This is a genomic window from Endozoicomonas sp. 2B-B, from assembly GCF_053470045.1.
Map to the genome: position 1 here is coordinate 6,046,028 of NZ_JBLZMU010000001.1, position 57,671 is coordinate 6,103,698.

The window sequence follows — 57,671 nt, forward strand, 5'->3', positions numbered from 1 at the left end:
ACCCGGGACAAGAAAAAGCCCTCTGCATTGGCCGAAGAACCCAAAGAGACTATAAAAACAGCAACGACTCTTTAAGCTTCGTAAAAAAACCGTCTGGAACCGTTCAGACGGTTTTTTACAAGCCATTAAAAAACAGAAAGCCAGATGCATTCACCGCATTTCAGAACCTGAATTCAATACCCAGACTGATGACAGGCTGATCTCTACTGTCAGACCTGGTACGTTGCAATAACGTGTTGGCTGTAGACTCCGAAACAGTGCTCTCTACCGCTTCAGGGCCTGTGTCCAGAAAAGTACCTAAGTCAACACTGAGATCGACTCGTTTTGCATCATCAAGAAGTTTTTTCCAACCGACACCGACATAGGCTTGCTGCCCTTCACCAGAAAAATAGGCCTTCCCCAGTTTCTTCGAGTCGCCCGAAAATGCTCCTGCAGAGACCCTGAAGCCACTTTCAAAGGGGTAGTAATCAATCAACAGACCGTTTTTTGAAGCAGAGCTGTGAGTATCGGGAACAGAAAGACCATCACCGATCAACGAATAAGCACGAAGACCAAAAGTGTGGCTGCTTGCTGGTTGTTGGCTGCTCAAAACCTCACCGCCGGTTTCTACAGGGATAAAGTCGGCATCATCTGCCAGAGTATTTACGGAAAGCATGATGCAGACTGCGAAGATTGAAGGACCGCCGTTCATTATCCTTTCTCCGGGAATCACGATTTGGAACAGGGATCTTTCCCCTATCCTCTCCGGAAAAGCCGAAACAAGTCAACCATTCAACGAGTGAATCCTGAAAGCAACTCACGAATTCTCCTTCTGATCATCTGACTCCCATATTGATAAACTATCTTTTCTTAATGAAAAAACTTCTCACCATTTTCATCAACGATGGGTGACGAGAAATAGTTTTACTCGAAATAGTTTTACTCGAAATAGCTCTACGAGAAATAGCTTCAATCGCTCATGGTCATTAAGTTTGGCCGTTCTTTCCCTTCTGGACCCCGACATGCAAACCGACAACAACCCACAATCTGGCTGCGTACCTCCTTCTGAAATTGCCCGTCTGGCAGAAGACGCCGCTGTGGGTAAAACTCAAAAGCACCCTGAAGTGACCTTTGTCCTTGCCGTTCTGGCCGGTATTTTTATCTCTCTGGCTGGCATGTTTTACACCATCGTTACCACAGGAACAGAGGGCCTGCCCTATGGTATGACCAAGCTGGTCGGTGGACTGACTTTCAGCATGGGTCTGATGATGGTCGTACTCTGTGGAGCCGAACTGTTTACCAGTAATACCCTGTTGCTGATGGGTCGCGCCACCCGTCGTCTCAACATAGCCCAGATCACCAGGAACTGGACACTGGTCTACTTTGGTAACATGACCGGTGCCTTTTTCATGGTGGCCATGCTCATGGGAGTGAGTCAATACCAGGGCGCTCATGGTGAGGTAGGTATCAACTACATGTACATTGCCAATGCCAAAATGGGTCACAATTTCATTCAGGCCATGATGCTGGGTATCCTCTGTAATCTTGTTGTCTGTCTCACTTACTGGATGACTCTGAGCGCACGTTCTGCAGCCGGAAAAATGCTCGCTTGCACATTACCCGTCGCCTGCTTCCTGGCAGCCGGATTTGAGCACTCCATTGCCAACATGTTCCTGCTGCCTATGGGCTTGCTGATCAAAAACATTGCCGCGCCTGAATTCTGGGCAGCCACAGGCTATAGTGCAGACTCTTTCAGCAATATCACTGCCTTCAACATGATTGTCATGAATATCATCCCTGCAACCATCGGCAACATTATTGGTGGTGGTGTCATGGTAGGTCTGAGCTACTGGTTTGTTCACCTTCGCGAGCGTGACTGAGCCCTCATTAAGATAAGGCTGCATTGACGCAGCCTCCCTGCTCAACCATAGTGGTCTTATATCTGGTTTTCATGACATCACCCTTATAAGACTTTAATTCGACAGGCGTTTTTTCTGAATGGTGCTACATTATTCCCTAAGTTGACTTTGAGTCTGAACAGATGAACGACAAAGATAATCTTTCGTCTCCTCCGCTGGTAAAAGATTTTTTTTCCGTAAAAACACTGCCACCTTTGTTTTTTCGGCCCCTTCTATCCTGACGTGTTCCACTTTTTCTTAAAAGTTCATGGAAGTATTCATGAGATCTTTCCTTAAATGCTCTGTTGTCCCTGATGGCTACTCCAAACAGCAGCACGAACGCTATTCAAGATTAAGATTGCAGATTCTGCTTGGGGCTTTTCTATCTTATTCGGCCTATTACCTGGTTCGGAAAAACTTTGTCATGGTCATGCCCGACCTGATTTCAGAAGGCTACAGCAAATCTGAACTCGGAATGGCGCTATCAGCACTGGCCCTCAGTTATGGAATCAGCAATCTGGCCATGGGATATCTGGCAGACCGTATTGATGTCCGTAAGTTAATGCCTCTGTGCCTTCTGGGCTCGGCGATACTCTCTCTGGTTCTTGGCTTTTCACCATTGCTTCAGTTCCCGTTGATAATGATAGTGATCACCCTGGCCCTCAATGGCTGTATACAGGGTTCAGGATGGCCATGCAGCGCCAAATTGATTGCTCACTGGTTCGTCAGGCAAGAGCGTGGTACAGCCATGAGCATTTGGAACCTGTCGCATAATGTCGGCTGCGGCCTGCTGGGGCCCATTGCCATATTGGCAGTAACACTCTTCGGTAGCTGGCAAAGCAAGTTCTACGTTCCAGCTTTTATAGCCATCATTATTGCCATACTGGGGTATCTGCTCTTACGGGACAGACCTTCTCAATGCCAGCTACCGTCGCCTTCTGCGGAATTGCCGGAAGAACTGGAGATAGAACGACACAAGACGTCCTTTGTCCGAACGCTTCAGCTGTTCGGCCAGCATTGCCTGACTCTGCCACCGCTCTGGATTCTGGCCGTCGTGAACGCCTGCACTTATTTCATTCGTTACGGTGTTATTGATTGGGCTCCAGTCTACCTGACAGAAACCAAAGGCTTTAGCTTCAACGCCTCCAGCTGGGCTTTCTTCGCTTTTGAGTACGCCGCTATTCCCGGAACCCTTATTTGCGGCTACGTGAGCGATAAGCACTTCAAAGGCAAGCGTGCTCCCATGAATGCACTTTTTATGGCATTGGTACTCATTTCGGTCATTGCATACTGGAACTCACCACCGGGCGACACCACTCACGCCGTACTCTCGCTGATCTCCACCGGCTTTTTAATCTACGGCCCGGTCATGCTGGTACACGTTCATATTATTGATCTGGTACCTTTGCCCTTTGCAGCCACTGCGGCCGGTTTCTGTGGTCTCTTTGGCTATATTTTCGGAGCCACTTCCGCCAACCTGTTACTTGGAAAAGTACTCGACCTCTACGGCTGGGATGCCTGCTTCCAACTGCTAGCCGGTGCCAGCTTCCTGGCTCTGCTATTGCTTTTACTGCTCTGGCTATGGGAAAACAGGCACCCTGACCCTACGTTCGAGTTCAGCCCGACCACACCGCAATCCATGACCCTTTCATCAAAATAAAAAAGGTCTTCCCTGAACTAAAATCCCGAGAACAAATACCCATAACAATGATAAGGTGCTCTCAACACTGACTAACGCCAAGGCTTTAGGTACACTTATGAGTTAACGCGCAATCAGACCCAACAAGGATTTCATGCGTAACGACTATACAGCGGAAGCCATTGAGGTACTCAGTGGCCTGGACCCGGTTCGCAAACGTCCGGGCATGTACACAGACACAACCCGGCCCAACCATTTGGCTCAGGAAATCATCGACAACAGTGTCGACGAGGCACTGGCCGGGTTTGCCAGCAAGATCAAGGTTATCCTGCACAAGGATAACTCTCTGGAAGTCACTGATGATGGCCGGGGTATGCCCACGGATATTCATCCGGAACACGGAATAACCGGCATAGAGCTGATCCTGACCCGGCTGCACGCCGGTGGTAAATTCTCCAACAAGAACTACCAGTTCTCTGGTGGTCTGCACGGAGTGGGGGTATCGGTTGTAAACGCACTGTCGACACGTCTTGAAGTCACTGTTCGCAGAGACGCAAAAGTCTCCCTGATTACGTTCAGGGATGGCTACAAAGACCAGGATCTGCACGAGATCGACACCTGTGGACGTCGCAATACCGGCACAACGGTTCGTTTCTGGCCCGATGCCAGCTACTTTGATTCAGCCAAATTCTCGGTCAACAAACTCAAGCACGTACTGCGTGCCAAAGCCGTACTCTGCCCCGGCCTGAGCATCGAGTTTCTCGATCACCACACCGGCGATAGCGATGAGTGGTACTACGAAGATGGCCTCACCGACTATCTGAAAGGTTCGACCCGGGAATATGAAACCCTGCCACAGGAACCTTTCACAGGTTCACTGCAGGGTGAAAAAGAAGCAGTCGACTGGGCAGTACAATGGCTTCCTGAAGGCGGTGAATTGCTGACAGAAAGTTACGTCAACCTGATTCCAACTCCCCTGGGCGGGACACACGTCAATGGTTTAAGAACCGGTTTGCTGGAAGCGATTCGCGAATTCTGTGAATTCCGCAACCTTTTACCTAAAAGCGTCAAACTGGGCCCGGACGATATCTGGGAAAACTGCTCCTACGTTCTCTCAGCCAAACTGGCTGACCCCCAATTCTCAGGTCAAACCAAAGAACGTCTGTCCTCGAGAGAATGCGCTACCTTTATTTCCGGCGTTGCCAAAGATGCTTTCAGTCTCTGGCTGAACCAGCACCATGCAGAGGGTGAGCTGCTGGCAGAACTGTGCATCAATAACGCCCAGAAGCGGATGCGCAAGTCCAAAAAAGTAGCCCGTAAAAAAATCACTCAGGGACCAGCCCTGCCCGGAAAGCTGGCAGACTGTTCAAGCCAGGATTTGAATTACACCGAATTGTTCCTGGTCGAGGGTGATTCTGCAGGGGGCTCTGCAAAACAGGCCAGGGATCGTGAATATCAGGCGATTCTGCCACTGCGCGGTAAAATCCTGAACACCTGGGAAGTGGATTCGAGCGAAGTACTGGCCTCTCGTGAAATTCATGATATTTCTGTAGCCTTGGGCGTTGACCCCGGTTCAGACAAACTCGACGGTCTGCGCTACGGTAAAATCTGCATCCTGGCGGATGCCGACTCTGATGGTCTGCACATTGCCACCCTACTCTGTGCACTGTTTGTACAACACTTCAGAGCTTTGGTAGAACAGGGACATATCTATGTAGCCATGCCTCCCCTTTACCGAATCGATGTCGCCAAAGAAGTTTACTACGCTCTCGATGAAGCAGAAAAAGAAGGCGTTCTGGAACGAATCAGGGCCGAAAAGAAACGGGGCAAAGTCAACGTACAGCGTTTCAAGGGTCTGGGTGAAATGAACCCGTTACAGCTTCGTGAAACCACCATGTCTGCCGACACTCGTCGTTTGGTTCAGTTAACACTGGAAGACTTTGAGCTGACCCGTGAAGAGATGGACATGCTGCTGGCTAAAAAGCGGGCTGGCGATCGCAAGAGCTGGCTTGAGGCTAAGGGGGATTTGGTGGAGATTTCCTGAGTGTGGATTTTTAAGTAATGATTACTTAAACAACCAGAGTATGTTTGAGATCTGTTTTGGAGGTTGGCAGTAAACCTCTAATAACACCTACCGATGGAATATTCATAATGATACCGTTCCAACCATTACACGATGGACGCCAATAATGAACGAAGCCATGATCAATCCGGAGATTGTCCATTGGGCGCGGGAGCGTGCCGGGATGGCTCCTGCTGATCTGGCGGGAAAGCTAAAACAGAAGCCCGAAAAGCTGCTTGAGTGGGAGCAGGGCAAAAGTCGGCCCAGTTTTGCCCAGGCTCAGAAGCTGGCGAGACAGCTCCGGGTTCCTTTTGGTTATCTTTTTCTTAAAGAGCCTCCTGAAGTGCCCTTGCCCATACCTGATCTGCGTACTGTGGGCAGCCGGGTATCCCCCGATTTGGGACAGGATTTCCGTGAGCTCCTAAATGACGTACTATTCAAGCAAGAGTGGTTTCGCGAGTACCAGATTGAAAATGGGAATGACAAAGTTGAGTTTATAGGACGCTGCTCCTTTAATGACGACCCAGTCCGTGTTGCTGAAAATATTGCCCAAACACTGGAGGTAACTGCCAAGGCACGGGAAGAGGCCGGAAACTGGGAGCAATATCTTAGCATGCTGGTTCAACGGGCGGAGTCTGTCGGCATTATGGTAATGCGCAGTGGTATTGTTGGCAGTAACACCACAAGAAAGCTGTCTGTTGAGGAGTTTCGCGGCTTTGCCATTAGTGATGAGTATGCGCCATTGATTTTTATCAACGCTGCCGATGCCCCGGCTGCCCGTTTGTTTACCCTGATTCATGAACTTGCTCATTTATGGGTGGGTAACAGCGGTATTTCTAATATGCCGCTGGATGATGTTTCTAAACAAGGGCACCAGAGAAAGGAAGAAATATTCTGTAACCGTGTTGCTGCCGAGTTTCTAGTGCCTGGTAAGGCATTGATGAATGACTGGCAGGCTCAGATCGGTCTGGTGGAAAACTGTGCAGGATTAAAAAAGCAGTATAAGGTCAGCTCTATGGTACTGGCTCGTCGTGCTTACGATCTTGGTCTGATACCTCGTGAGGTGTATCTTGAGTTTTACCACTCTGAACTGAAAAAGTTTCGAAATAAAAAAAGCGGTGGCGGTTCTTTTAACCTGAATCTGAAAACGCGCAATGGCATTCTTTTTTCTACGGCTGTTGTTGGTGCCGCAAACGAGGGGCGCTTGCTGCTCAGGGATGCTTCCCGGCTTTTGAATATCAGTAAGATCAGTACTTTCAACGAATTTACCAAATCTCTGAATGGTTAATCTCTTAATGTAGGGTGAGCTGTTGATGCAATACCTTTTGGACGCGAACACGTTTATCCAAGCGAAAAACCAGTACTATGCTATGGACATCTGTCCCGGCTACTGGGATTGGCTTGAGCGGGAGAGAAGAAAAAAGAAAAAAAGACACCCATAAATTTGCTTTCCCATCCACCTGGTCTACTTTTTCACCCATCACTGATTTTTTACCCAGACAGGTGAGTTCATGGCTCAGCCCCGCAATACTCTGATTGACCCCGGCTCAACGCCTTATTACCACTGCATGGCAAGATGTGTTCGTCAGGCTTACCTCTGTGGAGAGAACCACCTGACTGGCAAGAATTACGAGCATCGCCGCCAATGGGTGGTGGATAAACTTCAGGAACTGGTTTCAGTCTTTGCTATCGAAGTTTGCGCTTACGCTGTCATGTCGAATCATTATCATGTGGTTTTGCATATCAATCAGTCATCTGCCAGGAGCTGGTCACGGAATGAAGTGCTGCATCGTTGGACGACCTTGTTCAGAGGTCCACTTCTGGTGCAAAGGCATCTGGCCGCTGACAAACTGGGCAGCGCTGAATTGGCCCGTATTGATGAATATGCTGAGGAATACCGGCGTCGTTTAACGGATATCAGCTGGTTTATGCGCTGCCTGAATGAACATCTTGCTCGTGAGGCCAACAAAGAAGACGAGTGTAAGGGACGCTTCTGGGAAGGACGCTTTAAAAGCCAGGCATTGCTGGACGAAGCAGCGTTACTGACCTGCATGACCTATGTTGACTTGAATCCGATTCGGGCTGGAAAGGTGGAAACACCGGAAGCATCAGACTACACGTCGATTCAGGAACGCGTGGAGCAGGTTACACATTCTGAGACTAAAAAGCAGCCGCTGACCCTGAAACCTTTTTGTTCGCAGGGCCAGAATACGGACGTTGCCCTTCCCTACCTTCTTCACGACTATCTGGAACTGGTTGACTGGAGTGGTCGCATTGTCAGAACAGATAAGAAAGGTTCCATCCCGTCGCATATCCCTCGTATTCTTGAAAGACTGGAAATTGATCCGGATGAGTGGCTGAAAACCATGCAATGGAATAATCGTTTTTATCGGGCAGTTGGCCGTCTGGAGGCGATGAAGGCTTATGCACTTGAAGCCGGACAGAAGTGGCTTCGAGGTTTAAATGTCTGTAGTCGTTTGTATATGATAGGTTAGCGTAGAAGTCAGTTAAGACGTCAAAGACCCTCTCTTTATCTCTCTTCGACTCATGTCGGAATGAATTTGCATTGTCTGAATTATGGCTTGAACAGCCTCTGTTCGTTGGATGGCGATGTGTAGCTCGATGATACGCTACTTGAAGATAGATTTTCTGATCCTTTTTGGGAATACAATTTTTGAATGTCTTGTTTTTATTTTTATGGGTGTCTTATTTTATTTATTTTATTTTTTGAATGTCTTGTTTTTATTTTTATGGGTGTCTTATTTTTTCAGAAGGCAAATTTTAGATCGCTATTTTCAACGATGAGCATTTCTATAAGACATGACTTCTATGATGTACTTTCTACATTGTCAGCCCTCCTGTAATGAAAACCAATAAATGAACACTACAAAAGTAGTACATAATCGCACTACTTTTGTTTCACCATTTTTCGCACCCGACAATAGTCATACAGCGTCGTTGCTGACCAGAATACGCAACAAACTTTGCAAATCTTAACGACGACATTCATGTGGATTTTTAGGTAAAGATTACTTAAACAACCAGAGTGTGTTTGAGATCTGTTTTGGAGGTTGGCAGTAAACCTCTAATAACACCTACCGATGGAATATTCATAATGATACCGTTCCAACCATTACACGATGGACGCCAATAATGAACGAAGCCATGATCAACCCGGAGATTGTCCATTGGGCGCGGGAACGTGCCGGGATGGTTCCTGCTGATCTGGCGAGAAAGCTAAAACAGAAGCCCGAAAAACTGCTTGAGTGGTAGCAGGGCAAAAGTCGGCCCAGTTTTGCCCAGGCTCAGAAGCTGGCATGACAGCTCCGGGTAACTACTTATCGATATATTTCCATGCCCCGTAGTACGGCCCATGTCCATCATCACAACCAGCTGTACTGCGATGCGCCTCCGGATAATAATGATTCCACCAGAAAACTGCATCAAGATTCGCACTTATTTCAGTTTTCACAGCACATTTAAAAACTTTGTCGAGCCACTTATAATTAGAGAATACTTTTAACTTAATCTCTTTTTTAATATTTCTATCTTTGCATTCTGACAGTAAAAATACAGCATTTTGTTTTTCAGCTATATTGCCCAGAATGGCATATCCTTCGTTGTCAAGACGATAGGGCCAAACATCGTACCAGCGCAGTTTTTCTGAAGTTATGTCCCACACAGGAAGGAAATTGATAACCCTGTGTGAATCTCCAAGTTTGATATCTCTTCTTCCATTGACAACAACATAATACTCATTCTCAAATTGCTTAGAAAGCATTCTTTGTACTGCCATACGACCACAGTCGTACTGCCATTTTTTATCAGGCATCAAGCCACAATAATCAACAACACCAGGGATAATTTCATTCAATAAAAGTTTATCACCCACCGATTCCTTGCCAGCTCTGATGCCACCTACAACCTGCAGGAGTTGCTTTGTTGTCATTTGAGATAGCAGGTAGTACCTGGCATGAGCTAATATAACCTTGCTTCCCTTCTGTATTTTTTGTGCTCTTTGGTTCTCGAAGAAAGTTTTTTTATTCATAAATTCAAAAGCTGCTTTTTTACGAATGAACGAGAAAATCTGATAATCAACAACTCTGTAATTTTTATCGAGACCGCACAATGTCTGCAGTATATACCTATTTAATCCTGTGTAATCATCTAAATTAAGGCAAGGATTTTCTATGTCATCACTACCGGACTCCTGCATGTATTTTAGCGCCACGTAGCCGCCTAGCTTGTAGCCTATAAAAACTGAAATACCTACCAAAAAAGCTCTGAGCCATGACCTTTTAGTCGATTCATACTCATATCGTTCTGAGCTTTTTAATTTAGCTTTACGTCTGTTTTTTTTGCCGGTTAGCTTATTATTCTGGTCTAGTCGGTGGCTAACATTATTAATTGGCTTTTTTAAATTTTTCGAGGTTTCATTATCGACTTCAAGGCATTTTTCATGTGTTTTTTTATACTCTGAAACTTCTTTTTTAAGCCTTTCATTATCTGCCTGCAATTCGTCACACCTGATATTTGATACTTCCAACTTTTTTTTAATATTGAGCACTTCAAGATCAAGCTGACTGATTTTTTCTTTATACCTATCAATCCCCTTTCTTTTATCTTGAGCTTGAGCCAGATCTTGCTTTATTTTTTTTAGTTGTTGCTCAAGACTTTTTATTTCTTTATCAAGATTTACATTTTTTTCCTCATAGCTTTTATTCAGTTTATTTAATAACAATATTTTTTCACCCATTTTCTTATTAGCAGACTTCCTGTCAGCTATCTCTTTACCTTCCTTCGCCAGCTTCTGCTGAAATTCATGAAATAATTGCTTTCGCTCCTCTTCCTTTTTGGCAAGACTGATTTCATTAGTTTTTAAAGCATCCAAAACTTTTTGTTTCGAAATTTTTAATTGTTGTTCCTTATTATTTAATTCACAGGTCAGTTCATCAATGCGCTCCTTCATCACTTCAATCGTGGCTGACTTGGAATGAGTACTCCTGTGAGTTGGCTGTAATGGTAATTCACCTGTCTGCCGATCTATGTCGTCTAAAAGCATACTGAAGAAATAATTCTGTGAAAAAACCGATTTCAAATAGAGGGCACGGTCCCAATGCTTGCCCTGCTTACGAACAGAGGTATTGCGAACCAACGCATCAGCGTTTAGCCCCCTGACGATGCTCTCATAAATAACCAGTTCCTCTGACTGAAAAGTCGCCTTTGATCCAGGAATCGCCATAGCGACATCCAGGCTTGGGAGGAAGGCGTTGATTGACCCGCTATCAACCTCGAAATCAAACACATACAGGTTATAGGCTTCAGGATCAGGCCTCTGTCCGGGAAAAGAAAACAACATTTTTTTACGGGGTTCTGATACTTTAAAACCAACCAGTTTTGTTTCCAGCCACTGTTTTAAATCGTCTACTTTGTCGTACCCAAGCAGCACATCAATATCATCCGTAACAGGCTCGTTATCCTTGAATTTAAGCTGATGTCCAAACCCGTATTTGGTTATGTACGCTCTTACAGACTCTCCTCCATACAAGCAGCTACCCGTTTCTTTCTCTACACAAAAGGCTTCGATAATATCCTTGAGGCCATCGCGCAGATTAATAATAGTCTGAGCAAACTGGTCATATTTATCAAAGCTATCAACGACACGATTAAACATATCTTGCGTCATGGGTACAACATACTCATCATAACGACTACGACTGTGATCAGAAAAAGCAGGCTGATCTGCATCACTTGCTGGACTTATGGGGTGATTGATATAACGAGCAAGACGCTTACTCACAACCATTGCCCAGTCTTTCATCGGCTGACCTTCAACAGGTAAAACCTGCAGCATGCCTGCATGGCTCATCTTGCGCATTAAGTCGTAGGCATCCTGAAGATCGACTTCGGGTGACTGCCCCACACTCAATCCACTGTTTAAAAAAAACTGCTCTGTCTCCTGCCACAGAAGACTCTCAGGTAACGCGACGGGTGACAAACGTGGCTTTTCAGAAAATGGGGAGCCTTCACCTTTGTCCTTATCTTTTCCACCTTCGGCTCCCTCACCCTCACCCGCCCCGGAACCCTCTGGCTCCCTTTCTTCAGGTTTGTTGAGAGTGAAGCTTTCTCCGCTGCTGGAAAAACTATTTTCCTCTGCAGGTGCATCCATCATATGTGACTGTGGAACAACGCCAGCAGAAAAACCTTGCGTGGTCATCCAGCCAAAACAATGCTGATTGTCGGAGTAGCAGGCAGGAACCACAGGAGACAGCCCTTGCAAGCCTGGTTCTTGATGTCGCCGGGACATCATAGCCTTCACCGGTTCAGACATTAAATAAGCCGACCAATACCAATTCAGAAACAACCGGCTGAACTTAGCTATAGTCTTTTCAGTGCTGACCGCCAGAAGCCGGTGAGTCAGCCAGGATGGCACCCTTACTGCGAGTTGCAAGCCAGACTCATTTGCTTTCTCTGGAGCAATAAGCTGGACGGTTAAACAAGCAGTAGTACTTCCTTCTTTCGGTTCGCTCCAAACAACCTGTTGATACCGCTCTACATTGATGTCATTAAATTTTTTTATCCAGAAAATGCCCTGATTACTCCCCACCTGATAAGTGCTGGTCGTGTTGTCACTGTTGGGTAGAATGATCGAGAATACGGTTGCAGTGGTATCCTGTTGCACAACCTGCAGTTGGGCTTTTCCATCACGACTTTTCACGACCGACTGACCGGGTGTGATCTGCTTATTAAGCTCGGTAACATAGGCCACAAGGCTGTGCAGGCTGGCAAAATTATCGTGCCGTATCTGATAGTTTGGATCAGCTTCTGCCAGAGTCGAGTAGCCAAGCACCGGATTCAAAGTGCCAGCCTCAGCAGTGGCAGCATCGGGTATTCTCACGGGGTTCCACTGCGAACCGGAAAATACAAGCCACGAAGCCCATTGCCGGAAAGCATCAATCAAAAGAAAACGGTGCAACAGACCAGCCGAAATAATGTAAACCTGCAAAAGAGGATAGATAACCGGACTACAGGGCACGGCATGACCCTGACAAACTAACTCTGATAACACGATTGCAGACGATACCGCCAGCTGCACAACCGCCGCAGCCCCGACATCTTCCAGGTTCAACGAAAAACTTACAGAGACACCGGGAACAGAAAACTGTGCACAATAAGATGAGCTATCTGGAATGGTATCACCGTACAAATCAGTAGAATACGTACAAAACACGGCCAGAAATAGCCAGGCCAGGCACAAGAAAGATATACCGGTTTTTATACTCAACAACTTCCACTCCATGACCCATTAAAAGATACCCAATATAAGTACCTAACCAGTTGGTTTCGCATATTCTGGACGGCGGCTTTTTCCATCCTTCTGCGTTCCAACTCTGGTTACGTAGCTTCGGCTACGCGCCCGTCGTTGCGCCTTGAAGGATGAAAAAATCCACTCGCCAGAATATGCGAAACCAACCGGCCAGGTACTTAGATATTGGGAAGCTGTCGTACTTAAAATGGTCCTGCTGCGGTTACGATAATTGAACACCAAGTCTGCCCAGACATTCCCGGATCGCATTAACTGGCGCAGGGGAGAGCTTAGAATAAAATGCCAATCATTACTTGAATGTGGTGGCTGTACTCCAAAAAAAGCTAACATTTCGCATTATCAGGAAGCTTGCATAGAGGTTAGGGCTGCGCTGGGCTATCAAACCCGCCATTTTATGATCACATATCCTTGGATACTTTATTCAGAAAGCTTTGATAGTCAGCGGGGTTCAGTCCCAGTTTTTGCAAGTATTCAACAGTATGATGAAGAACTTCTTCAGGAGTGTAATCTTTGCTGGCTTTAATGTCGTCAGGTACAGACTCAATCGGCTCATTTCGCATTCGACGCTCGTGGATATATTCGAACAAGGCTTTTAAAAACTGATTAATCAATTTTAATTCCTGCATATTTTCTGGACAACGGAAAAAGCGAAACTCTATTGTTCCATAAGGATCAATTATCTCAGTTCCTGGAATGTGCAACAAAGATACAGCCATATATTTATCTAAAAACACATCACCAACTTCACCAAACATGTTTTGTAAAGGAGCCAATTGCACAAAATGACTGTATAATTTTGAGAACTGTTTAAGCTTTTCCAATTTCTCTGAATCCGTTAGCCAATAAGCAATCCCCTCTCCATAATTTACACCAGCCAACTTCTCATTATACGTAGCAATCATCCAATTCATCCGTTCAATTGCCAGGCTTCTCAAAGCAGCATAGTCAGAAAACAATTTGTACCATTGACCCTCATCTTTTTTAACAATTCGGTCATTATTACCGAATGCTCTGGTTAGATAAGGATTGCTCTCAATCTCCCTCTGTAATTCCAGTAGAACGCCGGGGTTGCCATGGGTAGCAGAGAGTGCATCTACATGCTTGTGACCGGAGGCATGATCTATAAAGCCATCTTTAATCATTAAGTCAACGAGTTTAAATACTTTTTTAAAGCATTTTTCCGCACCAGCGTCACCATCATGGTAGGGCGTACAATTCACCTCAAGCCATTTTTTAAAATCTACAAAAGGGGCTACATAGAAATGACCATCAAAAGTGTACCTCTTAGGATCATAATCAGTTTCCTTATTGGCTCCTAATTTTTTCATATATTTATCTACTTTCGTAAGATAATAGTAACTTGGCCCGCCCCATTGATCTTCTTCTTTAGAAACCAAATCATATTCCAACTCTTCACCAAATTTGAGATTAATGGGATTATCAGGTAGAAGAGCCTGTCCGACTGAGTCTGGTTTTTCTTGAAACATATCATCAAGAATATCTAACCAGCGTCTATTAAACTCCCCCGCCATGACCTCTTCATTAAAAGCCATTCTGAGTTTGTCATTACCTCTAAGGACAGCGATAATTTCATTCTTGCAATCTATAAAGCTGAAACTCTTATTTAACTCTGTAATAATTTCTACCTTATATTGATCAGTAAAACTCATAAAAGCAGCAAATTCTGAAAAATAGCCTTCCCCAAAAAGCATCTTTTCAAAGAATGGAAATGTCGCATGCCCAACTGCCTGATAGCCACCAACATCGCCAAAGCCTCTGTAATTCTCATAAAGGTAATCGGATAGTAATTCACGAAGATAATAGCGACGATATGAATGATTTCTATCTGACAACTGTTTATCTTTCCGAGCAAACATTTCTGAAAAAATTGAATCTATTAGTTCCACTTGGTTATTAGTAATTTTTTGACCGGAACGATATTTATCGGCTTCATCACTATAAACAAACTTCTGATCTCTTAACAACCCTTCCGTAAACAATATAAAATCTACAAATATCTCTTCAACATTCGCACTGCTAGTAATGTAACTACCATCGCTGAAATATATATAACCAGAACCCTTACACTTATTATTCCCGATTATTCTTTTGATGGATATATTATGTTCCCTCGCAAGTTGATTAACGGTATTCAGGAAGTGCTTGGCTGCATCTCGAGGTGATAAGTCCTGCACCTCAAAATCAAGTTCTTTTTCCTTTTTCCTCTTGCGCTTGCCTGGTTTAAATTGCGTTAATGCTTCCTGGCTTTGATCCTTGGCTGATCTTCCGTTTTTTTCAGGCAACCGATCACCTTTGCCACCCGCTGCTCCCTTTTCATTTGAATTACCGAGGCTGACAATTCCGTGTATATCACCTGTATTACCTCTCAAAGAAACATTGTTAGCAGTATCGATTAATAAAGATAAAAAAGCACTCAAGACATGAGCACTATTGCCAGCCTGATTTTTGCCATAGGCCAACTGGTAAAAACTATCCTTTTCTTTTTTAGAAACACCTGTACTTTTTTTGCGATCGAGTTCCTGGAACTCTTTTGTCGCTTTATTTGTCTTGCTTTCAAGAAAGGGGTCTTTCCAGCCTTTAAGATCAGCTATAACTTTTTTCTTAAAAGCATTCATTAGCGATTTTTCAGCGCTGTTTCTTTCAAGAGGAAGTATTTGGGAAAATAATTTTCCAGCAACACCCGGAATAAGAGCCGCCTGATAATCAAGAGAAGTAGAACCAAAAGCCTGAACGTGCAAAGCAACCAAGGATAAGGAGAATAAAAATACTAATGTTTTCATAGTTCATTTATAAAGATTGAGTGTTAATCCACTTTCCATGTTATAACGAATAATTTTCGTTCAGTTTTTCCTGACGCTATGCTGCTGAAAGCTCATTTTCAATACCCAAAATTTGAGGCTCCAAGGGTCATCAATCCTTCAACATCCCAGTACTAAAAAGATATCCTCAGTAAGTACTACTCTTGATTAAATCCGCAACGAGCGCAACACTCGCTGTTATGGATAAGGTTCAAGCTACCTTGTCAAATGAATTTTACAGACATCCAATCGACATGCACACAAAAGTAGTAGCGATTTAATTATTAATCAACTGCACTGAAGAAATATTATTTAACGGAGAATAAAGCTGACAAGATCTTTTTCCCACTGCTCACAAAGAGTCCGGAAACCGCTGACACTCACGTTTTGTGTTACCGCCCCGGCATCTTCAATAGCCAAGGCTAAATATCCGAATGAAACTTTCGTCCACTTCGAAGGTCATATCATAAGTACTCAACCATACGAAATCATATTTTCTGACTCATTGTTCAGGCACTCGCGGCAACTGCTCCTGCGTTGCTCTAGCTCCTGCATCCATGCATTCGTGCTGTGTTGCAACTCTGGTCACATAGCTTGCTATCCCGTCGTTGCGCCTTGCAGAGCACCTGCCCAATAAGCCAGAAATATTCGATTCCGTATGCCTGAGTACTTAAAACATTTTAAATACAGTCTTTCAGATGTCAGGAGAGAGATGGACTATGGATGCCCGGATTGATGGGAAACTACCCAAACCGGTTCTTGAGAGTCAAGAGCCTGATAGTCGTGTAACAGCCAAGAGAGCAACGCGGGATTTGTCATCGAAGGAAAAGGGTGTAGGAATCTGCTCCGAAATAGAATCCAAACTGAAGATATCGCCATCTTCGGAGATATTGCCTGACAAAGCAAGAACTGTATCCTTAACGGACTCCTCGCTGCTAAAGTCCCCTTATTCCTTCGATTTTCGTTTTGTCGCCAATGATGATGAGGTTCGACAGCTTTTAATCGCCCAGACCTGTGATGAAGGCCGGGATGTCTCTCTTATTTCCCATCCTGATGACCTCTTACAGGCTAATCTGGTGAGCCGGTTGAGCCTGTCCGGTGATGGTCGCCACACTCTGCATTCAGGCAAGCTTTTTGAAGGCTCGCAGCCATTGACCCTGGTGATCGATATCCGAAAGCTTACCGGCGTAGAACTGCCCAAATTGAACGATCTGCTGGACCCGGATAATCCCTGTCTATACGACAAAGTCAGCCAGAAAAAACGTCCTCTGGGCAAGCATGTTGCTCTGCTGGTTCTGGCAGATCGCGCACAGTTGGCATCGGTTGGCCAGCATGAAGAGGCACCGGCGGCCGGCGCTCCGGCGGCCGACGCACCGGGCGCTGATTTCTGGCGGCGAATTAATCGACCGGGCAATACCTGGCAGCTCAACGAAAAGACCGGCAATGCCTCATTGATGGATATCAACGAGGTTCAGGTATTGGCTGAACTCCCGGCTGCTGAAGGTGCTACGGATGACGAAAATACCCTTCTTATTAACTGCCACTTGCACAGCAACTGCCGGCAGTTGCTGCTGGGTGGCCCTGGAGTGGACCAACAAGGGCGAATCCGACACATCCCCGGCAAGCTTGAGTTATTGAAGGCCGGACAACGGGTGATTCTGAAAGGGGCCGACTGGCAGGATCTGGCCTTCGAGCAGACGGTTCGACAGATGCTCCAGCAACAGTGCTTTGAGAGCAACGGGAAGATCTGTCCATTACCCGACGATGTTCAGTTTTATCGGATGCCATTAGGGAATGAAGAGCTTCATTCACTGTTCCAAAGTCTGTCTCATTCGAACGATAAAGAAGATGATAAAGAGCAAGCACCAGGAAACCCGATCATCATTAACCAGAATAATATCAGGGAGTGGCTTAGCCCGATTGCCATTACCCCTGGAGGCTATGCAGTCCCGAATACCTGTCTGTTGGAACAAATTCGGGCAGGTGGTGTAGTCACCGTAACGTCCCCCCTCACTGAGGCACTCTGGTTTCGTTTGCTGGGTTCACTGCAGACGATTTGCGAGACGACAGATCTGGAGCCCCGACTTCAGGTGGCTGATTCAAGACGGCAGCCGAAAGCACTGGGATTGGCAGAAAGCGATGAACATCCAATCACAGATCACGCTACCTTCAATGCCGTCACTTATCGGCGACATGCTCAAACAAGTCATTGGCTAAATAATCAGCAGAGATCTCCTTTGGTCATTCAGGTCAGCGAACAGACCGGCTTCAGCCAGCTATTTGATAATACCCATATCACCTCGGAACAACAGGCGCATTTTGGACGACGTCAGAGTAAATTGCAGGAGGCATTGACCGCTGGCAAACCGGTTGTATTCCGGGGACTCGAGCGTAATCCAAGGCTTCAGCAGCTTCTGGAGCCACTGGTTATTGGGCAACCTCTGTTGGTGAACGGTCAATTGCAAGCCTACCCACAGGCTGATGTCACCTTACTCTGGCCTGAGTCTGCGAAAAGTACGTCTCCGGTCTTGCATTCGCTGGTCGCCAAGGGTAAACCCTGTCCTGAGGTCGATCTCTGGGCTATCAATGCCGACAAGCATGAAATCCCCCGGGCTGAGCTGCCTAAACAAGCGCTTAATAATCTTTACCAAGCGTTTAAAACCGTCCCTGCCGACCTTTGTAATCCTCTGCCTGAAATGACCGAAGAGTTGTTGAATAACCTGATACTGGCTGCCCGTCGGGCACAACAGGTTGATCAGTCCTCAACGCTTTTACCCCGCCACTGGCGCAGGGCCGTTAATAGCGTCATCACCCATGGCACCCGGCAGAATCCGCTCGTCAGGGACTTTATGAAAGTGGCTTGCTGGTATTTGTTACCGGATAAGAAGCCGAATAAGGATCACCCTCCCTCGGTAGACCCGGATCAGTTAATGACCATCATCAACAGTGCCCCGCAGTTAGATAGAGCGTTTTTGGAGCAGAACCTGTGGCCACTGGCCAGAGCCACTGACCCGACAATATTCAAGGGCACTAAATCTAAAGGGTTACTACTATCCTATGAAAATCCACTTCCAAGGTGGGGTAAAAAAGAAGCTCTCGACAAACTCTGCGCCCTGATCGTGGCCCACGGGCCTGAAGAGCATCGTCAGGCCATGGCGTATCAGTTGAAAGTCGATCCGGAGACAGCGAAACAACATCCACCGTTGGCCATCAGGCCATCAAGACAAATTAGACGTTTGCAAGATGCACTGGCTTCTGGCTGGCAGTTACTTTTGCCATTAGTGCAGACGCGATCCGATGTCATTCACGCGCTAGCCAGCGATTGTTTTCATATAGCCAGAACAGCGAATTCTGAGGCAGAAGGCATTGAACGCATTGAACATCGGCTGGCTGAATCACTGAAATGGCGAGGTTCCGCTGATACGTCCTGGTCAGCACTGGCCCTGGGTCTTTATCACGGCGAGATGAGTCAGCGGGATCGTGAAAGCCGTCGACTGTCCCGACTCCACGACCGGCTTAAGGATTCTCCCGTTATATTCCTGCAGGGAGAAACCGGCACCGGGAAAAGTTACTTTTCTGCCAAAATGGCCAGGGCTTCGGGACAAGCTTCAGTCATTTCCCTTGGACCTTCTGATAGCGAACAGACCCTGATGAAACGCTGGCAGTGGCAACAACACGCCGACGGCGACCGCTCTATGGTGCAGCAAAACCGGGCGTTGATGGAATGGGCCAATACCGAACCTGACAAAAAAGACGGAGAATACATCACCCTGGTTCTGGATGAGGCTAACCTCACCAAAACCGGATTACTGGCATCATTGAACGGCTTATGGGAACCGCAACCCTGCATCTATGTGAATGGTCATCCTGTCAGGGTCAGCGAAAAACACCGGGTGATTCTCACCGGCAACCCGGATCATTACACCGGGCGCCAAATGGACCCGGCCCTGAAAGAGAAACTGCCCAGAGCTTATTACCCACGCCTGGATCAGGCTTTCCTTCGAGACAGAGTAGTGGAACCAGCTTTGCTCAATCAGTTGCAACGGCATCAAATAAACGACATTGCCCACAGTGCCACCAAGAGTGTGATGGCACTCTGGCAATATTATCAGGAGCTGTTGCCAGACCACGAGTTTACCCCCAGGGATTTAACCGACATCTGCAGCTGGGTGGGTTGGTATCTGGATCGTGCGTTATCCGAAGACGACAGTGCCAGCTGCGAGCAAGTGAACAGTTTGATCCAACAAAGTTTTCGGGATGTGTTGGGTCCCGAAATCAACGAGACTCAGCAGGATGCCCTCTCGGCACTGGAAATCTGGTTTGCTGCCCGCTACCACCCGGACCATACCCTACGCGACAGGGTTCATAACCACACCCTGCCAGATATGCTGCAGGGCTTCAGAACACTGACCAAAGAAATCCGACCTGAGTTTGATACCTGCGGATCGGCAGTCATTGATCTGGTGCAACGGCTTTGGCAGGATTTAAGCCGCTGTCAGCAAGCTTATCATCACGACAGAAAACACGACGGCCGTCAGGCGACCCTGATTCAAGGCCCGGCGGGTCGGGGCAAGGATGTCACTCTCAACCTGGTGATTGAAAGCGTCAAACGGCAGGCTAAACAACAGCAAGAATCCATGCCGGAAGTCTTGCTCCTGAATGCCTGTGATTGTTCCTGGGAGAAACTGTGTGAAAAGATCCAGACGGCAAGAATCCAGGGCGCCATCGTGGTGATTTCGGAAATGAATCTGATCGATAGCCAGCATCTGGAAGGCGAGTTAAACGATATTCTGGCTGGTGACGCCCATCCGGGTTTCCACCTGTTTGCCACCATCAACCCACCTGAGTACAGCGGGCGAAAACCCTTATCACCAGCGCTGAAAGGACGTTTTCGACATTTGCCGATCCGACAGTATAACCCGACCGAATTGCAGACCATTGCCGAAAAAGTGTTGCCAAAGTCCTCAGAAGGGACATTCGTCGCCAACAAGCTAACAGAAAAACATTGTCTTTTAAGGGCTCACCTGCAACAGAAAAACCTGCCCTTGCAGCCCACCAGCCTTGATTTACAGAATGTTGCCAGGGCTGTCTTCAGAGGAGGCGATTTTACCGAAAAAGCCGTTCATCAATGTCTTAATCAGCACTACCGGCTTTATCTGATGGCCGTCAACCTGGCGCTGGAGGAACTGCCCGAGTCTTCGGCTATTGCCATGGGGAAAAGTGAATTTGATTCCGGACTTTGCCATTGGTTCAATGAAACGGTATCGGGCATTCATCGGCCGTGGTTAATACGACGCAGTGATCGCAGCGCTATTGATGAAAAACACCATGAAATTCGTTTTAAGGCTTGTCCAACTGAAGAGCAAGCAAAAACGGAGATCATCAGGGAGGTGGCTCAGGCCAGGTGGCAGGCATCCGGTCTTTCCCTGAAGCCGGACGAGTCGGACGATATTCTCACCGGGGCAATATACCGGCTCTGGCAGCAACGCTGGTTTGCTGGTGATTTTGGCCGGACGGGCGTGGACGCTAACAGCGTATTTCCCCTGACGGAAGAACAGCAACAAACGCTGAAAATGTTGACTAACCAGCCCTATCTTCAGGCGGTTGATCAGCGGATAAAGGAGTGGAAAGCCGATAAAGTCCAATGGTGGCCGGCGTTCTGGCATCAGATCAGTGATCTGCTGAACCATCTGGTAGGCGATTTTATCAACCAGGCATCCGTTTTTACTGGCAGTGATAAGGCACCTGAAAAGTACATACCGGAAGCCCATGAGAAAAAGGCTCCGGCATTGGACCAGATAACGAACTACGAGAACGAGGGGGAGCCACAACGTGAATATCAAATTATTTTTGACAGGCCGAACCATTTCCCCGGTATTTATCGATGGTGGGCAGAAGATATTTGCGTGTCTGCTGAGGGCGATGTCAAAAAGATCAGTATTAATGATCAACAATTGCAGGGGGCCGAAGTCCTTTCACCGGCGCGTTTACCAGGGCGTGACCAGCCAGTGACATTAGCCAGAAACCAAACGCTGGCAACCTTTGAGATGTCATCAAACAATAGTCGATATGCCTTACCCAGCCTGACGCCTGACGACTATATCGTGGCCCTGCGCACAGAGCCCGAATTACGATTTACCCTGGTCAGGGACCGATATACCGGGCTTCATACGCTGTCTGTTGCAGAGGCCGAAGCCAGTCAGAACATTCAATTTGCTTATATCGTAGAACACCGGGAACCGGGCGAAAAAACATCTGCTGCAGAAGCACGGTCAGAAGCATCAGGACGTTTTGACGCCCGCTGTTCAGAAGGTATGGAACAAGTACTGAAGGAAGTGTTAACGCATATTAATCAACAACCATCCAAAGTACAGGTACCTTTGCAGAGAATAAAAAACGCTACAAAAACAACGCAACGCATTGAGGCGATCAGAGACTATTGCCTGGAGTTTTCCGGTACTGCAATACCAGAAGAGAATGAAAACTTCTTTCAATTCCTGGTAACAGAGCGGCAGGGTAGCTGTCGTCATCGTGTGCCTGTTTTTATCGCTTTTTGTCGTTACTTCGGGATTCCATGTCGGCAAATAACTAACCGTATCCACGCCTTTGCAGAGTGCTCCATGGATGGAGGCCAAACCTGGAAGTCAGTGGATTTGGGCGGGGCACCCTTCGAGGCAAAAGAAGTCTCCTCTGGTTTTCAGCTGACAAAAAGGGTCGGTGGTTCTGGCACTGAGTTAAGAAAGACCAGGGATATCTTGCAGGGGCTCCTGGAGGGTGCTGATTTAGCACAACAGCAAACTCTGGCTGAAGCCTTTGGTATGAATCTTGAGGAACTGAACCAAACCCTCAAGACAGACTGTGAATTGCCAGAAATCCATCTAAGCACTCTCGAAATGGTAAAGAACCTTTGGGGAAGAAAAGATTTAACGGGATTTTTCATGGGTGTCTCAATATTTTTGCTGGAGACAAAAGCATTGGGCGTTGGCGAGATGCAAATGGTGGGTGATGTCTATGACGACAGTGGACAGAAATATAAACCGATGTCGGAGGCAGTCCAACAAATCCTGTCTGACAGTGATGGAGGTGAGGTCACTGAACAACTCAAGTTATTGCACTCAAGAGCGGTTGTTCAGGGTGGCGCAAACCCTCTCGAGTGGTTGAGTTCAATAGTGCATATTCTGCAAAACAGTAACCTGACCAAACGTTCGGTGATTGACTTTGCCCGGGAAGCCCTGTCACAGGGTTGGCTGGATCCACTGCCAACCTACGCAGGCCATATTATAGAGGCCCATGAACACCATCAGCTGTTGGCGCTTCTGAACAGTGTTGATGAACTCAAGGTTAAAGCCAGCCACTGCCTGAAAAAGTGGTATAAGCAATTTTTGTCCAGAGGAAACAATAGCCAGATATGGCGGATGCCTTATAGAAGCTTCCAGGCAGTAAATGCTAATACCTTTTTTGTCACTCATGGCCATGATGGTTTCTCGCCATCTCTGGAAAAGAACATTCTCAGCTTATCTATGCAGAAAGCCTGGACGGACGAACCTGAGGGCATTCCGAATATAGAACGAATGCTGGTGCATCATCCGGCATTTCCAAAGTTCATCCCGGGCAAGGCTAACCACCTTCCGGTGATTATCATCGGGGCGCCTGAGTGGAACATAAAAGTGAGAAATTTAAAAAACAAATGCAGGGAAGCTCTTCGGCAGGCCTTCAGTCATTATCTTTACGGAATAACACATTCGAAAGGCGGTTGCTTAACCTATTGCTGGGGCAATGCCCGAGTATATGGATACTCGGAGGAAAACAACTACGGCGCTCATGACCCATCCTCACCGGAAGAGCTCCATGCCATGATGACTGTCATTGAAAGCTCTTGCCAGTTTCAGAAATCTCTTCAGGCTGACTACTTGCAGCAGGCATGTTACGCCAGTCATGCGCTGGTGCTCAAATCCGATGAGCTGACAACCATTGCCAGAGAGTTTTTGAGCAGCGTGAATTTGAATTCGATTTACGAGTCACTGGATACCTGATCATGGTTTGGTCATGGTGATTTTTTCGAGGTTCGTGACATCCCTCAATGGCAACGAATAATTCTCCAAATGGAACTTTAATCCCGTTCTAAAGTCCAATCATTAAACAATTAATTTCAATGCAGTCCTTCAAATAGCAGTAGGGAGAGAGATTGACTATGGATGGTCGGATTGATGGGAAAATAAAGAGGCCTTTTTTTAAGAGCGCAGAGCCTGATCGCAGCGTGCCAGCCAAAAAAGCAAGACAGGATTCACCTTCGGTAGCAGAGGTCTGTGACGTAACAGCCCAACTCAGCCTATCGTCACCTGCCATTGCTTTGCCCGACAAGGCGAGAACGGTATCCTCAAAAGATTCCCCGGTCCAGAAGGCCACTCATGCCTTCGATTTTCGTTTTGTCGCCAGTGATGATGAGATTCGACAACTTTTAGTTGCCCAAACCAGCGATGAAAATCGCGATGTCACCCTTATTTCCCACCCCGATGAGCTCTCACAGGCTAATCTGGTGAGCCGCTTGAGCATTTCCGGCGATGGTCGCCACACTTTGCGCTCAGGCAAGCTCTTTGAAGGTTCACAGCCATTGACCCTGGTGATGGATATCCGAAAACTCACCAGCGAGGATCTGCCAAAATTTAACGATCTGCTGGACCCGGATAACCCCTGCCTTTATGACAAAGTCAGCCGGAAGAAACGCCCCCTGGGAGCGCATGTTTCTCTGCTGGTTCTGGCGGCCCCTGAACAATTGACGTCGGTTGGCCAGCGTGACGAGGCACCTGCGGCCGACGCTCCGGCGGCCGGCGCACCGGGCGCTGATTTCTGGCGGCGAATCAATCGACCGGGCAATACCTGGCAGTTCGACGCACAGACCGGCGACGACCCAGCGGAGATCGACAAGGTTCCTCCGTTATTGGCTGAACTCCCCTCTGCCGAAAGTGCTATGGATGACGACAATACCGTTCTTATCGACTGCCACTTGCACAGTCACTGGCGACAGTTGCTACTGGGCGGTCCTGGCGTGAATCAACAAGGGCAAATCCAGCACATCCCCGGCAAACTTGAGTCTCTGCGAGCCGGACAACGTGTGATTTTGAAAGGAGCCAACTGGCAGGACCTGGCCTTTGAACAGACGATTCGTCAGATGCTGGCGCAACAATGTTTTGAAAGCAACGGGAAGATCTGTCAGTTACCCGACAATGTTCAGTTTTATCAGACGCCGGTAGCGGACGACGAGCTTCATTCACTGTTCCTGGGCCTGTTCCACTCTTATAACAAAGACGATGACAAAGGAATTGATAAAGGAGCTGATAAAGAGCAGGCACCAGGAAATACGATCATCATCAACCAGAGTAATATCAGCGATTGGCTGAACCCGATTGCCATTGCCCCGGAAGGCTATGCAGTTCCTAATACCTCTATGTTGGAACAAGTTAAGGCAGGTGATACAGTCACCGTAACCTCTCCACTCAATGAAGTTCTTTGGTTCCGTTTGCTGGGTTCGTTGCAGACTATTCGCGAGACCACAGGCCTGGAGCCGCAACTTCAGGTGGCTCATTCAATCAAGCAGCCAAAAGCCCTGGGATTGACAAAAAAAGATGAGCACTCACTGTCTGGACTACAAGAAAAAATTAGTCATCACGCCGCCCTTAATACCATCAATACCGTCACTTATCAGCAACCTGCTGAAGCAAGTGATTGGCTCAATCATCAAAAGGAAGCTCCTTTGGTCATTCGGGTCAATGGGCAGACCCGTTGCAGCCAGTTGTTTGATAATATCCATATCACCTCGGAACAAAAGGCGTATTTTGGACGTCACCAAAGTGAATTGCAGAAGGCATTAAATGCTGGCAGGCCGGTTGTCTTCCGGGGGCTGGAAAGCAATCCAACACTTCAGCAACAGTTGGAATCTCTGTTTGTTGGGCAAACTCTGCTGGTCAATGGCCAATTACAGGAGTACCCAAAGGCTCACATCACAATTCTCTGGCCTGAGTCTGTGGAAAGCCCATCTCCCATATTTCGTTCAATGGTTGCCACGGGCAGTCCGTGTCCTGAAGTCGATCTTTGGACTATCAGTGCCTCCAAATATGGTATCCCACGGGCTGAGCTACCAGAAAAAGCGCTTCATGAACTCTACGAAGCGTTTAAAACCGTACCTGACGACCTTTGTAACCCTTTGCCTGAAATGACCGAAGGGCTGTTAAATAACCTGATACTGGCTACCCGGCGGGCACAGCAGGTTGACCGGTCTCCACAGCTCCTGCCTCGGCACTGGCGCAAAGCCATCGACAGCGTCATCACCCATGGTGCCAGACAGAATCCGTCAGTGCGTGATTTTGTCAAGGTGGCCTGTTGGCAGCTACTGCCGGATGCTCATGAGAAACCGGATAAGCATCAAGCCGCCTGGGTAGACCCGGACCGGTTAAATGCCATCATCAATAGCTCCCAGCGGTTGGATAGAACATTTTTGCAGCAGAACCTGTGGCAACTGGCCAGAGCCTTTGACCCGGCATTCTTTAACGACGGGCAATTTTCGTTCTCTGCGGAACAACCATTTGAAGGACTACAACTGTCCTATAAAAGACCATTTCCAAAACATAATGAAAAAGAAGCCCTGGACAGGCTCTGTAACATGATCCTGGCCCATACGCCTGAAAAACAACGACCTGCAATGGCGTATCAGTTGGAAGTCACAGAGTCGAAAGTCAGGCCATATCATCCGTTAACCATAAGACCAACACGGCAGATTAAACGTTTGCAGGATGCACTGACGTCTGGCTGGCAGTTATATGTGCCATCAGAGCAGACCCGATCCGATGTCATTCACTCTCTGGCCAGCGATTGTTTTCATAGTGCCAGAACAGCGAATTCTGACGCAGAGGGTATTGAGCGCATAGAACATCGACTGTCTGAATCACTGGAATGGCAAGGTTCCTCTGATAAGCCCCTGTCAGCACTGGCCCGGGATCTTTATTACGGCGAGATGAGTCAGCAGGATCGTGAAAGCCGTCGATTATCCCGACTCCATGAACGCTTTGCGGACTCTCCCGTCCTATTCCTGCAGGGGGAAACCGGCACCGGGAAAAGCTATTTTTCCGCCCGGATGGCAGAGGCTTCCGGACAGGCTTCAATCATTTCTCTTGGACCTTCTGACAGTGAACAAACCCTGATGAAACGCTGGCAGTGGCAACAGCATGCCGATGGCGACCGTTCTATGGAACAGCAAAACCGGGCGCTGATGGAATGGGCCAGTACCCCTTCCGACAATGCTGGAGGAAAATATATCACCCTGATTCTGGATGAAGCCAACCTGGCCAGGGCCGGATTGCTGGCGTCATTGAATGGCTTATGGGAGCCGCAACCCTGCATCTATGTGAATGGTCATCCTGTCAGGGTCAGCAAAAAACACCGGGTGATTCTCACTGGCAACCCCGATCATTACGCCGGGCGCCAAATGGACCCGGCCCTGAAAGAGAAATTGCCCAGGGCTTATTACCCACGTCTGGATCAGGCTTTCCTTCGGGACAGAGTAGTGGAACCAGCCTTGCTCAATCACTTACAACGCCACCAAATAAACGACATTGCACACAGTGCCAGCAAAAGCGTGATGGCACTCTGGCACTATTACCAGGAGCTGTTGCCCGAGCATGAGTTTACCCCCAGGGATTTAACCGATATCTGCAGTTGGGTGGGCTGGTATCTGGATCGTGCGCGGCCCGCAGTTGGCAGTGTGACTCCTGAGCAAATCAACGGTTTGATCCAGCAAAGTTTCCGGGATCTACTGGGTCCCGAAATCAGCGAGACTCAACAGGATGCCCTCTTGGCATTGGAAATCTGGTTTGCAGCCCGTTACCACCCGGACAACACCCTGCGCGACAAAGTTCATAACCACACCCTGCCCGATATGCTGCAGGACTTCAGAACATTGACCAAAGAAATACGACCTGAGTTTGATACCTCCGGATTGGCAGTCATTGAACTGGTGCAAGGGCTGGGACAGGATCTAAGCCGCGCTCAGCAGGCTTATCATCACGACAGAAAACACGGCGGCCGTCAGGCAACGCTGATTGAAGGTCCGGCCGGGCGGGGTAAAGATGCCACGCTGAACCTGATGATTGAAAGTGTCAGACAGCAGGCCAGGCAACGGGGAGAATCCATGCCGGAAGTCTTTCCCCTGAATGCCTGTGACTGTTCCTGGGACAGACTGTGTGAGGCTATCCAGAAGGCAAAAATAGAGGGCGGCATCGTAGTTATTTCGGAAATGAATCTGATCGACAGCCAGCATCTGGAAGGTGAGCTGAACGATATTCTGGCCGGTGACGCCCATCCGGGTTTCCACCTGTTTGCTACCGTCAACCCGCCTGAATACAGCGGGCGAAAACCCTTTTCACCGGCGCTGAAAGGGCGTTTCCGACATTTGCCGATCCGGCAGTATAACCAGAAAGAATTGCAGGCCATTGCCGAAAAAGTGTTGCCTCAGACCCCGCAAGGAAAAAACGCGGCTAAACAGCTGACTGAGAAACATTGTCGTTTAAGGTCTTACCTGCAACGGAAAAACCTGCCGTTGCAGCCCACCAGCCTTGATTTACAGAATGTCGCCAGGGCGGTTGACAGAGGGGGTGATTTTACCGAAAAAACACTTCATCAATACCTCAATCAGCACTACCGGCTTTATCTGATGGCAGCCAAAATATCGTTGCAGAAACTGCCAAAATCATCCGGTTCCGCCATGGGCGAAGGAGTACTTGCTGATAAACTGAGCCGTTGGTTCTACGAAACGTTACCGGACATTGGTCGTCCCTGGTTGATACGAAGCAGTAATAGCAACAGCATTGATGTAAAAAAACACGAAATTTGTTTTAAGGATGATCTGAGTGAAGAGGACGCCAAAACAGAAATCATCAAAAGGGTCACTCAGACCCAATGGCAGGCATCCGGACTTTCCCTAAGGCCGGATGCGTCGGACAATGTTCTCACCCGGGCACTGTACCGACACTGGCAGAAAAGCTGGTTTGATCGTGAGTTTGGCCAGACAGGCATGGACGCCAACAGTGTATTCTCCATGACGAAAGAAGAGGAGCAGGCACTGAAAACGCCGACTTCCCTGCCCTATCTTCAGGAGGCCGATAAGCGAATAAGGTTATGGAACGCCAAGGCAGTTCAATGGTGGCCAGCGTTCTGGCGTGAGATAAGTAATCTGCCGAACCATTCGCTGTACGAATTTATTAAGGAAGCATCAGCTGATAGTGCTTTTGAACAATACGATCCGGAAGTCGAAGAGAAAAAGACCAGGGCATTGGACCAAATAACGAACTACGAGGCTCTGGCGGGGTCAAAACTTAGGGATTATAAAGTTTTTAAAACGGAGAAACTTCCTTCCCAGATGTATCGACTTAGAGTACAGGATATATTTGTAACGGCTGGGGGCAATATCAAGAGGATCGAAATTGGTGATAAGTACCTTCAGGGGATGGAACTGCTCACACCTGAGCTGTTACCAGAGCATGACCAGCCAGTGACATTAGCTAAAAATCAAACGCTGGCAACCTTTGAGATGCAATTAAAGTACGGTCAATGTGCATTGCCAAGCCTGACGCCTGACGACTATATCGTGGCCTTGCGCACAGAACCTGATTGGCCATACACCCTGGTCAGGGATCGATATACCGGGCTGCACAAACTGTTTATTACCGGGGACAGAACCAACCAGAGTATAAAGGTTGCCTATGTCGTAGAGTCCAGGGAACCGGGCCAAAAAGTCCAACCAGCAGGTTTTGACACCCGCTGTTCAGAAGGGATGAAAGCCGTACTGGACAAACTGTTTGAAAACATCGACCAGCAGCCAACGGATATACAGGTGCCTTTGCTGAAAATCACAAAGGCTGAAAACAGGTCGCAACGCATTGAGGCGATCAAGGACTACTGCAAACAGTTTTCCGGTAAAACCAAACCAGAGAGAGACGAAAATTTCTTTCACTTTCTGGTAACACAGCGGCAAGGTTACTGCAAACATCGTACACCTGTTTTTGTCGCTTTTTGTCGTTATTTTGGGATTCCATGTCGGAGCATTACAAACTTTATCCACAGCTTTGCTGAGTATTCCGAAGATGGGGGCCAAACCTGGAAGTCAGCAAATTTGGGCGGGGGGCCTGCACGGGTAACAGAAATCAAATCTGAATTCCAGCCCATCAGCAGGGGCATTGATCTTAATACTCAGTCAAACAAGATTAAGAAACTCCTGAAGAGTCTTCTGAAAGAAGCTGATTTGACACAACAGCAAGCTCTGTCTAAAGCCATTGGCATCAACCTTGAAGCACTGAACAAAGCCATTGAGACATTCGGGGCATTGGCAAACAAAGATCTACATCCTTTCAACATTGTAAAGAACCTTTGGAAAGAAAAAGATTTAGCCAGTTTTTCCATGGGCGTCTCAGTTATAACGTCGAGACAGGCACATCAGTATCAAATGAGGGAGTTGGTTCGTACTGAACGCTCTGGCAACCACCCTCACCGCAATTCGATGTCAGAGGCAGTCGTGCAAATATTGTCCAACAGCGATGAAGATCAGGTCACCAAACAACTTAAGTTACTCCATCCAATAATGATTAATCATACCAATGCAAGCCATCTCGAATGGTCGTGTTCAATGGTAAAAATACTGAAAAACAGTCACTTGGCCAAACCATCGGTTATTCACTTTGCCCGTGAGGCCCTGGCATCGGGTTGGCTGGACCCAGTGCCGGTTTATGATAACGCGATTATGGGAGCCGATGAACATTATCAGTTATTAATGCGCCTGAGAGACATCGATGAACTGAAGGCTCAAGCCACTAATTGCCTGAAAAAGTGGTATCGGACTGTGTTGTCCGGGGAAAAAATCAGCGAGAGATGGCAGTTAAGTTATGAGCTTTTCATGAGGGAAGAAAATAGTGCCCTGTTAGTCACTCATTCTCATGGTGGGTTTTCGCGATTCCTTGAAGATAAAATTGCCCGCTCAATCCTGGACTACAACTGGACAGACGTACCTGAGGGAGTTCCGAATATAGAACGAATGTTGCTGCAAGAACCTGCATTTATGCAGTTAACCTCGGTCAACGCAAACCACCGTCCTGTGATTACCCTGGGGCGGCCTTCGTGGGGAGTCACAGTCTTCAATAAAAAACACAGAGCCCTGATGGAAGTAAAAGCAGAGAATAGCCCGGACTTGAAGCGGTTATGGGAACAATACAAGCAATATGAGGCGATGGAAAAACAACTCCGGGACGCTCTGAAGGCATTGGATGAGCAATGCCTGACTCAAGAGGAACGTGAGCAAAAAAAGCATGATATCGAAAGCAAGTACCAGCCCATTATAAAGTCCCTTAAGTTGTCACCCAGTGACTTTTGGCTTTTGCATGATTTACATATGAAATGCTGCCAGGCGATTGAGCAGGCCTTCAGTCATTACCTGTATGGAGTGACACACTCGAAGGGTGGTCGTTTAACACATTGTTGGGGCAAAATTTCCATACATGCTAACCATCATAAGGACTATGGCGCTCATGATCCATCTTCACCCCATGAACTGTATGCAATGATGTCTAGAATCATAGGTCCTATAGGTCCTGATAGTTTTGAGAAATCTATTGAGAATTCTTACTTACGGCAGGCACTCAATGCCAGTGACGCTCTGGTGCTGAAATCCGACGAGCTGACAACCATTGCCGAAGAGTTTTTGAACACTGTGAATTTGAACTCGCTGTGTGAATCATTGGATACGTGATAAACGATTGATCATGATGAGTTTTTCGAGATCGGTGACATCCCTCAATGGCAACGAATAATTCTCCAAATGGAACTTTAATCCCGTTCTAAAGTCCAATCATTAAACAATTAATTTCAATGCAGTCCTTCAAATAGCAGTAGGGAGAGAGATTGACTATGGATGGTCGGATTGATGGGAAAATAAGGAGGCCTTTTTTTAAGAGCGCAGAGCCTGATCGCAGCGTGCCAGCCAAAAAAGCAAGACAGGATTCACCTCCGGTAGCAGAGGTCTGTGACGTAACAGCCCAACTCAGTCTATCGTCACCTGCCATTGCTTTGCCCGACAAGGCGAGAAGGGTATCCTCAACAGATTCCCCGCTCCAGAAGGCCGCTCATGCCTTCGATTTTCGTTTTGTCACCAGTGATGATGAGATTCGACAACTTTTAGTTGCCCAGACCTGCGATGAAAATCGCGATGTCACCCTTATTTCCCACCCCAATGACCTCTCACAGGCTAATCTGGTGAGCCGCTTGAGCATTTCCGAAGAGGGTCGCCACACTTTGCGCTCAGGCAAGCTCTTTGAAGGTTCACAGCCATTGACCCTGGTAATGGATATCCGAAAACTCACCAGCGAGGATCTGCCAAAATTTAACGATCTGCTGGACCCGGATAACCCCTGCCTTTATGACAAAGTCAGCCGGAAGAAACGCCCCCTGGGAGCGCATGTTTCTCTGCTGGTCCTGGCGGCCCCTGGACAATTGGCCTCGGTTGGCCAACATGACGAGGCACCTGCGGTCGGCGCTCCGGCGGCCGGCGCACCGGGCGCTGATTTCTGGCGGCGAATCAATCGACCGGGCAATACCTGGCAGTTCGACGCACAGACCGGCGACGACCCAGCGGAGATCGACAAGGTTCCTCCGTTATTGGCTGAACTCCCCTCTGCCGAAAGTGCTATGGATGACGACAATACCGTTCTTATCGACTGCCACTTACACAGTCACTGGCGACAGTTGCTACTGGGCGGTCCTGGCGTGAATCAACAAGGGCAAATCCAGCACATCCCCGGCAAACTTGAGTCTCTGCGAGCCGGACAACGTGTGATTTTGAAAGGAGCCAACTGGCAGGACCTGGCCTTTGAACAGACGATTCGTCAGATGCTGGCGCAACAATGCTTTGAGAGCAACGGGAAGATTTGCTCGTTACCGGACGGTGTTCAGTTTTATCAGACGCCGGTAGGGAAGGACGAGCTTTATTCACTGTTCCAAAGTCTGTCCTGCTCTGGTGATGCACCAGGAAATCCGATCATCATCAACCAGAGTAATATCAGCGATTGGCTGAACCCGATTGCCATTGCCCCGGAAGGCTATGCAGTCCCTAATACCTCCCTGTTGGAACAAGTTCAGGCAGGTGATACTGTCACCGTAACCTCTCCACTCACTGAGGTTCATTGGTTTCGTTTGCTGGGTTCGTTGCAGACTATTCGCGAGACCACAGGCCTGAAGCCGCAACTTCAGGTAGCTCATCCAATCAAGCAGCCAAAAGCCCTGGGATTGACAAAAAAAGATGAGCACTCATCACTGTCCATACTACAAGAAAAAATTAGTCATCACGCCACCCTTAATACCATCAATACCGTCACTTATCAGCAACCTGCTGAGGCAAGTGATTGGCTCAATCATCAAGAGGAAGCTCCTTTGGTCATTCAGGTCAATGAGCAGACCCGTTGCAGCCAGTTGTTTGATAATATCCGTATCACCTCGGAACAAAAGGCGTATTTTGGACGTCACCAAAGTGAATTACAGAAGGCATTAAACGCTGGCACGCCGGTTGTCTTCCGGGGGCTGGAAAGCAACCCAACACTTCAGCACCAGTTGGAATCCCTGTTTGTTGAGCAAACTCTGTTGGTCAATGGCCAATTACAGGAGTACCCAAAGGCTCATATCACAATTCTCTGGCCTGAGTTTACAGAAAGCCCATCTCCCATATTTCGTTCAATGGTTGCCACGGGCAGTCCGTGTCCTGAAGTCGATCTTTGGACTATCAGTGCCTCCAAACATGCTATCCACTGGATTGAGCTGCCAGAAAAAGCGCTTCATGAACTCTACGAAGCGTTTAAAACCGTACCTGACGACCTTTGTAACCCTTTGCCTGAAATGACCGAAGGGCTGTTAAATAACCTGATACTGGCTGCCCGGCGGGCACAGCAGGTTGACCGGTCTCCACGGCTCCTGCCTCGCCACTGGCGCAAAGCCATCGACAGCGTCATTACCCATGGTGTCAGACAGAATCCGTCAGTGCGTGATTTTGTCAAGGTGGCCTGTAGGCAGCTACTGCCAGATGCTCATGAGAAACCGGATAAGCATCAAGCCGCCTGGGTAGACCCGGACCGTTTAAATGCCATCATCAATAGCTCCCAGCGCTTGGATAGAGCATTTTTGCAGCAGAACCTGTGGCAACTGGCCAGAGCCTTTGACCCGGCATTCTTTTACGACGAGCAATTTTCATGCTTCGAGGAGGATCAATTTCCATGCTCTGAGGAAGAGCAATTTGAAGGACTACAACTGTCCTATAAAAAACCATTTCCAGAACATCGTCAAAAAGAAGCCCTGGACAGGCTCTGTAACATGATCCTGGCCCATACGCCTGAAAAACAACGACCTGCAATGGCGTATCAGTTGGAAGTCACAGAGTCGAAAGTCAGGCCATATCATCCGTTAACCATAAGACCAACACGGCAGATTAAACGTTTGCAGGATGCACTGACGTCTGGCTGGCAGTTATATGTGCCATCAGAGCAGACCCGATCCGATGTCATTCACTCTCTGGCCAGCGATTGTTTTCATAGTGCCAGAACAGCGAATTCTGACGCAGAGGGTATCGAGCGCATAGAACATCGACTGTCTGAATCACTGGAATGGCAAGGTTCCTCTGATAAGCCCCTGTCAGCACTGGCCCGGGATCTTTATTACGGCGAGACGAGTCAGCAGGATCGTGAAAGCCGTCGATTATCCCGACTCCATGACCGCTTTGCGGACTCTCCCGTCCTATTCCTGCAGGGGGAAACCGGCACCGGGAAAAGCTATTTTTCCGCCCGGATGGCAGAGGCTTCCGGACAGGCTTCAATCATTTCTCTTGGACCTTCTGACAGTGAACAAACCCTGATGAAACGCTGGCAGTGGCAACAGCATGCCGATGGCGACCGTTCTATGGAACAGCAAAACCGGGCGCTGATGGAATGGGCCAGTACCCCTTCCGACAATGCTGGAGGAAAATATATCACCCTGATTCTGGATGAAGCCAACCTGGCCAGGGCCGGATTGCTGGCGTCATTGAATGGCTTATGGGAGCCGCAACCCTGCATCTATGTGAATGGTCATCCTGTCAGGGTCAGCAAAAAACACCGGGTGATTCTCACTGGCAACCCCGATCATTACGCCGGGCGCCAAATGGACCCGGCCCTGAAAGAGAAACTGCCCAGGGCTTACTACCCACGTCTGGATCAGGCTTTCCTTCAGGACAGAGTGGTCGAACCAGCTCTACTCAATCAGTTACAACGGCATCAAATAAACGACATTGCACACATTGCCACCAAGAGTGTGATGGCACTCTGGCAATATTACCAGGAGCTGTTGCCCGAGCATGAGTTTACTCCCAGGGATTTAACCGACATCTGCAGTTGGGTGGGTTGGTATCTTGATCGTGCGCAGCCCGCAGTTGGCAGTGTGACTCCTGAGCAAATCAACAGTTTGATCCAGCAAAGTTTCCGGGATCTACTGGGTCCCGAAATCAGCGAGAATCAACAGGATGCCCTCTTGGCATTGGAAATCTGGTTTACTGCCCGTTACCACCCGGACAACACCCTGCGCGACAAAGTTCATAACCACACCCTGCCCGATATGCTGCAGGACTTCAGAACATTGACCAAAGAAATACGACCTGAGTTTGATACCTCCGGATTGGCAGTCATTGAACTGGTGCAAGGGCTGGGACAGGATCTAAGCCGCGCTCAGCAGGCTTATCATCACGACATAAAACACGGCGGTCGTCAGGCAACGCTGATTGAAGGTCCGGCCGGGCGGGGTAAAGATGCCACGCTGAACCTGATGATTGAAAGTGTCAGACAGCAGGCCAGGCAACGGGGAGAATCCATGCCGGAAGTCTTTCCCCTGAATGCCTGTGACTGTTCCTGGGACAGACTGTGTGAGGCTATCCAGAAGGCAAAAATAGAGGGCGGCATCGTAGTTATTTCGGAAATGAATCTGATCGACAGCCAGCATCTGGAAGGTGAGTTGAACGATATTCTGGCCGGTGACGCCCATCCGGGTTTCCACCTGTTTGCTACCGTCAACCCGCCTGAATACAGCGGGCGAAAAACCTTGTCACCGGCGCTGAAAGGACGTTTCCGACATTTGCCGATCCGGCAGTATAACCAGAAAGAATTGCAGACCATTGCCGAAAAAGTGTTGCCTCAGACCCCGCAAGGAAAAAACGCGGCTAAACAGCTGACTGAGAAACATTGTCGTTTAAGGGCTTACCTGCAACGGAAAAACCTGCCGTTGCAGCCCACCAGCCTTGATTTACAGAATGTCGCCAGGGCTTTAGACAGAGGGGGTGATTTTACCGAAAAAACACTTCATCAATACCTCAATCAGCACTACCGGCTTTATCTGATGGCAGCCAAAATATCGTTGCAGAAACTGCCAAAATCATCCGGTTCCGCCATGGGCGAAGGAGTACTTGCTGATAAACTGAGCCGTTGGTTCTACGAAACGTTACCGGACATTGGTCGTCCCTGGTTGATACGAAGCAGTAATAGCAACAGCATTGATGTAAAAAAACACGAAATTTGTTTTAAGGATGATCTGAGTGAAGAGGACGCCAAAACAGAAATCATCAAAAGGGTCACTCAGACCCAATGGCAGGCATCCGGACTTTCCCTGAGGCCGGATGCGTCGGACAATGTTCTCACCCGCGCACTATACCGACACTGGCAGAAAAGCTGGTTTGATCGTGAGTTTGGCCAGACAGGCATGGACGCCAACAGCGTATTCTCCATGACGAAAGAAGAGGAGCAGGCACTGAAAACGCCGACTTCCCTGCCCTATCTTCAGGAGGCCGATAAGCGGATAAGGTTATGGAACGCCAAGGCAGTTCAATGGTGGCCGGCGTTCTGGCGTGAGATAAGTAATCTGCCGAACCATTCGCTGGACGAATTTATTAAGGAAGCATCAGCTGATAGTGCTTTTGAACAATACGATCCGGAAGTCGAAGAGAAAAAGACCAGGGCATTGGATCAGATAACGAACTACGAGGCTATGGCGGAGCCAAAACAAGAGGATTTTAAAGTTTTTAATACGGAGAAACCTCCTTCCGAGATGTATCGACTTACAGCACAGGATATATTTGTGACGGCTGGGGGCAATATCAAGAGGATCGAAATTGGTGATAAGTATCTTCGGGGGATGGAACTGCTCACACCTGAGCCGTTACCAGAGCATGACCAGCCAGTGACATTAGCTAAAAATCAAACCCTGGCAACCTTTGAGATGCAATTAAAGTACGGTCAATGTGCATTGCCAAGCCTGACGCCTGACGACTATATCGTGGCCTTGCGCATAGAACCTGATTGGCCATACACCCTGGTCAGGGATCGATATACCGGGCTGCACAAACTGTTTATTGCCGGGGACAGAGCCAACCAGAGTATAAAGATTGCTTATGTCGTAGAATCCAGAGAACCGGGCATAAAAGCCCGACCAGCAGGTTTTGACACCCGCTGTTCAGAGGGGATGAAAGCCGTACTGGACAAACTGTTTAAAAACATCAAGCAGCAGCCAACGGAAATACAGGTGCCTTTGCTGAAAATAATAAAGGCTGAAAACAGGTCGCAACGTATTGAGGCAATCAGGGACTATTGCAAACAGTTTTCCGGTAAAACTGAACCAGAGAGAAACGAAAATTTCTTTCACTTTCTGGTAACACAGCGGCAAGGTGACTGTTCACATCGTACAGCTGTTTTTGTCGCCTTTTGTCGTTATTTTGGGATTCCATGTCGGAACATTGAAAACTTTGTCCACAACTTTGCTGAGTATTCCGAGGAAGGGGGCCAAACCTGGAAGTCAGCGAGTTTGGGCGGGGCGCCTACACAGACAACAGAAATCAAATCTGAGTTCCAGCCCATCAGGTGGGTCAGTGGTTTTAACACTCAGTCAAACAAGATTAAGAAACTCCTGAAGAGTCTTCTGAAAGAAGCTGATTTAACACAACAGCAAGCTCTGTCTAAAGCCATTGGCATCAACCTTGAAGCACTGAACAAAGCCATTGAGACATTCGGGGCATTGGCAAACAAAGATCTAAGTCCTTTCAACATTGTAAAGAACCTTTGGAAAGAGAAAGATTTAGCCAGTTTTTCCATGGGCGTCTCACTTATTACATCGCTAAAGACAGAGGCATACTGGTATAACATGGGGAAATTGCTCGGTGCTGAGGAGTATGGCGACTACCCTGACCGCGATACGATGTCAGAGGCAGTCGTGCAAATATTGTCCAACAGCTATGAAGATCAGGTCACCAAACAACTCAAGTTACTCCATCCAATAGTGATTAATCGTGCCAATGCAAGTCATCTCCAATGGTTGCGTTCAATCGTAAAAATACTGAAAAACAGTCACTTGGCCAAACCATCGGTTATTCACTTTGCCCGTGAGGCCCTGGCATCGGGTTGGCTGGACCCAGCGCCGGTTTATGATAACGGGATTATGAAAGCCGATGAACATTATCAGTTATTAATGCGCCTGAGAAACATTGATGAACTGAAGGTTCAAGCCACTGATTGCCTGAAAAAGTGGTATCAGACTGTATTGTCCGGGGAAAAAATCAGCCAGAGCTGGCAGTCAACTTATAAGTTTTTCCTGAAGGAAGAAAATAATGCCCTGTTCGTCACTCATTGTCATGGTGGGTTTTCGCGATTCCTTGAAGATAAAATTGCCCGCTCAATCCTGGACTACACCTGGACGAACGAACCTGAGGGAGTTCCGAATATAGAACGAATGCTGCTGCAAGAACCTGCATTTATGCAGTTAATCTCGGTCAACGCAAACCACCGTCCGGTGATTACCCTGGGACAGCCTTCATGGGGAAAGACAGTCATCAAAAAGAAAATCAGAGCCCTGATGGAAGTAAAAGCAGAGAATAGCCCGGACTTGAAGCGGTTATGGGAACAATACAAGCAATATGAGGCGATGGAAAAACAACTCCGGGACGCTCTGAAGGCATTGAATGAGCAATGCCTGACTCAAGAAGAACGTGAGCAAAAAAAGCATGATATCGAAAGCAAGTACCAGCCCATTATAAAGTCCCTTGCGTTGTCGAATGAGGACGATCGGGTTTTGCGTCATTTACATGGAAAATACTGGGAGGCGATTATGCAGGCCTTCAGTCATTACCTGTATGGAGTGACACACTCGAAAGGTGGTCGTTTAACCTACTGTTGGGGCGATATTTCCATACGTGCTAACCATCATAAGGACTATGGCGCTCATGATCCATCATCACCCCTTGAACTGCATGCGATGATGTCTAAAATCCACAAGTCTGTCTGGTTTGAGAGATCTGTTGAGAATTCTTACTTACGGCAGGCCCTCAATGCCAGTAACGCCCTGGTGCTCAGATCCAGGGAACTGACAACCATCGCCGAAGAGTTTTTGAACACTGTGAATTTGAATTCGCTGTGTGAATCACTGGATACCTGATAAACGTTTGTTTTCGAGACCGTTGACTTCCCACAATAGCAACCAGCCAGTATCCAAATTGAACTTTCCCGGCCTTTGAAAGGCTCATCATACTTGAATGGCATCGTAATAGCTTTTCACAGGGTGAGTTATAAAATTTGGGGAACTTCTTTGCCGGTTTTTTATCTCATTATTAACTATTAACAAGGGTGGAGTTTACTTTATGACAATAGGTGTTGTGGATGAGTGCCTAATCTGTTACAGATCTTTTGATGATAATGAAGATCTTCGATGTAATGATAAAGTAGTTCTCCCGTGTCATGAAACTCATGTCTTTGGAAGAAAATGTATTGTCAGATGGTTTGAGCAATCCATGACCTGTCCTGTTTGCAGGTCTAAAATGCCGTTATCTTTTTCTGCTCCTTTTTTGCGTGATCGGGTAGTCAGAATCGTTACTAATACTATTGTCGGTGCTGCTGTCTCTGCTCTTACTGCGGCAACTCTTATTGGTTCCTATGGCATTATTAATGTTGGCCGTGGCTTGGCTGGGACTGATAATGTCATGACTGCTTTGGCTGCTGGTGTACGTACAGCTATTGTATCTGGAGCTTTTTTTGGATTGGGGAATAGCCTGGCTGACTTAAGACCTCTCGCGCTCTTTGGTGGGGCTATTTGCTTTTACGGTGTGCCTATAGCTTTTGAAACTTATGGCTACATTGCTGCTTCTCATGTTGCTGGTTTTTTGGCTAGTTCATCCGTTGGCCTTGTTTGTCCTTTCATGAATATTGATGGTGAGTTTACGATTTGAACTGTATTCAGGCTCTGTGCCATGATCGTGGCCCATGCACCTGAAGTCTGACTCATTGGACACCTGATAACCGTTAGCTCCTGATGAGTTTTTCGAGACCGTTGGCTTCCCCACAATGGCAACGGACCAATATCCAAATTGAACTTTCCCGGGCTCTGAAAGTCTCATTACAAAAGAGTTTCAATTCAGTCCTTCAGATGCTAATAGGGAGATTAACAGTGGATGGTCAGATGGTTGGAGAAATTAACAAACCCGTTCCGGCTGGTAGCATGCCTGATCGTGGTGCGCGTGATAGTAACCCGTCTTATACTGGCATGCCAGCCAAGAGGCCAAGGCTGGATTTAGATTTACCGCCAAAAGTTGAAGCTGTCTGCTCTGGTTTCGCTTACCAACTGAATCTATCGTCATCTCAGATTATGACACCTGACAGGGCGAGAACCGTATCCTCAACGGATTCCTTGCTGCAAAAGAACCCTCATGCCTTTGATTTCCGTTTTGTCGCCAGTGATGATGAGGTTCGACAGCTTTTGGCTGACCAGACCCGCGATAAAAATCGCGATGTCACCCTTATTTCCCACCCCGACGACCTCGCACTGGCTAACCTGGTGAGCCGATTGAGCATTTCCGAAGAGGGTCGCCACACACTGCGTCCAGGCAAGCTCTTTGAAGGTTCAAAGCCACTCACTCTGGTGGTGGATATTCGAAAACTCAGCAGCGAGGATCTGCCGAAATTCAACGACCTGCTGGACCCCGATAACCCTTGTTTGTACGACAAAGTCAGTCAGAAAAAACGACCTCTGGGCGAGCATGTTTCCCTGCTGGTTCTGGCAGCCCCTGCACAGCTGGCAGCAGTAGGCCAGTGTGACGATGCGCCTGCGGCCGGCGCTCCGGCGGCCGGCGCACCGGGTGCTGATATCTGGCGGCGAATTAACCGACCGGGCAACAGCTGGCAGTTCGAGGCCCACACTGGCAATGACTCAGCGATGGACATTGACGGGGCTCCCCCGGTATTGCCTGAATTCCCCAGTGCCGAAAATGCTATGGACGACGACGCTATCCTGGTTATTGACTGCCACTTGCACAACAACTGGCGACAGTTACTGCTGGGTGCTCCCGGTGTCGATCAACAGGGGCGAATCCAGCACATCCCTGGCAGGCTTGAACAGTTGACATCCGGACAACGGGTGATACTGAAAGGCGCCGACTGGCAGGATCTGAACTTTGAACAGACCATTCGACAGATGCTGGCGCAACAGTGCTTTGAGAGCAATGGGGAAGTCTGTCCGTTACCCGACGATGTTCAGTTTTATCAGATGCCGGTGGGGAAGGACGAGCTTCATTTGCTGTTCCAAAGCCAGTCCAAAGAGCACGCCGCAGAAAACCCGATCATCATTAACCAGCGGAATATCGCAGAATGGCTGAGCCCTATTGCCATTACGCCTGAAGGCTATGCAATCCCTAACACCTGCCTGTTGGAACAGGTCAGGGCGGGGGGTGTCGTCACCGTAACGTCTCCGCTCACTGAAGCTCTCTGGTTTCGTCTGCTGGGTTCATTGCAAACCCTTCGCGAGACCACCGGTCTGGAGCCCCGACTCCAGGTGGCCCATTCAAGACGGCAGCCGAAAGCCCTGGGATTGGCAGAAGACGATGGGCGCTTTCTGTCCAACCCACATAAAAAAGTCACAGGTCACGCCACCTTTAATACCTTCACTTATCAGCAACATGCCCAGGCCAGTCATTGGATTAATCATCAGCCACAAGCCCCTCTGGTCATTCAGGTCAATGAACAGACTGGCTTCAGCCAGCTATTTGATAATATCCATATTACCTCGGAACAAAAGGCGCATTTCGGAAGACGTCTGAGTCAATTACAGGAGGCATTGACCGCTGGCAAACCGGTGGTATTTCGGGGGCTGGAAACTAATCCAGGTCTTCAGCAGCTCCTGGAACCCCTGGTTGTCGGGCAACCGCTGTTGGTCAATGGCCAGTTACAGGCCTTCCCACACGCTCATGTCACAATGCTCTGGCCTGAGTCTGCGAAAACCCCATCTTCAGTATTCACTTCGGTAGTTGCTGCGGGTAAGCCGTGCCCTGTAATAAACCTCTGGGACATCAATGCCCGCAGACATGAAATCCCTCGGAATGAACTACCAAAACGAGCACTTAATGAACTTTACGAGGCATTTAAAACCGTACCTGAAGACCTTTGTAACCCTCTGCCTGAAATCACCGAAGGTTTGTTGAATAACCTGATACTGGCCGCCCGGCGAGCACAAAAGGTGGACCAGTCCCCACAAATCCTGCCCTGCCACTGGCGCAAGGCCATTGATAGCGTTATCACTCATGGCACCCGTCAGCGTCGGCCCGTGCGGGATTTTATGAAAGTGGCTTGTTGGCACTTGTTACCGGATAAAACACCGGATGCTCACAGGAAGCCGGATCAAGCCGCCTCGGTAGACCTGGATCACTTGAATGGCATCCTCAATAGTGTCTCACAGTTGGATAGAACGGTTGTAAAACACAACTTTTGGGCACTGGCCCGAGCCTTTGACCCGGCAGTATTTAATGGAGAATTACAACTGTCCTATGGAAGCCCATTTCCACTGTGGGGTAACGAAGACCTTCTCAACAGGTTCTGTGCCATGATCGTGGCCCATGCAGCTGAAGAACAACGAGATGCTATAGCGTACCAGTTGAAAGTCGATCTGGCGGCAGCAGAGCCCTGGCAATCCTTAGCCATCAGACCAGCAAGACAGATTAAACGTTTGCAGGATGCATTGGCTTCTGGCTGGCAGTTAGCTTTGTCATCAGGGCAGACCCGAGCCGATGCCATCCACGGCCTCGCCAGCGATTGTTTTCATATTGCCAGAACAGCGAATTCTGAGGCAGAACGCGTCGAACGCATAGAACATCGACTGTCTGAATCACTGAAATGGGCGGGTTCCGCTGATGAGCCCCTGTCGGCACTGGCCCGGGATCTTTATCACGGTGAGATGAATCAAAAAGATCGTGAAAGCCGTCGCTTATCCCGACTCCATGACCGGCTTAGCGACTCTCCCGTTATCTTTCTGCAAGGAGAAACCGGCACCGGGAAAAGTTACTTTTCTGCCAAAATAGCCAGGGCTTCAGGACAAGCTTCAGTCATTTCCATCGGACCTTCTGACAGCGAACAGACCCTGATGAAACGCTGGCAGTGGCAACAACACGCCGATGGCGACCGCTCTATGGCGCAACAAAACCGGACATTGATGGAATGGGCCAAGACCGAACCCGATAAAGACAGTGGCTATGTTGGAGGTAACTACATCACTCTGGTGCTGGATGAGGCTAATCTGGCCCAGGCCGGACTGCTGGCGTCACTGAACGGCTTGTGGGAACCGGAACCCTGCATCTATGTGAATGGTCATCCTGTCAAGGTCAGCGAAAAACACCGGGTGATTCTCACCGGCAATCCCGATCATTACTCCGGACGCCAAATGGACCCGGCCCTGAAAGAGAAATTGCCCGGGGCATACTATCCTCGGTTAGACCGGGCATTCCTTCGAGACAGAGTGGTGGAACCGGCTCTCGTCAATCAGTTACAACGGCATCTGTCAGGGCAACCAATAAACGACATTGTAAAAAGTGCTACCGAGAGTGTGATGACACTCTGGCAATATTATCCGGAACTCTTGCCAGATCATGAGTTTACCCCCAGGGATTTAACGGATATCTGCAGCTGGGTGGGCTGGTATCTGGATCGTGCGCTGCCCGAAGGTGACAATGTTACCCCTGTGCAAATAAACAGTTTGATCCAGCAAAGTTTTCGGGATGTACTGGGTCCCGAAATCACCGAGACTCATCAGGATGCCCAGCTGGCACTGGAAATCTGGTTTGCTGCCCGTTACCACCCGGACAACACTCTGCGCGACAGAGTTCACAACCACACCCTGCCAGCTATTCAGCAGGCCTTCAGTACATTCAGCAAAGAAATCCGGCCTGAGTTTGATACCTCCGGATCGGCAGTCTGTGAACTGGTGCAGCAGCTTGGGCAGGATTTAAGCCGCACTCAGCAGGCTTATCATCACGACAGAAAACACGGCGGTCGTCAGGCAACGCTGATTGAAGGCCCGGCTGGACGGGGTAAAGATGCCACGCTGAACCTGGTGATTGAAAGCGTCAGAAAGCAGGCTAAGCAACAGGGAGAGTCCATGCCGGAAGTTTTTCTCCTGAATGCCTGTGATTGTTCCTGGGACAAAGTGTGTGAAGCGATCCAGAAGGCAAAAGTCGATGGCGGTATCCTGGTCATTTCGGAAATGAATCTGATCGACAGCCAGCATCTGGAAGGTGAGTTAAACGATATTCTGGCCGGCGACGCTCATCCGGGTTTTCACCTTTTCGCCACCATCAACCCACCTGAATACAGCGGGCGAAAACCCTTATCTCCGGCGCTGAAAGGACGTTTCAGACATTTGCCGATCCGCCAGTATAACCCTACCGAATTGCAGACCATTGCCGAAAAAGTGTTGCCACAGACCACGGAAGGGAAATTTGCGGCTGAAAAGCTGGCTCAGCTACATTGTCGATTGAGGGCTGACCTGAAACGGAAAAACCTGCCGTTACAGCCCACCAGCCTTGATTTACAGAATGTCGCAAAAGCTGTTACCAGAGGGCGCGATTTTTCCGAAGACAGCCTTCATCAATGCCTCAATCAGCACTACCGGCTCTATCTGATGGCCGCCAACCTGTCGCTGAAGGAACTGCCCGGTTTATCAACGCTTGCCATGGCTGAAGGGGCGCTGGCTCCTAATTTGTGCCATTGGCTCAACGAAACAGTACCTAAGATAGGACGGCCGTGGTTGATACGACTCAGTCATCGCAACAGTACGGATGAAAAAAACCATGAAATTTGTATTAACACTCAATTAAGCGAAGAGGCAGCCAAAACAGAAATCATCAGGCGGGTGGCCCAGGCCCGGTGGCAGGCATCCGGTCTTTCCCTGAAGCCAGACAAGTCGGACAATATGCTCACCCAGTCAATATACCGACGCTGGCAGCAAGGCTGGTTTGCTCATGAGTTTCACAAGACGGGCGTGGACGCTAACCAAGTATTTCACCTTTGGCAAGCACAGGAACAAATGCTGAAATTATCGGCTTACGAGCCTTGTCTCAGGGAAGCTGATCGGCAAATAGCGGCATGGAACGCCAATGCAGTTCAATGTTGGCCTGGGTTCTGGCACCGGTTGAAGGATGTGCTGGACCATACTAACGAAACCTTGGCTGTTGACGCTGATAACAAAGCCGAACAATACAATCCGGAAGTCATCGAGAAAGAGACAGAGGCATTAGACCGGAACACTGACGAAGACCATCAGGAGGTACAACACCATTACGATTATGAAGTTTTTAATAACAAGAATTTTCCTTGCCACATGTATCGCTATTGGGCCAAAGATATTCATGTGACCGTCAAGGGTGATGTCAAACGAATCGATCTTAGTGATAACAGCACGCTGGGGGTCGAAATACTCAGGCCGACCCTGTTAAAGCAGAACCAGCCAGTGACAGTAGCCAGGGGTCAGACGATGGGGGCCCTCGACTTAAAACCGGGCAACCGTCATCATGCATTGCCCAGCATGACGCCAGACGACTATATTGTGGCACTGCGTCTGAAACCCGATTTACCCTTTGCCCTGGTCAGGGACAAATATACCGGGCTTCACACACTCTCTATTCCTGAGGCCGAAGCCAAACAGAGTATTACAGTGGTTTATGTCGTAGAACCCAGGAAACCGGAGCCCCGTGCAAAAGAATTAACATGGTTTGACACCCATTGTTCAGAAGGTATGAAAGCAGTACTGAACGAAGTGTTTAATAACATTGGCAAACAACCAGCCGAAATACGCTTTCCTTTGTGGAAAATAAAACACTCTGAAAACACCAGCCAACGAATTGAGGCGATCACGGATTATTGCCGACAGTTTTCCGGCCAGAGCAAACCAGAGCCCGGTAAAAATTTCTTTGAATTCCTCGTAACACAGCGGCAAGGTAGCTGTCGTCATCGTAGTTCTGTTTTTGTGGCTTTTTGTCGTTATTTTGGGATTCCATCCCGGCAAATCAGAAGCCTTTTACACAGCTTTGTTGAATATTGCCCGGATGGAGACCAGACCTGGAAATCAGTGGATTTGGGTGGGTCATATCTTCCGTTCACAATAATTTTCCCTGACTTCAAGTGGAATGACAGTCAGCCCACCTTGGAAGAAAGCGTTTACAACACTGAGATCAGAGGTCTCCTGAAGGATCTTTTTAAAGGGGCTGATTTAGCACAACAACAAGCTCTTGCTAAAGCCTGTGGTATAAGCCTTGAGGAGTTGAACAAAGCCGTTGAAACAAACAGTGCATTGCCAGAAGCCAATATAAGTCTTTTTGAAGCAGTACAGAAACTTTGGCAGGAAAAAGATTTGCCCGGTTTTTCCATGGGCGTATCAACGTTAAAGGCCTCGGGGACAAGAGCCCTGAGACTTTGTGAGAAGCGATTGGTCGGAGTTGTCTATGACCATGATGGGAATGCCTGTAAACCGATGTCGGAAGCAGTAAGGGCAATATTGTCCAACGGTCATGCCGATCAGGCCATTGAACAACTCAGGTTATTGCACTCAAAAATGATTGTTCAGGGCCGGGCAAGCCCTCTTGAGTGGTTGAGTTCTATAGTGGAAATAATCGAGAACAGTGACTTGGCCAACCCTTCGGTTATTCACTTTGTCCACGAAGCCCTGAAATTGGGTTGGCTGGAGCCACTGCCGACCTATAAGAGCCCTATTATGAAGGCCGATCATCATTATAAGCTATTGGTGCGTCTGGCAGGTGTCGACAAACTCAGGGTTGAAGCCACCCATCAGCTGAAAAAGTGGTATCAGACACTCTTGTCCAGGGAAAAAAATAGCCAGGTATGGCGGGTGGCTTATAGAGACCTTCAGGGAAGAAAAAGTGATGCCATGTTCGTCACTCATTGTCACGATGGGGTTTCGCCATTCCTTGAAAAAAATATGGTCAATCCATCTGTACAGACCGACTGGGTGTACGACCCTGAGGGCGTTCCGAATATAGAACGAATGCTGGTGCAGCAGCCGGCGTTTGTGAAGTTAAACTCGGGCAAGGCGGGCCATCGTCCGGTGATTATCCTGGGGCAACCTTCCTGGGACAGTAAGGTGTTTAATGAAAAGGTTGAAGCCCTGTTGCAACGAAAAATTGAGAACAGCCCGGAATTGAAGGCATTGTTGGAAGACATCAAACACTACGAGAGAAGACGTTTTGCTATCACAGGCAGTCAAAAACCCATTCTGAAGTGCCTTGAGCTGTCATGGGATGACGAAAACTTTTTCGGTACTTTAAAAAACCAATGCAGGCAGGCGATTCAGCAGGCGTTCAGTCATTACCTTTATGAAGTGACGCACTTAAAAGGCAGTCGTTTAACCTATTGTTGGGCTGACGCTTCCATCGCAGACTCCATGAATTCAGACTACTACGGCGCTCATGATCCATCTTCACCAGAAGAGCTGCATGCAATGATATGTAAAATTGAGAGCTCTTTCTGCTTTCAGCAGCCAGTGAAGGATGTCCGTCTGTTGCAACAGGCACACAACGCCAGCAACGCCCTGGTGCTCAAATCCGATGAGCTGACAACCATCGCCGAAGAGTTTTTGAACAGTGTGAATTTGAACTCGCTGTGTGAGTCATTGGATACGTGATAAACGTTTGGTTTCGAGACCATTGACTTCCCACTATGGCAACGGACCAGTACCCAAATTGAACTTTCCCGGCCTCTGAAAGTCTAATCTTTAAAGGGTTTCAATTCAGTCCTTCAGATGGTTGTAGGGAGATTGACTATGGATGGTCAGATTGGTGGAGAAATTAACAAACCTGTTCCGGCTAGTGGCTTGCCAGCCAAGAGGTCAGGGCAGGATTCAGATTTACCATCAAACGTCAAAGCTGTCTGCTCTGGTCTCAATTACCAACTGAATCTATCGTCATCTCAGATTATGACACCTGACAGGGCGAGAACCGTATCCTCAACGGACTCCCTGCTCCAAAAAAAACCTCATGCCTTCGATTTCCGTTTTGTCGCCAGTGATGATGAAGTTCGACAGCTTTTGGCTGACCAGACCCGCGATAAAAATCGCGATGTCACGCTTATTTCCCATCCCGATGACCTCGCACAGGCTAATCTGGTGAGCCGTCTGAGCATTGCCGACAATGGTCTTCACACTTTGCGCTCAGGCAAGCTCTTTGAAGGTTCACAGCCATTGACCCTGGTGATAGATATCCGAAAACTCATCAATGAGGATCTGCCAAAATTTAACGATCTGCTGGACCCGGATAACCCCTGTCTATACGACAAGGTCAGCCAGAAGAAACGCCCTCTGGGAGAGCATGTCTCTCTGCTGGTTCTGGCAGCCCCTGAACAATTGACATCGGTTGGCCAGCATGGCGGCGCGCCTGCGGCCAGCGCACCGGCGGCCGACGCTCCGGGCGCTGATTTCTGGCGGCGAATTAACCGACCGGGCAATACCTGGCAGTTCGAGGCTGAGACTGGCAATGAACCATTGATGGACATTGACGGGGCTCCCCCGCTATTGCCTGAATTTCCCAGTGTCGAAAATGCTATGGACGACGACACTATCCTGGTTATTGACTGCCACTTGCACAACAACTGGCGACAGTTACTGCTGGGTGGTCCCGGTGTCGATCAACAGGGGCGAATCCAGCACATCCCTGGCAGGCTTGAACGATTGACGTCGGGACAGCGGGTGGTAATGAAAGGCGCCGACTGGCAGGACCTGACCTTTGAACAGACCATTCGACAGATGCTGGCGCAACAGTGCTTTGAGAGCAATGGGGAAGTCTGTCCATTACCCGACGATGTTCAGTTTTATCAGATGCCGGTGGGGAAGGACGAGCTTCATTCGCTGTTCCAAAGCCAGTCTAAAGAGCACGCCGCAGAACACCCGATCATCATTAACCAGGGGAATATCACAGAATGGCTGAGCCCTATTGCCATTACGCCTGAAGGCTATGCAACCCCTAACACCTGTCTGTTGGAACAGGTCAGGGCGGGGGGTGTCGTCACCGTAACGTCTCCACTCACTGAAGCTCTCTGGTTTCGTTTGCTGGGTTCATTGCAAACCCTTCGCGAGACCACCGGCCTGGAGCCCCGACTTCAGGTGACTCATACAAGACAGCAGCCAAAAGCCCTGGGATTGGCAGAAGACGATGGGCGCTTTCTCTCCAGCCCACATAGTAAAGTCACAGGTCACGCCACTTTTAATACCATCACTTATCAGCAACATGCCCAGGCCAGTCATTGGATTAATCATCAGCCGCAAACCCCTCTGGTCATTCAGGTTAATGAACAGACTGGCTTCACTCAGCTCTTTGATAACATCCATATTACCTCGGAACAAAAGGCACATTTCGGACGATCTCAGAGTGATTTGCAGGCGGCATTAACCGCTGGCAAACCGGTGGTATTCAGGGGGCTGGAAAGTAATCCAAGGCTTCAGCAGCTTCTGGAACCCCTGGTTATTGGGCAACCTCTGTTGGTGAATGGCCAGTTGCAGGCCTACCCACAAGCCCATGTCACAATACTCTGGCCTGAGTCTGTGAAAAGCACCTCTTCAGTATTTAATTCGATGGTTGCCACGGGTAGCCGGTGTCCCGAGATTGATCTCTGGGATATCAATACCCTCAGGCATAAAATCTCCCGGGCAGAGCTGCCAGAACAAGCACTTCACTCACTTTATGAAGCCTTTAAAACCGTACCCGGTGGCCTTTGTAATGTTCTGCCTGAATTGACCGAAGGGTTGTTGAATAATCTGATACTGGCTGCCCGGAGGGCACAGCAATTTGACCACTCCCCTCAGCTCCTGCCATGCCACTGGCGCAAGGCCATCAATAGCGTCATCACCCATGGCACCCGACAACATCCATCCGTCCATGATTTTATGAAAGTGGCCTGTTTGCAGTTACTGCCGGATGAAGATCAAGCCGCCTCCGTAAACCCGGATCAGTTAGCTGCCATCATCAGTAGCACCCCGCGACTGGATAGAAACTTTGTCAAGCGAAACCTGTGGCAATTGGCCCGAGCCTTTGAGCCGACAGTATTTATAGGTACCGAATTACAACTGTCCTATGAAAGTCCATTTCCAGAGTGGGGTAAGAAAGAAGTTATGGACAGGCTCTGTGCCATGATCCTGGCCCACGCACCTGAAAAACAACGAGATGCTATAGCCTATCAGTTGGCAGTTGATCCGGCGGCAACAAAGCCCTGGCAATGCTTAGCCATCGAGCCAACAAGACAGATTAAACGTTTGCAAGATGCACTGGCTTCTGGCTGGCAGTTACCTTTGCACCCAGGGCAGACCCGATCCGATGCCATCCACGGTCTGGCCAGCGATTGTTTTCATAGGGCCAGAACAGCGAGTTCTGAGGCAGACGGCATTGAACGCATAGAAAATCGACTGTCAGAATCACTGAAATGGCAGGGTTCCGCTGATGAGCCCCTGTCTGCACTGGCCCGGGATCTTTATCATGGCGTGACCAATCAGAAGGATCGTGAAAGTCGTCGATTATCTCGGCTCCATGACCGGCTTAAAGACTCCCCCGTTATATTCCTCGAGGGAGAAACCGGCACTGGTAAAAGCTACTTTTCCGCCAAAATGGCAAAGGCTTCAGGACAGGCTTCGGTCATTTCTCTTGGACCTTCTGACAGCGAACAAACCCTGATGAAACGCTGGCAGTGGCAAAAGCACGCCGATGGCGACCGCTCTATGGCGCAGCAAAACCGGGCATTGATGAAATGGGCCAATACCGAATCCAACAAAGACGGAGAATACATCACCCTGGTGCTGGATGAGGCTAACCTGACCCAAGCCGGATTGCTGGCGTCATTGAACGGCCTGTGGGAACCGCAACCCTGCATCTATGTGAATGGTCATCCTGTCAAGGTCAGCGAAAAACACCGGGTAATTCTCACCGGCAACCCCGATCATTACGCCGGGCGCCAAATGGATCCGACCCTGAAAGAGAAACTGCCCAGAGCTTATTACCCGCGTTTGGATCAGGCTTTCCTTCGGGACAGAGTAGTGGAACCGGCTTTGCTCAATCAGTTACAACGGCATCAAATAAACGACATTGCACACATTGCCAGCAAGAGTGTGATGGCACTGTGGCAATATTATCAGGAGCTGTTGCCCGAGCATGAGTTTACTCCCAGGGATTTAACAGATATCTGCAGCTGGGTGGGTTGGTATCTGGATCGTGCGTTATCCAAAGGCGACAGTGCCAACTGTAAGCAAGTGAACAGTTTGATCCAGCAAAGTTTCCGGGATGTGTTGGGTCCCGAAATCAGCGAGACTCAACAGGATGACCTTTCGGCACTGGAAATCTGGTTTGCTGCCCGTTACGAACTGGACAACACCCTGCGAGACAGAGTTCATAACCACACCCTGCCAGATATTCTGCAGGACTTCAGAACACTGACCAAAGAAATCCGACCTGAGTTTGATACCTCCGGATCGGCAGTCATTGATCTGGCGCAAGGGCTGGGACAGGATTTAAGCCGCTGTCAGCAGGCTTATCATCACGACAGAAAACACGGCGGTCGTCAGGCAACACTGATTGAAGGCCCGGCCGGACGGGGTAAAGATGCCACGTTGAACCTGTTGATTGAAAGTGTCAGACAGCAGGCTCTACAACGGGGAGAGTCCATGCCAGAAGTTTTTCTCCTGAATGCCTGTGATTGTTCCTGGGACCAAGTGTGTGAAAAGATCCAGAAAGCAAAAGTCGATGGCGGCATCGTGGTGATTTCGGAAATGAATCTGATCGACAGCCAGCATCTGGAAGGCGAGTTAAACGATATTCTGGCCGGTGACGCCCATCCGGGCTTCCACCTGTTTGCCACCATTAACCCGCCTGAGTACAGCGGGCGAAAACCCTTATCACCGGCACTGAAAGGGCGTTTTCGACATTTGCCGATCCGGCAGTACAGCCCGACCGAATTGCAGGCCATTGCCGGGAAAGTCTTGCCAGAGAATGAGCAGGGAAAAATCACGGCTAAACGGCTGACTGAAAAACATTGTCGTTTAAGGGCCTGCCTGCAACGCAAAGACCTGCCATTACAGCCCACCAGTCGCGATTTACAGAATGTCGCCATGGCTGTCAAAAGAAGAGGCGATTTTAGCGAAAAAGCACTTCATCAATGCTTCAATCAGCACTACCGGCTCTACCTGATGGCCGCCAACCTGTCGCTGGAGGAACTGCCGGAGTCATCGACTCTTGCCATGGGCAAAGGAGCGCTTGCTTCTGATCTGAGCCATTGGCTCTATCAAAAGGTACCGAACATTGATCGTCCGTGGTTGATACGACAGAGTGATCGCAACAGTATTGATGAAAAAGGCCACGAAATTCTTGTTGAGGCTGGTCTGGATAAAAAGCAAGCCAGGACTGAAATCATCAAGAGGGTGGCTCAGGCGAGGTGGCAGGCATCCGGTTTTTCACTGGCGCCGGATCAGTATAACGATATCCTCACCCGGGCACTGTACCGATACTGGCAGCATCGCTGGTTTCATCGTGAGTTCGGCCTGACGGGCGAGGACGCCAATTGCTTATTTCCCCTGACCAAAGAAGAGAAACAAACGCTGAAAATGTCGACCTCCCAGCCTTTTCTCCGGGAGGCTGATAAGTTGATTGGTGCATGGAAAGCCGACGCAGTTCAATGGTGGCCTGCCTTTTGGCATCAGATAAGTAACCTGCCGAACCATTGGCTTGACGATTACATGGATGAAAAGTTAGCGACTGGCTCTGGTAATGCGCCTGATAAACACCGTCTAAACGCTCCCTCGAAAAAAGATAAGGTACTGGACCGGAGAACAAACTATGAGTGCCTGAGAGTGCCACTATTATACGATTTACCCGTTTTTAAAACGCAGAGACCCACTTCCCGTATGTATCGTTGGGAGGCAAAGGATATTTGTGTGACTGTCAGGGGCGATATCATACTGACTGATCTTAATGATCCACGCATTCAAGGTTTCGTAACCCTCATGCCGGCCCGGTTACCGGGGCCTGATCAGGAAGTGATATTAACCAGCAAGCAAACGCTGGCGTCCTTTAAGTGGACATCGAAGAAAGGTCAATTTGTGTTACCCAGCCTGACGCCTGACGACTATATCGTGGCCCTGCGTATAGAACCCAATTTGCCATTTAAACTGGTCAGGCATCGGTATACCGGGCTTCACACACTGATTATTCCAGAAGCCAACACCGAACAGACTATTCAATTTACTTATGTCGTAGAGCCCAAAAAACCGGACGACAGTGTTTCGGCTGAAGAAGCCCGGCCAAAACAATCAATGCGTTTTGACACCCACTGTTCAGAAGGTATTAAAACCGTACTGGACGAACTGTTTTCGCCCGTAAAAGAGTCGCCCGTAAAAGAGCACCCGGCCAAACTACAGATGAGTTTGCAGAAAATAAAAAACGCCAGACACATCCGGCAACGAATTGAGGCGATCACGGAGTATTGCCGACAGTTTTCGGGTAAGACTGAACCGAAGCCGGAAGAAAATTTCTTTAGATTCCTCGTCACTCAGCAGCAGGGTAGCTGCCGTCATCGCGCGCCTGTTTTTATTGCTTTTTGTCGTTATTTCGGGATTCCCAGTCGGCAAATTCATAGCCCTACCCACGCGTTTCCCGAGTATTCACTGGATAGAGGTCAAACCTGGGAATCGGTGGATTTGGGCGGAGGGCCCGCACAGGTAAGAGAAATCAAATCTGAATTCCAGCCCACCAGGCAGCTCAGTAGTTCCGGCAGTGAGTCAAAGAGGTTTAAGGATCTTCTGAAAGGGGCCGATTCAGCGCAACAAGAAGCTCTGGCACAAGCCATTGACAAGAATCTTGAGAGACAGAACAAAGCCCTTGAAAGAGGTAGTGCCTCGTCAAATCCATTTAAAGTCACCTCCAAAATGGTGAGGGAACTTTGGAAGAGAAAAGATTTGACCGGATTTTCCATGGGCGTCTCAATTTTACTGGATATAAAAGCATTGAACAATTACGAGCTGGCATTGGTTGGTGCTGTGCATATAAAACACGGGGCGAGTACCTATAAACCCATGGTGGAGGCAGTAGCAAAAATATTGTCCGACAGTGATGAGGACCAGGTCACTGAACAACTCAAGTTACTCCATTCAAAAGTGATTGTTCAGGCCGGAGAGAGACCTCAGCAGTGGATGAGTTCCATGGTGGATATACTGAACGGCAGTGACTTAACCAGGCCTTCGGTTATTCAATTTGCCCTCGCAGCCCTGGAATCAGGTTGGCTGGATCCACTGCCGAAATACGACCGCGATATTAACGGGGTCCGTGAACAGCATGAGCTATTGTTACGCCTTGAAGGCGTTGATGAATTAAAAGTTAAAGCCACCCATTGCCTGAAAAATTTATACAAGCAGTTGTTTTCCAGAGAAAAAAACAGTCAGGAATGGCGGCTGAGCTATGAAGACTCCCAAACGAAAGAAGATGCCTGCCTGGTGACCCATTGTCATGGTGGCTTTTCGTCATACCTGGAAGAGCTGATTGTCCGTAAAGCTTTACAAGACGCCTGGACGGACGAACCTGAAGGCATTCCGAATATAGAGCGGTTGCTGATACACCATCCCGCGTTTGTGCGACTAAACTCTGGCAGGACGCTCCACCGACCAGTGGTTATCCTGGGGCAACCTCGCTGGCACAGCGAAGCAATGACTGAAAAAACCGAAGCTCTGCTTCAACTAAAAGTTGAGAGCAGCCCGGAATTGAAGCGGTCGTTTGAAAAAGTCAAACAGTACAGGGAGATTGATAATGAATACGACAAAGCTCTGGATGACCTGGATAATTGGTACAGTGATCATTCAAGCCATGAACAATCAATGCTTCCTGATCAGCAATGCCAGACTCGAAAAGAACAATATGAGAAACAAAAACTTGCTGTCAAAAGTCATTACAAACCCCTTCTGGATTCCATTGGGCTGCAACACCGGGAAAAAGAGCTTGTACGTGATCTAAAAATCAAATGCAGGCAAGCGATTGGGCAGGCCTTCAGTCATTACCTGTATGGTTTGACGCACTCGAAAGGCGGTTCCTTGACCTATTGTTGGGCCGAAGCAATTATCAACGACTACATACTTAGAATAAAATGGTATGGCACTCATGATCCATCCTCACCGGAAGAGCTGTATGCCATGATGCAATTAATTGAATCTTACGAGTTTCCGTCATCTGCCAAGGATGCCTATTTAAAACAGGCACTCAACATCAGTAACGCTCTGATACTCAGGTCCGATGATCTGACCAAAATTAACGAAGAGTTTTTGAACAGCGTGAGTTTGAATTCGATTTATGAGTCATTGGATAACTGATAATCCTGATTGATGCCATTGCCCTGCGGCTAACTAACCCAATGGAACTTTCCTCCCGCCTGAAGGTCACATAAGTACTCAACCATACGAAATCAAACCATTTCAATGCAGTCCTTCAAATAACAGAGCGAGATTTACCGTGGATGGCCAGATTGGCTGGAGAAATAAACAACCCTTACCTGATTGCAGCGTGCCAGACAAGAGAGCAAAGCTGGATGCACCGCCAAGGATTGCAGAGGTCTGCTCAGATGTAACTCCCAGACTCAATAAATCATCAGCTCCGGGGATCTCGCCTCACCAGACGAGAAGGGTATCCTCAGCGGATTCCCCGCTCCAAAAGACCACTCATGCCTTCGATTTTCGTTTTGTCGCCAGTGATGATGAAGTTCGACAGCTTTTAGTGGCCCAAACCTGCGATGAACAACGGGATGTTATCCTTATTTCCCGCCCCGATGACCTCTCACAGGCCAATCTGGTGAGACGGTTGAGTATTTCTGTCGATGGCCGCCACACTCTGGGTTCTGGCAAGCTGTTCGAAAGTCCACAGCCACTGACTCTGGTGCTGGATATCCGAAAACTCAGCAGCGAAGATTTGCCAAAATTTAACGATCTGCTGGACCCGGATACCCCCTGTCTGTACGACAAAGTCAGCCAAAATAAACGCCCTCTGGGCGAACATGTTTCTCTATTGGTCGTGGCAGATCCTGAACAGTTGGCATCGGTTGGCCAGCGTGACGATGCACCGGGGGCTGATTTCTGGCGGCGAATTAATCGACCGGAAAATAGCTGGCACTTCCGGGCCCAGACTGGTAATGACCCATCGATGGACATTGATGAGATTCCTCCGTTATTGGTTGAACTCCCCTCTGCCGAAAGCGTCATGGACGACGACGTTACCGTTCTTATTAACTGCCACTTGCACAACGACTGGCGACAGTTGTTGTTGGGCGGCCCCGGTGTGGATCAGCAGGGACGAATTCAGCATCTCCCCGGCAGGCTTGAGTTATTGAGGGCCGGACAAAGGGTGATTCTGAAAGGGGCTAACTGGCAGGATCTGGCCTTTGAGCAGACGATTCGACAGATGCTGGCGCAACAGTGTTTTGAGAGCAATGGGAAGGTCTGTCAGTTACCGGACGAGGTTCAGTTTTATCAGATGCCGGTGGCTGAGGATGAGCTTTATTCACTGTTTCAGAGCCTGTCTCAAGAGCACGCACCAGGAAACCCGGTCATCATTAACCAGAGTAATATCACAGAATGGCTGAACCCGATTGCCATTGCTCCGGAAGGCTACGCAGTCCCTAACACCTGTCTGTTGGAGCAGGTTCGAGCAGGTGGTACGGTCACCGTCACGTCTCCCCTCACTGAGGCGGCCTGGTTTCGTTTGCTGGGTTCATTGCAGACTATTCGAGAGACAACGGGCCTGGAGCCGCGACTTCTGGTAGCCCATTCAAGACAGCAGCCGAAAGCTCTGGGATTAGAAGAAAGCGATGAACAGTCTCTGCCCAACCCGCAGGAAAAAATCAGAGATCAGGCCACCTTTAGTGCCGTCACTTATCAGCAAGACGTCCAGGCAAGTCGTTGGATAAATAAATACCAGCCTGCACCTCTGGTCATTCAGGTCAATGAACAGACCGGCTTCAACCAGCTATTTGATAATATCCATATCACTTCGGAACAAAAGGCCCTTTTTGAACGAGATCAGAGTGAGTTGCAAAAGGCATTAACCGCTGGCAAGCAGGTTGTATTTCGGGGGCTCGAATCTAATCCAACACTTCAACAACTCCTTGAACCCCTGGTTGTTGGCCAACCTCTGCTGGTGAATGGCCAGTTACAGGCCTACCCACAAGCTCATATCACAATACTCTGGCCTCAATCTGCGAAAAGCCAATCTGCAGTATTTAATTCGATGCTTGCCATGGGAAAACCCTGCCCTGAGGTCAATATCTGGGATATCAATGCCCTCAAGCATGATATCTCCCGGACTGAGCTGCCAGAACGAGCCCTCAACTTGCTTTACGAAGCGTTTAAAACCGTACCTGCCAACTGTTGTAACCCTCTGCCTGAAATGTCCGCAGGCTTGTTGAATAACCTGACACTGGCTGCCCTGCGAGCACAGCAGGTTGACCGCTCACTTCAGCTCCTGCCCTGCCACTGGCGCAAGGCCGTCGATAGTGTCATCACCCATGGCCTGCGACAGAGTCCGTCGGTG

General features: G+C 48.5%; 17 protein-coding genes (2 of these 17 running past the window's edge). 14 read left to right on the top strand and 3 right to left on the bottom strand.

Annotation, left to right across the window (positions count from 1 at the left end):
* Positions 1 to 75 carry the 3' end of a S41 family peptidase gene (locus ACOMHB_RS22405; protein ID WP_448218270.1) on the top strand. Its footprint begins 1,410 nt before the window's first position, so only the last 75 of its 1,485 coding nucleotides appear in the window; the start codon falls outside the window, past its left edge; it ends in the stop codon at positions 73 to 75.
* An 85-nt stretch (positions 76 to 160) separates the two neighbouring features.
* Here ACOMHB_RS22405 and ACOMHB_RS22410 read toward each other — a convergent pair whose 3' ends face one another.
* Positions 161 to 691 carry a hypothetical protein gene (locus ACOMHB_RS22410; RefSeq protein WP_448218271.1) on the bottom strand — a complete coding sequence of 177 codons (531 nt, stop codon included), beginning with the start codon at positions 689 to 691 and terminating at the stop codon, positions 161 to 163.
* A 280-nt stretch (positions 692 to 971) separates the two neighbouring features.
* On the opposite strand from ACOMHB_RS22410, the gene focA reads away from it, so the two are divergent.
* From focA to ACOMHB_RS22440, 6 genes are all read left to right on the top strand, one after another.
* Entirely contained in the window at positions 972 to 1,859 is an 888-nt protein-coding gene (gene focA / locus ACOMHB_RS22415; RefSeq protein WP_448218272.1) for a formate transporter FocA, read from the top strand.
* 298 nt (positions 1,860 to 2,157) lie between these two features.
* Entirely contained in the window at positions 2,158 to 3,537 is a 1,380-nt protein-coding gene (locus ACOMHB_RS22420; RefSeq protein ID WP_448218273.1) for an MFS transporter, read from the top strand.
* Positions 3,538 to 3,670: 133 nt separating this feature from the next.
* Positions 3,671 to 5,560 (top strand): DNA topoisomerase IV subunit B, encoded by a 1,890-nt coding sequence (parE, locus tag ACOMHB_RS22425; RefSeq protein ID WP_448218274.1) that lies wholly within the window; start codon positions 3,671 to 3,673, stop codon positions 5,558 to 5,560.
* A 145-nt stretch (positions 5,561 to 5,705) separates the two neighbouring features.
* Positions 5,706 to 6,866, top strand: coding sequence for an ImmA/IrrE family metallo-endopeptidase (locus tag ACOMHB_RS22430; RefSeq protein ID WP_448218275.1), 1,161 nt, complete (start codon positions 5,706 to 5,708; stop codon positions 6,864 to 6,866).
* A 25-nt stretch (positions 6,867 to 6,891) separates the two neighbouring features.
* On the top strand, positions 6,892 to 7,020 hold the full coding sequence (locus tag ACOMHB_RS22435; RefSeq protein ID WP_448218276.1) for a DUF4411 family protein: 129 nt from the start codon (positions 6,892 to 6,894) through the stop codon (positions 7,018 to 7,020).
* A 69-nt stretch (positions 7,021 to 7,089) separates the two neighbouring features.
* Positions 7,090 to 8,073: a transposase gene (locus ACOMHB_RS22440; protein WP_448218277.1), complete on the top strand. Its 984-nt coding sequence runs from the start codon at positions 7,090 to 7,092 to the stop codon at positions 8,071 to 8,073.
* A gap of 839 nt (positions 8,074 to 8,912) precedes the next feature.
* Here the strand turns inward: ACOMHB_RS22440 and ACOMHB_RS22445 are convergent.
* A complete protein-coding gene (locus ACOMHB_RS22445) occupies positions 8,913 to 12,863 on the bottom strand; it encodes a hypothetical protein (protein ID WP_448218278.1) in 3,951 nt (1,316 codons plus the stop codon).
* Positions 12,864 to 13,303: 440 nt separating this feature from the next.
* Positions 13,304 to 15,706 (bottom strand): hypothetical protein, encoded by a 2,403-nt coding sequence (locus ACOMHB_RS22450; protein ID WP_448218279.1) that lies wholly within the window; start codon positions 15,704 to 15,706, stop codon positions 13,304 to 13,306.
* A gap of 737 nt (positions 15,707 to 16,443) precedes the next feature.
* On the opposite strand from ACOMHB_RS22450, the gene ACOMHB_RS22455 reads away from it, so the two are divergent.
* The 7 genes from ACOMHB_RS22455 to ACOMHB_RS22485 all read left to right on the top strand — a co-directional run.
* The gene (locus ACOMHB_RS22455; protein ID WP_448218280.1) at positions 16,444 to 23,757 is read left to right on the top strand and encodes an AAA family ATPase; all 7,314 of its coding nucleotides are present in this window, start codon (positions 16,444 to 16,446) and stop codon (positions 23,755 to 23,757) included.
* 158 nt (positions 23,758 to 23,915) lie between these two features.
* The gene (locus ACOMHB_RS22460; protein ID WP_448218281.1) at positions 23,916 to 31,511 is read left to right on the top strand and encodes an AAA family ATPase; all 7,596 of its coding nucleotides are present in this window, start codon (positions 23,916 to 23,918) and stop codon (positions 31,509 to 31,511) included.
* A 158-nt stretch (positions 31,512 to 31,669) separates the two neighbouring features.
* The gene (locus ACOMHB_RS22465) at positions 31,670 to 39,244 is read left to right on the top strand and encodes an AAA family ATPase (protein WP_448218282.1); all 7,575 of its coding nucleotides are present in this window, start codon (positions 31,670 to 31,672) and stop codon (positions 39,242 to 39,244) included.
* A 202-nt stretch (positions 39,245 to 39,446) separates the two neighbouring features.
* Positions 39,447 to 40,031 (top strand): RING finger domain-containing protein, encoded by a 585-nt coding sequence (locus ACOMHB_RS22470; RefSeq protein ID WP_448218283.1) that lies wholly within the window; start codon positions 39,447 to 39,449, stop codon positions 40,029 to 40,031.
* Positions 40,032 to 40,249: 218 nt separating this feature from the next.
* Complete coding sequence (locus tag ACOMHB_RS22475; RefSeq protein WP_448218284.1) at positions 40,250 to 47,758, top strand: AAA family ATPase; 7,509 nt, start codon at positions 40,250 to 40,252, stop codon at positions 47,756 to 47,758.
* A 138-nt stretch (positions 47,759 to 47,896) separates the two neighbouring features.
* On the top strand, positions 47,897 to 55,462 hold the full coding sequence (locus tag ACOMHB_RS22480; RefSeq protein ID WP_448218285.1) for an AAA family ATPase: 7,566 nt from the start codon (positions 47,897 to 47,899) through the stop codon (positions 55,460 to 55,462).
* A gap of 139 nt (positions 55,463 to 55,601) precedes the next feature.
* Positions 55,602 to 57,671: the 5' end (the start) of an AAA family ATPase gene (locus ACOMHB_RS22485; protein ID WP_448218286.1), read on the top strand. It continues 5,391 nt past the right edge of the window; 2,070 of the gene's 7,461 nt are visible here — the first part of the coding sequence; its start codon is at positions 55,602 to 55,604; its stop codon lies beyond the right edge, outside the window.

What these genes read in the sequence shown, in the direction of transcription:
- ACOMHB_RS22420 (WP_448218273.1), top strand. Translation starts at nt 2,158, where the DNA reads ATGAGATCTTTCCTTAAATGCTCTGTTGTCCCTGATGGCTACTCCAAA.
- ACOMHB_RS22465 (WP_448218282.1), top strand. Translation starts at nt 31,670, where the DNA reads ATGGATGGTCGGATTGATGGGAAAATAAGGAGGCCTTTTTTTAAGAGC.
- ACOMHB_RS22470 (WP_448218283.1), top strand. Translation starts at nt 39,447, where the DNA reads ATGACAATAGGTGTTGTGGATGAGTGCCTAATCTGTTACAGATCTTTT.
- ACOMHB_RS22435 (WP_448218276.1), top strand. Translation starts at nt 6,892, where the DNA reads ATGCAATACCTTTTGGACGCGAACACGTTTATCCAAGCGAAAAACCAG.
- ACOMHB_RS22450 (WP_448218279.1), bottom strand. Translation starts at nt 15,706, where the DNA reads ATGAAAACATTAGTATTTTTATTCTCCTTATCCTTGGTTGCTTTGCAC.
- ACOMHB_RS22410 (WP_448218271.1), bottom strand. Translation starts at nt 691, where the DNA reads ATGAACGGCGGTCCTTCAATCTTCGCAGTCTGCATCATGCTTTCCGTA.
- ACOMHB_RS22455 (WP_448218280.1), top strand. Translation starts at nt 16,444, where the DNA reads ATGGATGCCCGGATTGATGGGAAACTACCCAAACCGGTTCTTGAGAGT.
- ACOMHB_RS22440 (WP_448218277.1), top strand. Translation starts at nt 7,090, where the DNA reads ATGGCTCAGCCCCGCAATACTCTGATTGACCCCGGCTCAACGCCTTAT.
- ACOMHB_RS22460 (WP_448218281.1), top strand. Translation starts at nt 23,916, where the DNA reads ATGGATGGTCGGATTGATGGGAAAATAAAGAGGCCTTTTTTTAAGAGC.
- ACOMHB_RS22480 (WP_448218285.1), top strand. Translation starts at nt 47,897, where the DNA reads ATGGATGGTCAGATTGGTGGAGAAATTAACAAACCTGTTCCGGCTAGT.
- parE (WP_448218274.1), top strand. Translation starts at nt 3,671, where the DNA reads ATGCGTAACGACTATACAGCGGAAGCCATTGAGGTACTCAGTGGCCTG.
- ACOMHB_RS22430 (WP_448218275.1), top strand. Translation starts at nt 5,706, where the DNA reads ATGAACGAAGCCATGATCAATCCGGAGATTGTCCATTGGGCGCGGGAG.